The organism is Thermococcus sp. Bubb.Bath, from assembly GCF_012027595.1.
Taxonomy (GTDB): Archaea; Methanobacteriota_B; Thermococci; order Thermococcales; family Thermococcaceae; genus Thermococcus.
The window spans coordinates 819,082-875,572 of record NZ_SNUR01000001.1 but is presented as its reverse complement, the minus strand read 5'-3'; the positions used below and the strand labels follow the sequence as shown (position 1 = coordinate 875,572).

58 protein-coding genes and 3 tRNA genes (2 of these 61 running past the window's edge) are annotated in these 56,491 nt (G+C 51.4%); 23 read left to right on the top strand and 38 right to left on the bottom strand.

Annotation, left to right across the window (positions count from 1 at the left end; genetic code table 11):
* The 9 genes from E3E29_RS04905 to E3E29_RS04865 all read right to left on the bottom strand — a co-directional run.
* Positions 1-477, bottom strand: the 5' portion of a protein-coding gene (locus tag E3E29_RS04905) for an adenylate kinase family protein (protein WP_167909929.1). Its footprint begins 57 nt before the window's first position; the window shows 477 of its 534 coding nt (coding positions 1-477); it begins with the start codon at positions 475-477; its stop codon lies off the left edge, out of view.
* A 186-nt stretch (positions 478-663) separates the two neighbouring features.
* On the bottom strand, positions 664-1,059 hold the full coding sequence (locus E3E29_RS04900) for a hypothetical protein (protein WP_167909695.1): 396 nt from the start codon (positions 1,057-1,059) through the stop codon (positions 664-666).
* Entirely contained in the window at positions 1,056-1,424 is a 369-nt protein-coding gene (locus E3E29_RS04895) for a HEPN domain-containing protein (RefSeq protein ID WP_167909694.1), read from the bottom strand. Before E3E29_RS04895 ends, E3E29_RS04900 begins: the two co-directional genes overlap by 4 nt.
* Positions 1,411-2,019, bottom strand: a complete 609-nt coding sequence (locus tag E3E29_RS04890; protein ID WP_167909693.1) for a nucleotidyltransferase domain-containing protein — start codon at positions 2,017-2,019, stop codon at positions 1,411-1,413. The genes E3E29_RS04895 and E3E29_RS04890 overlap by 14 nt, the downstream gene beginning before the upstream one ends.
* A 15-nt stretch (positions 2,020-2,034) precedes the next feature.
* Complete coding sequence (locus tag E3E29_RS04885) at positions 2,035-2,403, bottom strand: hypothetical protein (RefSeq protein WP_167909692.1); 369 nt, start codon at positions 2,401-2,403, stop codon at positions 2,035-2,037.
* Entirely contained in the window at positions 2,393-3,235 is an 843-nt protein-coding gene (locus tag E3E29_RS04880; RefSeq protein WP_342764667.1) for a DNA-3-methyladenine glycosylase, read from the bottom strand. The genes E3E29_RS04885 and E3E29_RS04880 overlap by 11 nt, the downstream gene beginning before the upstream one ends.
* A complete protein-coding gene (locus tag E3E29_RS04875; RefSeq protein WP_167909691.1) occupies positions 3,232-3,828 on the bottom strand; it encodes an asparagine synthase-related protein in 597 nt (198 codons plus the stop codon). Before E3E29_RS04875 ends, E3E29_RS04880 begins: the two co-directional genes overlap by 4 nt.
* A 56-nt stretch (positions 3,829-3,884) precedes the next feature.
* Positions 3,885-4,115, bottom strand: coding sequence for a hypothetical protein (locus tag E3E29_RS04870; protein ID WP_167909690.1), 231 nt, complete (start codon positions 4,113-4,115; stop codon positions 3,885-3,887).
* Positions 4,116-4,397: 282 nt separating this feature from the next.
* Positions 4,398-4,655: a hypothetical protein gene (locus tag E3E29_RS04865; protein WP_167909689.1), complete on the bottom strand. Its 258-nt coding sequence runs from the start codon at positions 4,653-4,655 to the stop codon at positions 4,398-4,400.
* A gap of 108 nt (positions 4,656-4,763) precedes the next feature.
* Between E3E29_RS04865 and E3E29_RS04860 the strand changes: the two genes are divergently transcribed.
* From E3E29_RS04860 to E3E29_RS04840, 5 genes are all read left to right on the top strand, one after another.
* Positions 4,764-5,180 (top strand): YhbY family RNA-binding protein, encoded by a 417-nt coding sequence (locus E3E29_RS04860; RefSeq protein WP_167909927.1) that lies wholly within the window; start codon positions 4,764-4,766, stop codon positions 5,178-5,180.
* A gap of 2 nt (positions 5,181-5,182) precedes the next feature.
* Complete coding sequence (locus E3E29_RS04855; RefSeq protein WP_167909688.1) at positions 5,183-5,635, top strand: 30S ribosomal protein S19e; 453 nt, start codon at positions 5,183-5,185, stop codon at positions 5,633-5,635.
* Between the two features lie 108 nt (positions 5,636-5,743).
* Positions 5,744-6,082: a DNA-binding protein gene (locus tag E3E29_RS04850; RefSeq protein ID WP_167909687.1), complete on the top strand. Its 339-nt coding sequence runs from the start codon at positions 5,744-5,746 to the stop codon at positions 6,080-6,082.
* A gap of 15 nt (positions 6,083-6,097) precedes the next feature.
* Positions 6,098-6,385, top strand: coding sequence for a hypothetical protein (locus E3E29_RS04845; RefSeq protein WP_167909926.1), 288 nt, complete (start codon positions 6,098-6,100; stop codon positions 6,383-6,385).
* A gap of 37 nt (positions 6,386-6,422) precedes the next feature.
* The gene (locus E3E29_RS04840; protein WP_167909686.1) at positions 6,423-7,325 is read left to right on the top strand and encodes a transcription initiation factor IIB; all 903 of its coding nucleotides are present in this window, start codon (positions 6,423-6,425) and stop codon (positions 7,323-7,325) included.
* Between the two features lie 10 nt (positions 7,326-7,335).
* Here the strand turns inward: E3E29_RS04840 and fen are convergent, their stop codons facing one another.
* Both fen and E3E29_RS04830 read right to left on the bottom strand, forming a co-directional pair.
* The gene (fen, locus tag E3E29_RS04835) at positions 7,336-8,355 is read right to left on the bottom strand and encodes a flap endonuclease-1 (RefSeq protein WP_167909685.1); all 1,020 of its coding nucleotides are present in this window, start codon (positions 8,353-8,355) and stop codon (positions 7,336-7,338) included.
* Positions 8,356-8,449: 94 nt separating this feature from the next.
* Entirely contained in the window at positions 8,450-8,911 is a 462-nt protein-coding gene (locus E3E29_RS04830; protein ID WP_167909684.1) for a phosphate-starvation-inducible PsiE family protein, read from the bottom strand.
* Positions 8,912-9,058: 147 nt separating this feature from the next.
* Here E3E29_RS04830 and acs point away from each other — a divergent pair, with 147 nt between their 5' ends.
* The 3 genes from acs to E3E29_RS04815 all read left to right on the top strand — a co-directional run bounded on the left by acs (position 9,059) and on the right by E3E29_RS04815 (position 11,874).
* Complete coding sequence (acs, locus tag E3E29_RS04825; RefSeq protein WP_167909683.1) at positions 9,059-10,456, top strand: acetate--CoA ligase alpha subunit; 1,398 nt, start codon at positions 9,059-9,061, stop codon at positions 10,454-10,456.
* 74 nt (positions 10,457-10,530) lie between these two features.
* Complete coding sequence (locus tag E3E29_RS04820; protein ID WP_167909682.1) at positions 10,531-11,124, top strand: hypothetical protein; 594 nt, start codon at positions 10,531-10,533, stop codon at positions 11,122-11,124.
* Between the two features lie 42 nt (positions 11,125-11,166).
* Positions 11,167-11,874, top strand: a complete 708-nt coding sequence (locus E3E29_RS04815; protein WP_167909681.1) for a metallophosphoesterase — start codon at positions 11,167-11,169, stop codon at positions 11,872-11,874.
* 13 nt (positions 11,875-11,887) lie between these two features.
* Here E3E29_RS04815 and E3E29_RS04810 read toward each other — a convergent pair whose 3' ends face one another.
* Positions 11,888-12,172, bottom strand: coding sequence for a PRC-barrel domain-containing protein (locus tag E3E29_RS04810; protein ID WP_167909680.1), 285 nt, complete (start codon positions 12,170-12,172; stop codon positions 11,888-11,890).
* A gap of 140 nt (positions 12,173-12,312) precedes the next feature.
* Here E3E29_RS04810 and E3E29_RS04805 point away from each other — a divergent pair, with 140 nt between their 5' ends.
* Both E3E29_RS04805 and E3E29_RS12035 read left to right on the top strand, forming a co-directional pair.
* Complete coding sequence (locus E3E29_RS04805; protein ID WP_342764666.1) at positions 12,313-12,879, top strand: hypothetical protein; 567 nt, start codon at positions 12,313-12,315, stop codon at positions 12,877-12,879.
* The gene (locus tag E3E29_RS12035; protein ID WP_342764665.1) at positions 12,851-13,084 is read left to right on the top strand and encodes a hypothetical protein; all 234 of its coding nucleotides are present in this window, start codon (positions 12,851-12,853) and stop codon (positions 13,082-13,084) included. The genes E3E29_RS04805 and E3E29_RS12035 overlap by 29 nt, the downstream gene beginning before the upstream one ends.
* A gap of 4 nt (positions 13,085-13,088) precedes the next feature.
* Here the strand turns inward: E3E29_RS12035 and E3E29_RS04800 are convergent, their stop codons facing one another.
* The 3 genes from E3E29_RS04800 to E3E29_RS04790 are packed head-to-tail and all read right to left on the bottom strand — an operon-like array spanning position 13,089 to position 15,648.
* Positions 13,089-13,844, bottom strand: a complete 756-nt coding sequence (locus E3E29_RS04800) for a molybdopterin-binding protein (protein ID WP_167909925.1) — start codon at positions 13,842-13,844, stop codon at positions 13,089-13,091.
* A gap of 5 nt (positions 13,845-13,849) precedes the next feature.
* On the bottom strand, positions 13,850-14,638 hold the full coding sequence (locus E3E29_RS04795) for an isopentenyl phosphate kinase (RefSeq protein WP_167909679.1): 789 nt from the start codon (positions 14,636-14,638) through the stop codon (positions 13,850-13,852).
* On the bottom strand, positions 14,635-15,648 hold the full coding sequence (locus E3E29_RS04790) for a mevalonate kinase (protein WP_167909924.1): 1,014 nt from the start codon (positions 15,646-15,648) through the stop codon (positions 14,635-14,637). Before E3E29_RS04790 ends, E3E29_RS04795 begins: the two co-directional genes overlap by 4 nt.
* A gap of 223 nt (positions 15,649-15,871) precedes the next feature.
* Here E3E29_RS04790 and E3E29_RS04785 point away from each other — a divergent pair, with 223 nt between their 5' ends.
* The gene (locus E3E29_RS04785) at positions 15,872-18,346 is read left to right on the top strand and encodes a plasma-membrane proton-efflux P-type ATPase (protein ID WP_206205760.1); all 2,475 of its coding nucleotides are present in this window, start codon (positions 15,872-15,874) and stop codon (positions 18,344-18,346) included.
* A 47-nt stretch (positions 18,347-18,393) separates the two neighbouring features.
* Here the strand turns inward: E3E29_RS04785 and E3E29_RS04780 are convergent, their stop codons facing one another.
* Together E3E29_RS04780 and E3E29_RS04775 are read right to left on the bottom strand one after the other, a co-directional pair.
* Entirely contained in the window at positions 18,394-19,272 is an 879-nt protein-coding gene (locus E3E29_RS04780; RefSeq protein ID WP_167909922.1) for an MEMO1 family protein, read from the bottom strand.
* 34 nt (positions 19,273-19,306) lie between these two features.
* Complete coding sequence (locus tag E3E29_RS04775; protein WP_167909678.1) at positions 19,307-20,371, bottom strand: pyridoxal-phosphate dependent enzyme; 1,065 nt, start codon at positions 20,369-20,371, stop codon at positions 19,307-19,309.
* Positions 20,372-20,446: 75 nt separating this feature from the next.
* Between E3E29_RS04775 and udp the strand changes: the two genes are divergently transcribed.
* Positions 20,447-21,280, top strand: coding sequence for a uridine phosphorylase (udp, locus tag E3E29_RS04770; RefSeq protein WP_206205810.1), 834 nt, complete (start codon positions 20,447-20,449; stop codon positions 21,278-21,280).
* Position 21,281: 1 nt separating this feature from the next.
* Positions 21,282-22,382 carry a hypothetical protein gene (locus tag E3E29_RS04765; RefSeq protein WP_167909677.1) on the top strand — a complete coding sequence of 367 codons (1,101 nt, stop codon included), beginning with the start codon at positions 21,282-21,284 and terminating at the stop codon, positions 22,380-22,382.
* A 1-nt stretch (position 22,383) separates the two neighbouring features.
* Here the strand turns inward: E3E29_RS04765 and E3E29_RS04760 are convergent, their stop codons facing one another.
* Positions 22,384-22,554: a hypothetical protein gene (locus tag E3E29_RS04760; RefSeq protein ID WP_167909676.1), complete on the bottom strand. Its 171-nt coding sequence runs from the start codon at positions 22,552-22,554 to the stop codon at positions 22,384-22,386.
* Between the two features lie 83 nt (positions 22,555-22,637).
* Here E3E29_RS04760 and E3E29_RS04755 point away from each other — a divergent pair, with 83 nt between their 5' ends.
* Positions 22,638-23,408, top strand: coding sequence for a hypothetical protein (locus E3E29_RS04755; protein ID WP_167909675.1), 771 nt, complete (start codon positions 22,638-22,640; stop codon positions 23,406-23,408).
* Between the two features lie 65 nt (positions 23,409-23,473).
* Positions 23,474-25,987 (top strand): CDC48 family AAA ATPase, encoded by a 2,514-nt coding sequence (locus E3E29_RS04750; protein WP_167909674.1) that lies wholly within the window; start codon positions 23,474-23,476, stop codon positions 25,985-25,987.
* Between the two features lie 328 nt (positions 25,988-26,315).
* On the opposite strand, the gene E3E29_RS04745 is transcribed toward E3E29_RS04750, so the two are convergent.
* Together E3E29_RS04745 and E3E29_RS04740 are read right to left on the bottom strand one after the other, a co-directional pair.
* A tRNA-Ile gene (locus E3E29_RS04745) sits at positions 26,316-26,393 on the bottom strand.
* Positions 26,394-26,398: 5 nt separating this feature from the next.
* Positions 26,399-26,474: transfer RNA gene (locus tag E3E29_RS04740), tRNA-Asn, on the bottom strand.
* A gap of 90 nt (positions 26,475-26,564) precedes the next feature.
* On the opposite strand from E3E29_RS04740, the gene E3E29_RS04735 reads away from it, so the two are divergent.
* From E3E29_RS04735 to E3E29_RS04725, 3 genes are all read left to right on the top strand, one after another.
* The gene (locus E3E29_RS04735) at positions 26,565-27,227 is read left to right on the top strand and encodes a phosphatase PAP2 family protein (RefSeq protein WP_167909673.1); all 663 of its coding nucleotides are present in this window, start codon (positions 26,565-26,567) and stop codon (positions 27,225-27,227) included.
* Position 27,228: 1 nt separating this feature from the next.
* Positions 27,229-28,305 carry a Xaa-Pro peptidase family protein gene (locus E3E29_RS04730; RefSeq protein ID WP_167909920.1) on the top strand — a complete coding sequence of 359 codons (1,077 nt, stop codon included), beginning with the start codon at positions 27,229-27,231 and terminating at the stop codon, positions 28,303-28,305.
* 194 nt (positions 28,306-28,499) lie between these two features.
* On the top strand, positions 28,500-29,702 hold the full coding sequence (locus tag E3E29_RS04725) for a hypothetical protein (RefSeq protein ID WP_167909672.1): 1,203 nt from the start codon (positions 28,500-28,502) through the stop codon (positions 29,700-29,702).
* 55 nt (positions 29,703-29,757) lie between these two features.
* Here the strand turns inward: E3E29_RS04725 and E3E29_RS04720 are convergent, their stop codons facing one another.
* Genes E3E29_RS04720 through E3E29_RS04700 form a run of 5 tightly spaced genes read right to left on the bottom strand, consistent with a single transcriptional unit; the run spans position 29,758 to position 33,101 of the window.
* On the bottom strand, positions 29,758-30,474 hold the full coding sequence (locus tag E3E29_RS04720; RefSeq protein WP_342764664.1) for an ABC transporter ATP-binding protein: 717 nt from the start codon (positions 30,472-30,474) through the stop codon (positions 29,758-29,760).
* Complete coding sequence (locus E3E29_RS04715) at positions 30,456-30,908, bottom strand: hypothetical protein (protein WP_167909671.1); 453 nt, start codon at positions 30,906-30,908, stop codon at positions 30,456-30,458. Before E3E29_RS04715 ends, E3E29_RS04720 begins: the two co-directional genes overlap by 19 nt.
* Positions 30,905-31,705 carry a hypothetical protein gene (locus tag E3E29_RS04710; protein ID WP_167909670.1) on the bottom strand — a complete coding sequence of 267 codons (801 nt, stop codon included), beginning with the start codon at positions 31,703-31,705 and terminating at the stop codon, positions 30,905-30,907. The genes E3E29_RS04715 and E3E29_RS04710 overlap by 4 nt, the downstream gene beginning before the upstream one ends.
* On the bottom strand, positions 31,693-32,697 hold the full coding sequence (locus E3E29_RS04705) for a hypothetical protein (protein ID WP_167909669.1): 1,005 nt from the start codon (positions 32,695-32,697) through the stop codon (positions 31,693-31,695). Before E3E29_RS04705 ends, E3E29_RS04710 begins: the two co-directional genes overlap by 13 nt.
* Positions 32,694-33,101, bottom strand: coding sequence for a hypothetical protein (locus E3E29_RS04700; protein ID WP_167909668.1), 408 nt, complete (start codon positions 33,099-33,101; stop codon positions 32,694-32,696). The genes E3E29_RS04705 and E3E29_RS04700 overlap by 4 nt, the downstream gene beginning before the upstream one ends.
* Positions 33,102-33,482: 381 nt before the next feature.
* On the opposite strand from E3E29_RS04700, the gene leuS reads away from it, so the two are divergent.
* The gene (gene leuS / locus E3E29_RS04695; protein ID WP_167909667.1) at positions 33,483-36,386 is read left to right on the top strand and encodes a leucine--tRNA ligase; all 2,904 of its coding nucleotides are present in this window, start codon (positions 33,483-33,485) and stop codon (positions 36,384-36,386) included.
* A gap of 31 nt (positions 36,387-36,417) precedes the next feature.
* Here leuS and E3E29_RS04690 read toward each other — a convergent pair whose 3' ends face one another.
* Entirely contained in the window at positions 36,418-40,950 is a 4,533-nt protein-coding gene (locus tag E3E29_RS04690) for an AAA family ATPase (RefSeq protein ID WP_167909666.1), read from the bottom strand.
* A gap of 504 nt (positions 40,951-41,454) precedes the next feature.
* Between E3E29_RS04690 and E3E29_RS04685 the strand changes: the two genes are divergently transcribed.
* Complete coding sequence (locus E3E29_RS04685) at positions 41,455-42,114, top strand: class I SAM-dependent methyltransferase (protein WP_240922743.1); 660 nt, start codon at positions 41,455-41,457, stop codon at positions 42,112-42,114.
* Positions 42,115-42,148: 34 nt separating this feature from the next.
* On the opposite strand, the gene E3E29_RS04680 is transcribed toward E3E29_RS04685, so the two are convergent.
* The 8 genes from E3E29_RS04680 to fni all read right to left on the bottom strand — a co-directional run bounded on the left by E3E29_RS04680 (position 42,149) and on the right by fni (position 49,452).
* A complete protein-coding gene (locus tag E3E29_RS04680; RefSeq protein ID WP_167909665.1) occupies positions 42,149-42,958 on the bottom strand; it encodes an ATP-binding cassette domain-containing protein in 810 nt (269 codons plus the stop codon).
* Positions 42,930-43,367 (bottom strand): hypothetical protein, encoded by a 438-nt coding sequence (locus E3E29_RS04675; protein ID WP_167909664.1) that lies wholly within the window; start codon positions 43,365-43,367, stop codon positions 42,930-42,932. The genes E3E29_RS04680 and E3E29_RS04675 overlap by 29 nt, the downstream gene beginning before the upstream one ends.
* 1 nt (position 43,368) lies before the next feature.
* Positions 43,369-44,157 (bottom strand): hypothetical protein, encoded by a 789-nt coding sequence (locus E3E29_RS04670; protein WP_167909663.1) that lies wholly within the window; start codon positions 44,155-44,157, stop codon positions 43,369-43,371.
* Complete coding sequence (locus E3E29_RS04665; RefSeq protein WP_167909662.1) at positions 44,154-44,978, bottom strand: hypothetical protein; 825 nt, start codon at positions 44,976-44,978, stop codon at positions 44,154-44,156. The genes E3E29_RS04670 and E3E29_RS04665 overlap by 4 nt, the downstream gene beginning before the upstream one ends.
* A gap of 22 nt (positions 44,979-45,000) precedes the next feature.
* Complete coding sequence (locus E3E29_RS04660) at positions 45,001-45,531, bottom strand: hypothetical protein (protein ID WP_167909661.1); 531 nt, start codon at positions 45,529-45,531, stop codon at positions 45,001-45,003.
* A gap of 222 nt (positions 45,532-45,753) precedes the next feature.
* Positions 45,754-46,785 carry a polyprenyl synthetase family protein gene (locus E3E29_RS04655; RefSeq protein WP_167909660.1) on the bottom strand — a complete coding sequence of 344 codons (1,032 nt, stop codon included), beginning with the start codon at positions 46,783-46,785 and terminating at the stop codon, positions 45,754-45,756.
* A 73-nt stretch (positions 46,786-46,858) separates the two neighbouring features.
* Positions 46,859-48,193: an RNase J family beta-CASP ribonuclease gene (locus E3E29_RS04650; protein WP_167909659.1), complete on the bottom strand. Its 1,335-nt coding sequence runs from the start codon at positions 48,191-48,193 to the stop codon at positions 46,859-46,861.
* 134 nt (positions 48,194-48,327) lie between these two features.
* On the bottom strand, positions 48,328-49,452 hold the full coding sequence (gene fni / locus E3E29_RS04645; RefSeq protein WP_167909918.1) for a type 2 isopentenyl-diphosphate Delta-isomerase: 1,125 nt from the start codon (positions 49,450-49,452) through the stop codon (positions 48,328-48,330).
* A gap of 647 nt (positions 49,453-50,099) precedes the next feature.
* Here fni and E3E29_RS04640 point away from each other — a divergent pair.
* A complete protein-coding gene (locus E3E29_RS04640; protein WP_167909658.1) occupies positions 50,100-51,275 on the top strand; it encodes a hypothetical protein in 1,176 nt (391 codons plus the stop codon).
* A gap of 9 nt (positions 51,276-51,284) precedes the next feature.
* Here E3E29_RS04640 and E3E29_RS04635 read toward each other — a convergent pair whose 3' ends face one another.
* The 4 genes from E3E29_RS04635 to E3E29_RS04620 all read right to left on the bottom strand — a co-directional run bounded on the left by E3E29_RS04635 (position 51,285) and on the right by E3E29_RS04620 (position 54,828).
* A complete protein-coding gene (locus tag E3E29_RS04635; RefSeq protein ID WP_167909657.1) occupies positions 51,285-52,241 on the bottom strand; it encodes a lamin tail domain-containing protein in 957 nt (318 codons plus the stop codon).
* Positions 52,242-52,355: 114 nt separating this feature from the next.
* Positions 52,356-52,676, bottom strand: coding sequence for a DUF4389 domain-containing protein (locus E3E29_RS04630; protein WP_206205759.1), 321 nt, complete (start codon positions 52,674-52,676; stop codon positions 52,356-52,358).
* Between the two features lie 132 nt (positions 52,677-52,808).
* Entirely contained in the window at positions 52,809-54,068 is a 1,260-nt protein-coding gene (gene gdhA / locus E3E29_RS04625; RefSeq protein WP_167909655.1) for a glutamate dehydrogenase, read from the bottom strand.
* Positions 54,069-54,751: 683 nt separating this feature from the next.
* Positions 54,752-54,828 (bottom strand) — tRNA-Thr (locus E3E29_RS04620).
* Between the two features lie 93 nt (positions 54,829-54,921).
* On the opposite strand from E3E29_RS04620, the gene E3E29_RS04615 reads away from it, so the two are divergent.
* Together E3E29_RS04615 and E3E29_RS04610 are read left to right on the top strand one after the other, a co-directional pair.
* Positions 54,922-55,383, top strand: coding sequence for a Tfx family DNA-binding protein (locus tag E3E29_RS04615; RefSeq protein ID WP_167909917.1), 462 nt, complete (start codon positions 54,922-54,924; stop codon positions 55,381-55,383).
* 123 nt (positions 55,384-55,506) lie between these two features.
* A protein-coding gene (locus E3E29_RS04610) for a DUF2139 domain-containing protein (RefSeq protein WP_167909654.1) crosses the window boundary here: on the top strand, positions 55,507-56,491 show its 5' portion. 470 nt of this gene lie beyond the right edge of the window; the window shows 985 of its 1,455 coding nt (coding positions 1-985); its start codon is at positions 55,507-55,509; the stop codon falls past the right edge of the window.

Genomic DNA, 56,491 nt, shown 5'->3' with positions numbered 1-56,491 from the left:
AACCCTTCTCTTGACTCCTTTTTGTAGGAGGTCAAGTATCTCCCCCACAACTTCTTCGGGTGTTTTTCCAGTCGTGTCCACCTCGATCACATTCTCGTTCTCCTCGAGTGCCTCGACGAGGAGGACATCAACGAGCTCGGCCTCAACGTTCTCCCCGAGCTTCTCCCTGCCGTAGCCCCTCTCCTTCAGCCTCTCCGCTATAAGCTTAGGGTTCGCTCTGAGGACAACGACAAGGTCAGCCTTGAGGAAGTGACTCAGATGACCGTCTGCGATGACGTTTCTGCCGCGGAAATCCCTCTTAAAGGCCTCTGCAAGTTCATTGACGTCTATCTCAAGTTCTTCGCCCTTCATTTCCCCTATGCCCTTCTCAAGAGCGTAGTCCCTCAGGTTGACGTACTCGTAGCCGAGTTTCTCGGCCAAAATCTTTGAGGTCGTCGTTTTGCCAACCCCCGGTGTCCCGGTTACTGCGATTATCATCATCACGCCCTCCATCTTGTCCAAATGAGTTTAAAATCACGCCCCGAGCGGGCTCAGTGCTCATAGGGCACGTCATCGCCTGAACGGCTAAGCCCGTCTTGGATTCGTCACTGCCCGCTTGGGGCGGCGTCAGATGACGTTTCTCTTCACAGATCCGCGCAATTCGCCCTCATCATCCGCAGGTTTTCATTTCATATAATATGATATAAGCTTTCTCAGCTCGGGGTCTCGCCTCAGTGGGAGCCTGAGAAAGCGCCTCAACTGGTTGTTCTCGGCGATTAAGCCCGAAAGCTCGATGGCCAGGATTTTGTTATCCTCACTCAGCCCGTAGGCCTTGAAGCGGAGCGATGCGTACTCCTTCTCCAATTCCCAGACTTTCTTCTCAAGCTCCATTACTTTCTTTTCCAGCTCTTCGAGGTCTCCCTTAGGTTCCTTAAACTCACCGGAGAGGGCAATCTCTATAACTCTCTCAGGACGGACGCCGTAACGTTCACTCAGCCCCTCTATCTCACTCCAGACCTCTGCGGAAAGCTCGACCTCAATCTTCCCGAAGCCTTTTTCGGGTTTGATGATGAGCTTCATGGTTCCACACCTATAAGGGATTTTATGACTCCGATAAACTCTTCGGCGACTTTCAGGGCCTCTCCAACTTCCTCGGGCTCCGGAGCATAGGGGACATCATACTGATCTTCATGCCTGAGTTCCCTCATCCTATCGAGGAGTTCCACCCAGTACCCCTCAAGCTTTCCAGTTTTGGCGTAGAACTCCTCAATATACCTTGCAACGCAGTAGTGGCTTTTCTCCCTCCAGCCGTCGCGGAAAAGCACCGCTCTGGCGGCGTGGAACATGGCAAGGTAGGATGCCATGAGGGAAGTCCTGTATGAACCGAACTCTTCGTTTCTCTTGGCCTCTTCCAGCCACTCTTCGGCCCGTTTAATGCTCAGCAAGGCCTTCCCTCTGGACGGGGGTACTCTTCTCAGCAGATCTCGCTCCACGCAGAGATTGAAGCCTGTCAAGCCGCTCACCCCATATGATCATTGACCCGTAGACAAGGGAGTAGTAAAAGACCGGATCCTCCTTCTGGAGCTTGGAAAGCCTTGACGGCGTTAAAACTATCAGGTCAACCTCCCTGCCCGTTAACTCAGTGATCCTCCTTTTTAGCCTCGCGGACTTTATTAGTTCCTCCCTTTTCGCGAACACCCAGACATCAATGTCGCTGTCCTCCCGGTTTTCTCCGGAGGCAAAGCTCCCGTAGATCCCAAGGCCGAGCGCCCAGTCCTCTTTGAGTCCTTTAAGCTTCTCCGAGAGAATTATAAAGTTTAGAAACCTCTTAAGCTCCCGCGTTTTTGGATTGTTGAGTATTCGGAACTTTCTTCCCTGTTTCAGTGCAACTCCGTGCTTTACTAGGAGGCGGAGGGTCTTTGAGACCAGCCCCTTGCTGAGTCCGAGTTTTTCTGCGACTTCTTCTACCCCAACAACTCTCCTCTGCAGGACTTCTTGAAGGATTTTCACACGTTCTCGCGTTGATAAGAGCTCGTGCATAAGGATACCTCTCGTTCATGATTTATGAACTTTTCGTTCACGCTCCATGAACAGTTTGTTCACGTTTTGTGAACTTTCTTCTTTTTCCTCCAGTTCCTTCCTCAGCCTCTCGTTCTCTTCCCTCAGCTCTCCCCTTACGGCCATGAACTTCTCTTTGTCTTTCTTTGCCTTTTCATAGAACTCTCTCAGCTCGTTCAGCTGGCCTTCCATCTCGGAAAACTTCTCTTCGAGCCGTTTGAGCTTTTTACGCAGATGTTCTTCCCTATCCGCTTTGAGGCTCTCCTCGGTCTTCGCTAGGTTATCGCGGATTAGTTCCTCGATATCTCGCCCTTTTAGGGCTTTGAATTTCTCTTTGGATAGTACCACTGTCATCTCATCGTCCATTTTTCTTCCTCTCCAGCTCGGTCTTTCTGTCGTAGCAGGTGATATAAAAGGCGAGCAGACCCTTCCACTTTCCATACGGCTCAAGAACTTCCCTGACGTCCTGTTCACTAACTCCCTTCACACTCTTCCCGAATATCTTCGCTACCCCACGCCTGAGGCTGAGGTCTCCCCCTGGATAGGTGTTCTTTCTTAGTCCATAGGCGAGGAAGAGCTCAGCCGTCCACTTTCCTATCCCTCTGAAGGTCGTCAGGTACTTTATGGCGTCTTTCTCGTCCATTTCCCACAGGTCAAGCTTCAGCTCGCCTTTCAGGTAGAGCTCCGTGACGTGTTTTATGTATCCTGCACGGTAGCCAAGCTTCGCCTTTTTAAGCTCTTTGAGGTCAAGAGAAGCTATCTTCTCGGCCTCCGGGAAGGCGTAAACCTCCCCGACTTTTTCGCCTGCCATCTCCACGAGGTTTCTTATCGTTCTCTGCGCGAAGTCAAAGTTCACCTGCTGCTGTGCTATCACCTCAACGAGGGCTTGATAAGGTGAGGATGCGGCGGGGACAGTTAGGCCCTTAAACTCCTCCGCGAGGAAATAGAATGGCGAATCACTTATCTCTGAATAGAATGAGTCAAGGTCGGTATCAAGGCCGAGGATGAAGGAGAGATTCTCCCTCGCTTCTTTTCTTTCCCGTCTGCTCCATGTCTCTGGAAAGAGGAAGTCTCCGTTGTATGTTACAACCCCAGTTACCCCGCTTTTCAGCCTGAGGGCCTGATAAAAAGTATCCTCGTTAAGCTTCCACGTGCCGTTCTTTATCATCTCATGGGCGATCTTTTCGAGGTCTATCACTCCCGCCACCCCACGACCCTCGACTGGTAGTGCCGTTTTGGAAAAATCGTGAGCGGGTCGATACCCGTCTCCCCAAGCAGATGTCTAAGTTCTACCTCGTAGTCGCTCTTCTCAAGCTCCTCGCTCTCCCGGATTTCAACAATAAACAGCTTATCAACGAGCTCCCTTATGGTCCTGTAGCCGAGGCCGAGGAGAGGCCTTATGTAGGCGACGTTGAAGCGATCCTCAAGGGAACGGGCCTTCGAAAGGTCGAGGAACGGAACCCGGTCGTCCCTCCTAGTGCCGTCACTCACCCTTTCGACTTCGGGAAGGGAAGCCAGGGACTCAAGGGCCTTCTCGTGGATGAACTGGATGGCGTTGTTAGGGTGGCCGTCTTTCACTGCCATCTCAGCGGCCCTCTCAATGATATCCTGGGGCAGATAGAGAACCCTGTGCTCAAAGCCGAGTCTTTCCGCGGTTTCCTTCGCGTACTTCCAGCTGTCAAGGAGACCGAAGTTCACCGTGACGAGCTCAACGGAGTATCCCATTCTCTCCAAGATCCACGCGCTCAGGCTCGAATCCTTGCCGCCGGAGTAGAGATGATAGACCTTCATTCCACCACCGCTCTCGGTTTTCGGCTGGGCCTTTTAAGTATGCCTCACCCGATGGCCTAAGCTGTGGGAGCCAACTCCACCAGGAACTCCACGCCCTTTTTCTTTCTTCCCACCGAAAGCCTGAGAGTAAAGCCTCCGTGACCGCTTACGATGGATGTTAACCCGAGGGCCTTTTGGAGATCTTGCGGGCTTAAGATTTTCTCGTGGGATACAATGAGAACCGGTTCGTTTATGAAGTTGTAGGAAAACTTTCCGGGTTCATCCCCAAGAAATATTACATCTTCCACAACCCTTCCCTTTACATTAACACCTACGCTCTCGGCTTTTCTGAGGCTGAGGCTTACTTCACCCTCAAAACTGCCTTGAATGGGTTGATAGACAGCTGGACGTAGTTTTCAGGGTCTCCCAGTGTAATAGAGTCCGCCGGGAAATTGAATCGGTAACTCGGAATAATGAAAAGAAAGACGACGCCATTCTCCAATCTATATCCTGGGAGTTCCAACAGCCCAGAACCAGGGACATCGAGCTCTAAGCGATACTTCGCTGGAAGGATAGGTAGTTCAGAGGATTCAACACTTTTCCTCCGGTAGAAAAGTCCTCGATGTATTAAAAAGCCCGCCCGAGGTGTGATACCCAAACCAGCGGTTTCCAACCTTGGGGCCGATGATAACGGAGCTTGACACCTTGAATATCCCGTATTTGGCTTTGGTTGGTTCGGAGAATACCAACGAGCTATCCAGAACCTTCACGTCTTTGATTACCCCTCCAGCGAGATGACTGACCTTGCTTTTAAAAAAGCGACCTCCTTGAACGGTCAGAACCTTCATTCCTTCCCCCGGTTGACATATCATATCGCTGACTAAAAGGTTTTCGTTGAGCGTCTCAGAGGCCAAGGTTTTTAAAGCCCTTCTCGCAGTGGCCAAAAGGTGAGAGATATGGAGAACCATTTGCCTGGAAAGGTGAGAAGGGTAATAAGGGCGAGATACTACGATATTCCCCCGCGAGCATGGGTGGGAAAGAAGGGTCTCGATGACGGGGTCATTGAGGAGATAAAGGCCCAGCTTGAGAAGGATGGCATCCTGAAGGTCGAGATAAGAAAAGGGGCTCTGATAAGCACTGAGCTCGACAGGAAGGCGCTCGCCGAGAGGGTTGCTGAACTCACGGACAGCGAGCTCATAGACGTGCGCGGCAAAAGGTTTATATTGTTCAAACCGAGGGAAGGCTGGGAAAAGTATTTAAGGAAGCTCCGGAGAAAGGAGCTTTCGAAGGAGAAACGGGAGGAGAGGCCCGTTCGTAAGGTCAAGCTCGACATCGTTAACTTCAGAAAGAAGTTTAAGAAAGGGAGGGATTGAACGTGGCGACGGTTTATGATGTTCCCGGTGATTTGCTCGTTGAGAGGGCTGCGAAGGCCCTGAAAGAGGTCGAAGCTATAAAGCCGCCCGAGTGGGCGCTCTACGTCAAGACCGGAAGGCACAATGAGAGAATTCCCGAGCAGGAGGACTGGTGGTACTACCGCGCGGCAAGCCTCCTCAGAAAGGTCTACGTCGATGGGCCCGTTGGGATAGAGAGGCTCAGGACCTGGTACGGCGGCAGGAAGAACCGTGGCCACGCCCCGGAGCACTTCTACAAGGCCGGTGGAAGCATCATCAGGAAGGCCCTCCAGCAGCTTGAGGCCGCTGGCTTCGTCCAGAAGGTTCCGGGCGAGGGCAGGATAGTCACCCCGCAGGGAAGGAGCTTCCTCGACAAGATAGCCACCGAGCTCAAGAAGGAGCTTGAGGAGCAGCTTCCGGAGCTCAAGAAGTACTGAGCTCCCCTCTGCTTTCCAAATTAATATTTTGCACTTCTCAGTCTAATCTACCTTTGAACCCCAATACCTTTTTAACCGGAATTCATAGCTTAAACCGGAGGTGGGAGCATGGCCGAGGACATAGAGGAGATTAGGAAGAAAAAGCTCATGGAACTCCAGAAGAGGTACCTTGAAGAGCAGAAGGCTCAGGAGGAGGCAATGAAGCAGGAGATGGAGCTTGAGGCCCAGCTCGACGCTATAATGAGAAGGATTCTAACTCCGGAAGCGAGGGAGAGACTTGGAAGGGTCAAGCTTGTAAAGCCCGAACTCGCGAGACAGGTTGAGCTGGTTCTGGTGCAGCTTTATCAGGCCGGGCAGGTCAGGGAGCCTATCGACGACGAGAAGCTCAAGAGGATACTCGCCCAGATAGACGCCAGGACGAGGAAGGAGTTCCGTATCAAGTGGTAGTGGGTGGATGACCACATGGAAGTCAGGCGCGTCGTAGAGCTCCTCGACGAGAAAGGGGAGGTAAGCCTGGAGAGCTGGAAGGCGGTCTCGGTTAAGAACAATCGCGACGGGACCGTTGACCTCCTCTACCGCAACCTGCACGTGGGGAGCGAGAGCGACCCCGTGTTCCTCTGGATATACGCCAACGTCCTTGAGGATGAGGACGTGAGGGTCCTGGAGAGAATAACCTTCCGAAAGGAGGATTTAGTCTGGCTCCTGCGATACGTCCGGGGTCCGAAGGGGCCCGGAAAGGAAGGTTTATAAAGGCCACCCAGATAGGGCGGGCCGTGGGGGTGTTGGAGTGGATAAGCGAAGGGTATGCCCTGTCTGCGGCTCTACTGAGTTCATCTACGACCCCAGCAGGGGCGAAATTGTCTGTGCAAAATGTGGTTATGTTCTTGAGGAGAACGTTATTGATGAAGGCCCTGAGTGGAGGGCCTTTGACGCGGGACAGAGGGAAAAGAGGGCCCGTGTTGGTGCCCCCGAGAGCATCCTCCTCCACGACAAGGGTCTTTCTACTGATATCGGAATCGACCGTTCCCTCACCGGTCTCATGAGGGAGAAGATGTACCGTCTGAGGAAGTGGCAGTCCCGTCTCAGGGTGAGCGACGCCGCGGAGCGTAACCTCGCCTTTGCCCTCAGCGAGCTTGACAGGCTTGCGAGCAACCTTCACCTTCCCAGACATGTTGAGGAAGAGGCAGCCAGATTATACCGTGAGGCGGTGAAGAAGGGCCTGATAAGGGGTCGCTCAATTGAGAGTGTTATTGCGGCATGCGTCTACGCCGCCTGCAGGCTCCTCAAAATCCCCAGAACGCTCGACGAGATAGCCGATGTCTCCCGCGTCGACAAGAAGGAGATAGGAAGAAGCTTCCGCTTCATAGCGCGGCACCTCAACTTAACCCCCAAGAAGCTCTTCGTTAAGCCCACCGACTACGTGAACAAGTTTGCCGACGAGCTGGGGCTGAGCGAGAAAGTGAGGAGAAAGGCTACGGAGCTTCTTGAGGAGGCGTACAACAGAGGCCTCACGAGTGGAAAGAGCCCGGCCGGCCTCGTTGCGGCGGCGCTCTACATAGCTGGGCTTATGGAAGGAGAAAAGAGAACCCAGCGCGAGGTGGCCGAAGTGGCCCGCGTCACCGAGGTCACGGTCAGGAACCGCTACAAAGAGCTCGTGGACAAGCTCAACCTCAAGGTTCCGATGACCTGAGATTAGCCACTCACCCAAACCAGCTCTCCAGAGTCCTCTGTTTTCCCGCTTTTACCGCCTTTTTGAGCCTTTCCAGTCCGTTCTTTACCCTTTCCTCGCTGAAGTCGTGCTCATCGCAGAGGAACCTTAGAATTCCCTCCTCGTCAGGTTCGCTCCATCTAAGCTCGTAGTCGTCCGTTACGGGCGGGTTGAGGAAAAACTCCTTTATGGCGTAGAGATCGACCTCGCTCTCTTTCTGGTACTTAGCGAGAGGATCTTTGGAACGTTTTACTATTGTCAGGGCCTTCTTCGGCCCGATTCCCTTTATCCCGCCCGGGTTGTAGTCGGTTCCAACCAGAATCGCCAGCTCTATGAGCTTCTCCCTGTCTATGCCCAGCTCTTTGAGCACTTCCTCCAGAACGACCAGCTCTGGCCTGACCTCGACGTAGACGTTCTTTCCAGGGAGCTTCCTCCTTCCCGTTATAGTGAGGTTCCTCACGAGCTTGGGCGCGCCGAAGAGAAGGGAATCGTAGTCTTGGCTGGCGGAGGCGTAGGCCTTCTTTCTAGCCGCCATGTACGCCGCCTGGGCCTCGCCCTCGCTCGGGGCCTGCACAACGGGGATTCCCATGAGCTCCAGCAGTTTCTTGGCGTCTCCGATTAGTCCTTCATTCACCCTTGTTGCCCTCATAGCGTACTTCTTGGCCTCCTCAAGATTCCCTTTTTCAAGGGCCTCGTACCACTTCTCTTCTGCCTCGTTTCTAACCTCCCTCCTGCGCTGAAGTTCCCTCCCCTTAAACTCCGGCGGCTTGCCGTCGAAGACGTAAGTGGGTTTTACGCCTGCCTCCATGAGGTTTATGGTCCTGTAGAAGAAGCCGCTCAGATGGGAGGTTATCCTCCCCTGCGAGTCCATAAGGGGTGTGCCATCACGTTGCCTAATCGTCGAGAGGAACTGGTACATGGCGTTAAAAGCGTCTATCGCAACTTTTTTTCCATAGAGGTTCTCGATTTCTATCTCCTTCCGCGGTACGAGCTCACCTATCTGTACTCCCATTGTCCACCACCTAAAGAAAATGTGGCGAGGGAATATTTAGCCTTTGCCTCAGCCTACCGGATTGCTCCTCATCGTTCGGGGAGGGGAATGGTCATCATCGGCCTATCCCGTGCTCGACCATGAACTTCTCCTCCTCTGAGATTCTCTTTCTCTCTTGGACGTATATCCAGCCGAGGACGAATATTAAGACGGACATGCCCAGTAGGGTCTGCCAGCCCAGTGCATTGTAGTCTGCGGTTATAACCAATTTCCGAACTATTGCTACGACACCGAGCTCGGCCACGCGGCGCATACTTACGTGGTGCTCCTTTATGTAGAGGGAGAGCAGCTCAAAGAGCTCAAGGAGGATTATGACGAGGAGGAACTGGTGAAGCGCTTCCTCCACCTCGAGGCCGTGGAACATCATGGCGGCGAGGTCGTAGAGCATGTACGCGACGTAGGCCATTGTAATGAGCGCGAGTACTATTACAACAAGGTCAAACGCGAAAGACATCCACTTCAGGGCCACGGTCTGGAGGGGAGTCAGTTCTTTTTTGGGCCTCTCGATTATTCCCATTAGACCACCCTAATTTATACTCCCCTTTGGTTTAAATCATTTTTTGCCTTTAACGGCTGTCGATTCTGTCATCGTCAAAATGAGAAGGGAAAGGTTTTAACCGCTTTTACAGATGTAAACCCGTAAATGTCATCTGAGGTGATAAAGATGGTTGACCAGAACATAGTTGCCCTGTTTAGACCGAAGAGCATCGCCGTCATCGGCGCTTCAGAAAAACCGGGCAAGATAGGCTACGCTGTTATGAAGAACCTCGTGGAGTACGGCTACGAGGGGAAAATCTACGCCGTCAACGTTAAGGGCGTTGAGATCGAGATAAACGGGCGGAAGTTCAAGTCTTACAAGAGCATTCTCGATGTTCCGGACGAGGTTGACATGGCCGTCATCGTCGTCCCTGCCAAGTTCGTTCCGGGGGTCGTTGAAGACTGCGGAAAGAAGGGCGTCAAGGTTCTCCCAATAATCACTTCGGGCTTCGGTGAACTCGGCCCGGAGGGCAAGAAGGTTGAAGAGCAGCTCGTCGAGACCGCCCACAAGTACGGCATGAGAATCCTCGGCCCGAACATCTTCGGCGTCGTCTACACTCCGGACAAGCTCAACGCCACCTTCGGCCCGACCGACGTCATGCCGGGCAAGCTCGCTCTCATCAGCCAGAGCGGAGCCCTCGGTATAGCCCTCATGGGATGGACCATCCTTGAGAAGGTCGGCCTCTCAGCCGTCGTCAGCATAGGGAACAAGAGCGACATCGACGACGCAGACTTGCTTGAGTACTTCGAGGAGGACGAGAACACCGGTGCAATTCTCATCTACATGGAGGGCGTCAAGGACGGAAGGAAGTTCATGGAGACGGCAAAGAAGGTCAGCAAGGAGAAGCCGATCATCATCATAAAGGCCGGAAGGAGCGAGCGCGGTGCCAAGGCCGCCGCTTCTCACACCGGCTCACTCGCAGGAGCTGACAAGATATACGAGGCAGCGTTCAAGCAGAGCGGCGTCCTCCGCGCTTTAACCATCGGTGAGGCCTTCGACTGGGCGAGAACTCTCAGCAACCTCCCGGAGCCCCAAGGTGAGAACTTCGTTATCCTCACCAACGGCGGTGGGATAGGAGTCATGGCAACCGACGCCGCCGAGGAAGTCGGGCTGGATCTCTACGACAACCTCAACGTCCTTAAGGTCTTCTCCAACTACATGCCGCCCTTCGGAAGCTACAAGAACCCTGTTGACCTTACTGGTATGGCCGGTGCCGAGAGCTACGAGGGAGCGGTCAGGGAAGCTTTGAGCAACCCGAACATCCACAGCGTTGCCGTTCTCTACTGCCAGACCGCTGTCCTCGACCCGAGGGATCTCGCCAAGATAGTCATCCGCGAGTACAACGAGAGCGGAAGGAAGAAGCCGCTCGTCGTCGCTATTGTCGGCGGCATTGAAAGCAAGGAAGCCATTGATATGCTCAACGAGGAAGGGATCCCGGCCTATCCAGAGCCGGAGAGGGCCGTTAAGTCCCTCGCTGCCCTCTACAAGTGGAGCAACTGGAAGAAGAAGCAGAAGAAGGAGTGAGTCTCCTTTTCTCTTTTCTGGATGTTTTGCCCAAAGGTTTTTATTTTCGTCTGGCGTAATGTTTGTGATGCACTATGAATGTGAGGATGGTTTACATCCTTGGGTTTCTGTTATTATTCTTGGGTTCAGTCCTAACGGCGACGTACAGTCCAGCAAGCTGTGGCGGCCTTGCCTGCATGCTTCCCTCGTCGATAGTCTTTGACGCGAACTTGAACAGCACTCCGGAGCTTGCCTCCTCAGGAGGGGGTTTTGTTTTCACCTCCGATTACTCCCTGGACATCTCAAAGTTTGCCGTTGTTCTAAACTCCTCCACTGGGGCTTCCTTTAACATCAAAAACGGCACGCTGGTTATCGAAACCGGTTCACTGAGGAACCTGACCATCATTTACCACAACGGAACCCTTGAAATCCGGGGGGAGGAAAGGGAAAAGAAATCTGCGAATCTCCAGCGGCTTGTCTTCAGGAAGGGCCTTGAAGTAAATTCTCTGACGGTTTACGGTGATCCACGAGAGTATCTCGACTTTGAATATTGCTCCGAGCACTTCGATGAGCTCAAGAAGGAGTGCGAGGGGAGTGGTTCTCCCGATTACCAGCTCTACTCCGGGTTTGTCCTGATGGTTTCTGGCCTCACGCTCTTTGGCCTCGGCCTGTTGAGAGGAAGTTCCTGAAGTGATTTAAGGCCTTCCTCCTATTTATCCTTGGGTGGTCCCATGCTCATAGCCCTAATAAGCGATATCCACTCCAACCTGGAGGCCCTCCAAGCAGTCTGGAGAGAGGTGAAAAACGCCGACGTGGTACTCTGCATGGGAGACCTGGTCGGCTACGGTGCCTCCCCAAATGAGGTCGTTGAGTTCGTGAGGGATCAGATGAAGAAACGGGAGTTTCTCTGCGTCCGCGGCAACCACGACAACGCGGTAGCCTTCGGTGCAGAGTGGGGTTTCAACCCATATGCACGGGAAGCCGTCAGATGGCACCAGATGGTCATGAGCATTGAGAACCTTGAGTTCCTGAGGCGGCTCCCGATTAGGCAACTCTTCACTGACGACACCGGGAGGAGCTACCTCCTCATTCACGGCTCCCCAAGGGCCCCGCTGGATGAATACCTCTTTCCCTGGCTCCCGGAGAGTGAGTTCAAAGCCGTTCTGAGCTACGTATGGCAGGACGACCTCCTGGTCGGCCACACCCACATTCCGATGCTCAAGCTGGTAAGAGAACGGCGCATCATCAATCCCGGCGGCGTGGGCCAGCCGAGGGACGGGGACTGGAGGGCGGCCTACGCTTTCATAGACACGGAGAAAGAGCCACCAAACAACGTGAAGTTCCACAGGGTAGAATACGATGTGGAAGAAGCGGCGGAGAAGATAGTCGAGGCGGGACTTCCCCGCTTCCTGGCCCAGAGGCTGTTCGAGGGATACTGAAGTATTAGACGTGTCAGTGGTGCCTTATACCGCGGAGCTTTGACTTGACCGCCAGCTTGTTGGAGTCGATAATAATTACCTCGCCTATGCTCCTGACGGCACTTACCGGTATCAGAAGAAGCCCTTCGTGGTCGGTTACGAACTCGCTCGTGTCAAGGTCTTCGTCAGGTTCAGCCACTATAACTAAGAGATCTCCGGTTTCTTCATCGAAGCTGAGGTCGTAGACCCACCCGAGCCTCACACCGGTGTCGGTAATAAGTTCAACGTCCCTGAGCTTTGATGCAAGAATCTTCACCATGTCTTCCACCCCTTAGTTTTATCACATGTGGAGTTTCCCCACTGTCTCTAAGCGGCATCGTATAAAACTTTTTCCTCTATCTCCCAATGCAACTGGTAACCCTTAAATAGAAGACGGTCAAAAAATGCTACGGTGAAAGCATGGAAAGAGAGGGGCTGGCCTTTGACGATAAAACTTTGAGTACCGGGTTCCCCAAACTGGATGAGATACTAGGAGGGGGACTCCTACCGGACAGCAATGTTCTCGTGGTTTACAGTACCTATTCAATGGGGTGGCTCCTCCCATTTGCCGTTCTTAGGGAGCGGATCAAGTTGGGGGATTTCGGCGTCATAATGAACACGGTGTTTCCCTTCTCTGCCCTTAACATCGAGTTAAAACCCATAGGACTTGACATCATTATTGAGGGTGGAAACAGGAATCTCGCCATTATAGACATCTTCGCTTCCATTCATGGGGTAGATTATGGGGAGGACTTTGTCCTCGTGGATAAGAGTATTGACGCCCAGACCTTCGTCCCCAAGTATATCTCCCTCTACTCCAAAGATTCTGAAGGAGAAAATTGGGGAGAGACGGCCGCTGGGACTGGACGTAACACTGGATGGCCTAGCTCTGGTGCTGGGGGAGGAAAAAACCGTACGTCTCTACCAGCACTTTATGGCCCTCAAGGAAAAGGCCAGGGTGGAAGAGAAGAGGAAGCGGCCGGTTAACTTCTTCCTGCTCAACAGGGATAGGGTTTCTGAGAAGTTCACCTCATGGATATCCCTTTACAGCCAGTACGTCCTTGAGTTCCACTCGGAGTCCGGAAAGTCCTCAGAGACCATGTTCGTGAGGAAGTCCCCTCTTGGAGACTTCGAACCTCTGGAGGGAAGGCACACCTTCCGCATGAGGAAAGGGGAGATTGAAATAAGGTGAATCCTCACGCCTCCTCAAGGCCTATCCCGCGCTCCCGGAGAAAAGCTGCGGTCCTTTCAACTTCCTTCTCCCTCTCCGCAAAGATTATCAAGCCTATGTATTTCCCAAAGCCCTTTGGAGAGGAATGGATTCTGACATTAAATCTCTCCAAAGCTTCCTGAAGGATCGGGGCCAGTTTGCTCTCGTCGGTTATCTCGGCTAAAAACTTCCTCTGGACGAACTTTCTCCTTCCGAGCCTCGGAAGAACCTCGTTTTCGAGCATTGCCCTCATCTCCCTTGGCATTCCTGGAAGGACGAATACCTTAACACCCTCATGCTCGATGAAGGCCCCTGGTGCAGCCCCCTCAGTGTTCTCCAAAGGCTCCGCTCCCTCTGGGAGGTAGGCCATCTTCTTCCGCCCCTCGTTGAGGTTCGGGTCGTCTATGTAACCCTCGCGGTGGAGCCTCTCGTAGAAGGCCTTGAGTTTCTCAAGGCACCCCTCGCACAGGATTAACTTTCTGTTAAGGGCTTCCGCAACTGCTAACATTGTAACGTCGTCATGAGTTGGCCCAAGGCCACCGCTGATGACGAGAACCTCAGGCTTCCTTGCGAGTATCTCTCTAACAGCGGTCTTTATCTCCTCGACGTCGTCCCCAACGGTGGTTATCCTCCTCACCCAGTAACCCCTTTCGGTTAGCCTCGAGGCAATGAAAGCTGAGTTGCTGTCGACGGTGTGTCCAGTTAAAATCTCATCGCCAATGGTCAAAATCTCGGCGAACATCTCCATCACCTCAACCTCGTCCCAAAGCCGTTCCCCATAATAGCTCCGGCCAGCCTTCCGGGGACTCTCCCGTTTACGAACCAGACTTCAGTGTAGTTGGCCATCTCATAGGCCTTCTTCAGCTTGTTGCATATTCCCCCGGTAACATCCGTCCCAGCGGCGGTGCAGTGAAGTCTCTCCAGAAGTGCGGGAACTTCATCGCGGGTGAGCTCATGGATAAGAGTTCCTTCGCCGGGTTCTCCGTCGTAGATGCCATCCACGTCCATGAGAAATATCGCCTTCTTCGGCCTCAGCATCTTGGTAAGGTAGGCCATTATCTGGTCGCCGGACAGGATGTCTATCCCCTGGGCAACATCAACTGAGACGTCCCCAAAGAGGACTGGTATGAACTCCAAATCCAAAAGCCTTCTTAGAATTTCCATGTCGGCGTAGACCACCTCCCCTTTCTCGGTTACGAAGACGGAGGAAGTTGAGACTGAAAACGCGGGCAGATCTTGGGAGAGAAACATGTCGATAAAAGCCGCGTTGGCCCGGAGCATTGACTGGTGGGTGAAAGAGAAGCCAATCTTTTTCCTTCCATCCCTCTCTGCGTTTCCGGATAACCCCTCTCGGATTGCATATTGACCGGCATGGCGATGTCCAAAGCTGCCTCCACCGTGAACCAAGATGAATTCCTCGCCAGGATAGAACTCCGCCATCTCCCTCACTATCCTCCCCACGGTTGGGGAGTCGAAGTTCTCCGGTTCCCCCCTCTTGTCGCTGAAGACGCTCCCACCTATCTTTATGAGTATCACTCTTCCACCTCCTCAATCCTAATGCCCTCACGGCTTATCCTCGTTATCATCGGGGTCCCTCCAGCTATTGTTATGGCCGTTGCCACCTCGCTCTGCTTCCCCGGCGCGAGGGCGTACATGCAGCCTCCGCCGCCGGCGCCAGTGATCTTTGCTCCCAGGGCCCCCGCTACCCTCGCGGCGTAGACCAGCTCGCTGAGCTTCTTGGTCGATACGCCAAGAGCATCCAGGAGTCCGTGGTTTATGTTCATGAGCTTTCCGAGGGTCTGGAACTTCAGCTCCCTGTCGAGGTCGGAGGTGATGACCTCCTTGGCCTTCTCAACGAGCCTGCCCATCGAGTTGAGGACGGGTTCGAAGATTCCCGGCATCTCCTCGTAGTTTTTCCTGACCATCGCAACAAGCTCCTTGGTGGAACCGCTCGAACCGGTGTAGCCGACTACGATTGGAAGCTCCATGAATGGAAGGTGCTCGAACTTCCCCTTCTGGTAATGGATGAATCCTCCTATCGCTGAAACGGTAGGATCAATGCCGCTCGACGCGCCTTGGACGAGGAGCTCAACTCTATGGCCGAGTTTCCCAACCTCCTCGTTGCTCAGTTCTAGGCCGAGGAGTCTTGAGACTGCCCCTATTGTTGCCACCGCAACCGCCGCGGAGCTTCCAAGACCCGCACCAACGGGAATCTGCGAGGTTATCGAGACCGTTATTCCCCTCCCGTTTGTGTCGGCTTCTTCCTTCACGAGCTCTATCGCCTGCCTGACGTAGCCGAGAACCTCTGCGGCCTTTCCGTAGTCGCTCTCGAAGTAGATGCTGTCCTCTGAGAAGGAGACGATAAGCCCTGGAGTTTTTATGTCGTGGGCCTCTATCTTTATCGCGCCGGTGTTGTTGAACTCGGCGCTGACGTAGGTTCTAAGGTCTATAGCGGCCGCTATCGCCGGTTTTCCATAAACGACACTGTGCTCTCCAAAGAGGATAATTTTAGCCGGTGCTGAAGCGAGAACGCTCTTGGCATCCATTCTTGACATCCCCATTATGGTGATACAAACGAGCTTATCAGTCTTTCTCAAATATCGTTGGTGAATCCGGCGGTAGTTTCCATGAAGTACATTTATACTATTATTCCGTTTAAGGATCATTTGTGTGATTACAATTTTTTATTGTACTTTTATGGCTAATGTTTAAATATGGGTATTATCTAATTGCAAATTGCAGGGATGAAAACTTGGGAGGCATGGGGCGATGTCGATAGGTGTTAAGGATTTGCAGGGAATTGCCCAAAAGGCAAAGCACATGAGCGTTGAGGATGTTCTCAAGTATCTCAACGTTGACCCGAAGACCGGTCTCAGTAGCGAGGAGGTAAAGCGCCGCCTTAAAGAGGTCGGACCCAACGAGATACCCGAGAAAAAGGTAAGCCCATTGAGAAAGTTTCTATCCTACTTCTGGGGGCCCATTCCGTGGATGATAGAGGTCGCGGCCATTCTCTCCGCGATAGTGCATCACTGGGAGGATTTCTGGATAATTCTCAGTCTCCTCATAATCAACGGGGTAGTGGGGTTCTGGCAGGAGCACAAAGCCGAAAACATAATGGAGTATCTCAAACAGAAGCTTGCCCTGGAGGTCAGGGTTTTCAGGGACGGTCAGTGGAAAACCATACCGGCAAAAGAGCTCGTCCCCGGCGATATCGTAAGGCTCCGCATGGGAGATATAATCCCCGCAGATGTTAAACTGATAGAGGGGGACTTTCTGACAGTGGACGAGTCTGCTCTCACGGGGGAAAGCGTTCCGGTTACAAAGAAGGTCGGTAGTGTCATATACAGCGGTTCGATAGTCAAACGCGGGGAGATGACTGGCGTTGTAATAGCGACCGGTTTGAGCACATACTTCGGAAGAACCGTGCAGCTCGTTCAGACCGCAAAAACAACGACCGAATACCAGAAGCTCGTCATTAACATAGGCAACTACCTAATCGTACTCAGCATTATAATGATAAGCATAATGTTCATTGTGGAACTCCACCGCGGGAAACCGTTCCTCGATCTCCTGCGGTTCGCTTTAGTTCTAACAGTGGCGGCCATTCCAGCGGCATTACCCGCGGTCATGAGTATAACCATGGCAATAGGTGCGTATGAACTGGCCAAGAGGCAGGCCATAGTGACCAAGCTTGTTGCTATAGAGGAGCTGGCCTCTGTGGACACCCTCTGTGCCGACAAAACTGGGACTTTGACCAAGAACCAACTCACCGTGGAAAACCCCATCGCTTGGAGCGGGTTCTCCGTTGATGATATGCTGTTCTATGCGGCACTCGCCAGCAAAGAGGAAAACAAGGATCCGATTGACCTGGCTATCCTTAGGACTATTAAAAACAAAGAGAAATTGGGAACCTGTAAACAGATTAAATTCGTACCCTTCGATCCCGTCATAAAGCACACGGAGGCCGTGGTTGAGTGCGGCGGAAAGCAATTTAAGACGGCCAAGGGTGCACCTCAGGTCATACTCCAGATGGTAAACGCTGATGAGAAGCTCACCTCAGAGGTCATGGGGAAAGTTGAAGAACTCGCCAGCAAGGGATACAGAACACTCGGGGTGGCCGTTGACTCGGGGGATGGCTGGAAGTTCGTCGGACTGATACCTCTCTTTGACCCGCCACGCGACGACTCCGCGAGCACTGTCAAGTTCCTCAAGAGGAACGGGATACGCGTTAAGATGATCACCGGTGACCACATAGCAATAGCCAAGCAGATAGCCAGGATACTGGGAATAGGAACCAAAATACACACGGCGGATGAACTTGAAAAGACCAAAGGACACGAGTTGATCCGGCTGTGTGAAGAGGCTGATGGATTCGCTCAGGTTTATCCGGAGCACAAGTTCAAGATAGTCAAATCGCTCCAAGAAGCTGGCCACAAAGTCGCAATGACGGGTGATGGGGTTAATGACGCTCCTGCTCTGAAACAGGCCAACGTTGGCATAGCTGTCTCAGGTGCAACCGACGCAGCGAGGGCCGCTGCCGACATAGCGCTACTGGCACCAGGTATTAGTACCATCAAAAACGCAATAGTGGAAGCCAGGAAAATATTCCAGAGGATGCATAGCTATGTGCTTTACCGCATCACAGAGACCATAAGGGTTCTCTTCTTCATAACGCTGAGCATACTTGCATACAACTTCTACCCAATAACCGCAGTCATGATAATATTCCTGGCATTACTCAACGACCTCCCAATAATCACGATAGCCTACGACAACGTCAAGATAAACCGCTGGCCAGAGAAGTGGAACCTTAGGGAAGTTCTAACCGTATCGACCATCATAGGAACCATGGGTGTCATAGAAACATTCCTCCTGCTCGTTATAATGATCGATTACTTCCACATATCCCCCACCACTGCGAGTGGATTGGCACTGCTCCAGAGCATCATATTCCTTAAACTGGCAGTTGCCGGGCACCTGACGATATTCGTCACCAGGACCAGGGGGCCGTTCTGGAGCATAATGCCGGGCAAGTGGCTCTTCTGGAGCGCAGTTGGAACTAAGCTCCTAGCCACGCTGATGGTGGCCTACGGATGGGGAGTTACCGCAGCAGGTTGGAAGTATGTGGGTTTCGTGTGGCTTTACTGCCTGATCTGGTTCCTGATAGAAGACGTGACCAAGAGGGCCGCCTACCGGTTCTTCAGCTGGGAAGTCAAGCACCAGCACCACAAGGCGGCCTTCTGAACAATTTTTTTATCTTTAACTTTAAAACAAAACAAACTGAAAGTTACTCATCTCCTGAAGACTATGCTCGCGTACCCGACAACCGCGTCGGTGCTCCTACTCACCTCAAAGCTCGTCGTGTAGTGGAGAAGCTCGGCCTCAACCGCCCCAGCAAGGCGGGAGTAGACTATCGCCGTTCCAACTCCACCTGGCCCGCACATGGTGTGGTTCATCTCCCTTATCTCCTTGAACATTCCCTTAACGTCGAAGTCGAGGATTCTCCTGATTATTCTAAAGTCCCACTCCTTTATCCTGTGGGGGAGCTCTTCCGCGTGAACCCTGAAGGGAACGTAGCCGTAGACCGGGCCGTAGTGCATGAAGTCCGTGCTCGCTATGACCACGATGTCCCTGCCGAGCTCTCTGCTCGCCTCGAAGATCGCCTTCCCGAGGTCCTCAGTAACGTCTTCATCCTGCATTCCAAGGACTATTGGCACGATTTTGACTTCCTTCCCGGCCTTCTCGGCGAGGTACTGTATGAACGGAACCTGGACCTCGATGGAGTGCTCGTACTTGTGGGCGAACTCGTCTAAATCGGCTATGCCGGAAATTTTGGCTACCTCTTTCGCCAGCTCGCCGTCGACATCTATCTCTCCCAGCGGCGTTATCCACTTACCCGGTGGGTGAATCGCTATGGGCGAACCGAGCCCGGTGTGGTTTGGCCCGAGGATCACGAAGGTCTCCGGAAGACCGTCCTCAAAGATGGCTTTGTACGTCCTGCTCGCTGTATAACCGGAGAATACGTAGCCCGCGTGCGGAGCAACGCCCGCGGTTATTTTCCTCTCGCCCCCTTCTTTCCCAATGCCTTTGAAGAACTCCTCCATCATCCCTACGAGCTCCTCGTCAGCGGGATAGAAGCTTCCCGCGACCGCGGGGTACCTCATGACCATTCCCATCACCTCCACCAAAGGTTATCCTCAAAGTTTAAATACCTTCGGTTATTTTAAGGCCCGAGCCCGTCAGCGGGAGCAGGACTCTTGAACCTCTGGGGATTTCTCCAGATTCCACGAGCTTCCACATGCCAGCCAAAACGACCGCGGAAGTCGGCTCCACCAGGAAGCCCGCCCTCTTCAGCCAGTTAAGGGCCCCGAGGGTTTCGCTTTCACTCACACTCACGCAGAGGCCGTTGCTCTCATCAATGGCCCTCAGCATGTCGTCCCTCCTTGGGGGCTCGGGAATGGCTATACCATCGGCGAGCTGGTTTTTGGTGGGTGATCGCTTGCAGAGGCTCTCGTAGCCTTCGGCCTGAACAGCCACGAGCCGCGGGAGTTTGGTCATTTCACCCATTTCCATCAGCTCTTTGAAGCCCTTCCACAGGCCGAGGAAGAGGGTTCCGGAACCAGTGGGGGCAAAGGCGTAGTCTGGAACCCCAGCCTGCTCATAGACCTCGTAGGCTATCGTTTTGGTGCCCTCGATGAAGTACGGGTTGAGCCAGTGGGTCACGTAGGTTATCCCTTCCCGCTCCGAGAACTCGACGGCCTTTTCGTGGACTTCCATCCTGTCACCATCAACGAAGTGTACAACCGCGCCGAGCCTCCGGAGGAGGGAGAGCTTTCCGGGCATTGTATCGTAGGAGACGAATGTGTGAATCCTTATCCCTGCGGGAAGAGAGTAAAGGGCGAAGCTCAGTGCCGCGTTTCCGGAGCTGTCGAGGACGACCTCCCCCACGCCCTCCTCCATCAACTTGGCGACCGTTACCCACGTTCCCCTGTCCTTGAAGGAGCCGCTGGGCTGGAGGTAGTCGAGCTTGAAGAGCGCGGTTACCGGGTCGACTTGAAGCTCAACGGTTGGGGTTATCGCCGGCACGGGCGGCGGGAGGAGAGTTCCCCCTACCGGAAGGAAGTTGAGGTACCTCCTCGCGTCGAGATGCTGGCCGAGGTTTCCAAAGAAGTCGAAGTATTCCCGCTCGACGAACAGGGTTCCACCACAGTCGCAGGTGAGCCTGAACGTTTCCGGGTAGGTTTTTCCGCATCGGGTGCACTTCAGCATTGTCCCCACTCCGTCCAAACACTTTTTAGCTCAAACACTAAAAGTGATGCATAAGAGGATAAAAAGGTGGTTGTCATGGTGGAGAAGTTCGTATCGGCTGAGAGGCCCCAGACTGAGGAGGGGATGCAGTATCACATAGCCTGCAAACCCGGGGATGTGGCGAGATACGTTCTCCTCCCCGGAGACCCGGAGAGGGTTCCAAAGGTAAGCTCGCTCTGGGATGAGGCAAGGGAGATAGCGTTCCACAGGGAATACCGTACGCACACCGGAAAGTACAAGGGCGTGCCGATAAGCGTCACCTCAACCGGAATAGGGGGCCCATCGACGGCGATAGCGGTGGAAGAGTTAGCTGCCATCGGCGCCGACACGTTCATCCGCGTTGGTTCGACCGGGGCAATCCAGCCGGGGATGGAGATAGGAGACCTAATCATAGCAAAAGCGGCCGTCAGGCTCGACGGCACTTCAAAGCAGTACGTGAGGATTGAGTACCCGGCAGTTGCGGACCTTGAGGTTACTTTGGCCCTCGTAGAGGCCGCCGAGACCCTTGGAATGCGCTATCACCTCGGCATAACGGCCTCTACCGACAGCTTCTACCTCGGCCAGGGCAGGCCGGGCCTCAACGGCTACTTCCCGAGCTTCGCCAGGAACATCGTCGACGACCTCAGGCAGGCGAACGTGACCAACTTCGAGATGGAGGCGGCGACGCTCTACACCCTGGCCAACATCTACGGCCGTAGGGCCGGCTGTGTCTGCTCCGTCTTCGCCAACCGTGTAACGAACGAGTTCGGGAAGGTAGGGGAGAAGGAAGCCGCCCTCGTAGCCAGCGAGGCAGTTAAAATCCTCACTGAATGGGACGAGGAGAAGGAGAGGGCCGGAAAGAAGGTGTGGCACCCTGGGCTGAGGGTCTGACATGGACGCGAGGCTCATTCAGGTGAGGGAACTCCTGTCAAAGGGGGACCTCGAAGGGGCCCTTCGCGAAGCTGAAGGCATAAAAGAAAGCTACTGGAGAGACTATGCCCTCAGGTGGGTCATCGAAGCGTACGTTACCCGCTCGCCGGAGAAGGCCCTGGAGATAGCAGGGAAGATAAGGACGGAAACTCTCCACGACGAGGTTTTTAAAAACCTCTCCTACCTCCTTTCAAGGGCGGGGATTTTTAAACTGGCAATAAGGGCGGCCAGGAGCATTAAAAGCGATTTTCTTCGCAAGAAGGCACTGAAAAGCGTTGCCGACGTTCTGGCCAAAGTCATCGTGGAGAAGGGAACTGCGGGTGTCAGCCTCAGCGAGCTCGGCCTCGACGAGAGGGACCTGCAACAGCTAAAGCCCCTTCCAGCGGGTTTAATATTCAAGGACGGTAAGCTGATGCCCGGAGCGGAGCTCCTGCGCATGAATGGGGAGGTAAAAAGTGGAATAATCCAGGAGAACAAACCTCAGAAGGCGGGGCTCCCACACCCCATTGTTAAACCATTCCATGAGGTGAAAAAAAGCTATTTCAAAGGGTTCTTCTCAGGTCTCGTTGGGAGGGGCGACGTTGAGGGGCTCGAATACTGGGCCGGGTTGCTTGAGGAACCCCTGAGGAGCCTTCTGCTGGACGAGCTTGGGAAGCTGAAGATAGAACTTGGGGATGTCAAAGGGGCGGAGGATGCATTCAGGAGAGCTAAAATAGCGAATGAAACTGGAAGGGCCCTGTCGATGTTCTACCTGGCTCGGGGAGAGCCAAAGAAGGCCGCGGAGTTCATGGAAAAAGTCCTCAACCCTGTCTACCTGCTGGACGTGTTCTTGAATGCCGTGAGAACGGGATTCTTCAGCGATGAGCTCGCGGAGAGTATGCTGTTGCCCCGTGGTGGGAGCCGGTACAAGCTAGCCCGGCTGTTGAAGTTCTCAGCCTTTGAACTGTTGGAGGAGGCCAATACGAAGGGGGCCAACTCGCTGAGGGAACTCTCAAGGAGGGTCTTTGAAGCAGGGGTTAGGGTTCAGAGGGAATTCGAAGTTTCTCTTCTCATACCTGCCTAACTCAGTCAATCTCCTCATCAAGTTCGACATCGTCAAGCTCTTCCCACTCATCGTCTTCCCAGGCGATCTCCTCGTCCTCCAGGTCAAATTCGTCTTCCAGCTCCTCGAACTCTTCCACTTCGTAGAGCTCGTCGTCTTCCTCCTCATTGCGAGGCCTGCGCTTCGGGGGCATGATACCACCGGCGGAACTTCGGTGTTCAGGATTTAAGGCTTCGGGTCCGGAAACGTTTTTAATACGCCACCGGAGGGAAGGACATGAGGGTAGCGGTCATAACCGGCGATGCGAGGGTGTACTACACCGCGGTTAGGGTCCTCAAGAGGCACGGGATAGGCTTCTACAGCCTCAGGCAGGGGGAGGGGATCCCCTTCGACGTTGAGGTGGTTGTTACCGATGAGAAGACCGCGGAGAGTCTGGATTTTCCCAGAAAGGTAATCGTCCGGGGGGAGGACTTCATCGACGAGCTCCTTTCTCTCCTTGAGGGACGGGAGCACTTCAACCAGGTTTACATAGCGATAGACCCCGGAGAGAGGCCCGGTGTCAGCGTCGTGGCTGATAACAGGGTTCTGGAGGTGCAACGCCTTAAAGGACCGAGGGACGTTGAGCCGATTCTTGAGCTCCTCCGGCGCTATCCAGGAGCAAGGATAAAGATAGGCCACGGGGCGAGAAGACAGAGGACGCTGACCCTGAAAGCCCTGGGAGAGGTTCTGGGGTACGATTACCAGGTCATCCTCGTGAACGAGGCCAGAACGACGCCGCGTGTGGGAAGTGTCGATTCCCCTGGAGTTCAGGATATAGTTGCATCAATAAACATCGGCCTGAGGAAGGGAAAGGAACGGAGAATAGGCGAGCTCCTTGAGGTGAAAGAACCCAGCAAGAGGGAAATAGAGGATATAAAGAGACGGAGCAGGGAGCTGAGCGGGAACATCACTATCTCCTCCAGGCTGGCCAGGGAGGTTGCCGTGGGCAACATGACCCTGGACGAGGCCATCAAGAGACAGCGGGAGAAGAAGGGTAAGGGCGACTAAGCGGAGGGATTTTATACTCCTATTGCATAACAATAACGTCATGAGAAAAAACGGGAGGGAGATTCATGATATTCGGAGGAAAGGAAGAGAGTGTTGATGAGATAAAACTCCGGGTTGCAGAGGCCCTTAAAGTGGACGTGGGAAGGGGAATAGTGAGGTTTGACAAGAGCTACCAGAAAAAGCTCGGCGTGAGCACAGGAGACATCGTGGAGCTTGTGGGTTCGCGCTCAACCGCGGCAGTTGTGGCGAACGCGCACCCTGATGACAGGGGGCTGGACATAGTCAGGATGGACGGGTACATAAGGAAGAACGCGGGAGTGAGCATAGGCGACTACGTTACAATAAGGCGTGCCCAGGTGCAGGAGGCCAAAAAGGTAACCCTAGCACCGGCCCAGAAGGGTGTTATCCTCCAGATTCCGGGGGAAATCGTCAAGCAGAACCTCCTCGGCAGGCCCGTCGTGAAGGGGGACATAGTCGTCGCCAGCAGCCGTGGGGAGGCCGGCTACTACGGCGGTTCGCCCCTCGACGACCTCATCAGAGGACTGTTCGAGACCATGCCCCTGGGCTTCGGCGAGCTGAAGTTCATCGTCGTTAGCACCGTCCCCAAGGGGATCGTCCAGATATCCTACAACACGGAGGTCGAGGTTCTTCCCCAGGCGGTTGAGGTGAAGGAGGAGCGCATCCCGGAGGTAACATACGAGGACATCGGCGGTCTAAAGGACGCGATCCAGAAGATAAGGGAGATGGTCGAGCTCCCGCTCAAGCATCCTGAGCTCTTTGAGAGGCTCGGTATCGAGCCGCCGAAGGGAGTTCTCCTCTACGGTCCGCCTGGAACTGGTAAGACACTCCTTGCAAAGGCCGTTGCAAATGAGGCCAACGCTCACTTCATAGCAATCAACGGTCCAGAGATAATGAGCAAGTTCTATGGGGAAAGTGAAGAAAGGCTGAGGGATATATTCAAAGAGGCCGAGGAGAACGCGCCCAGCATAATATTCATCGACGAGATTGATGCAATCGCCCCCAAGAGGGAGGAAGTAGTTGGGGAGGTCGAGAAGAGGGTTGTCAGCCAGCTGCTCACCCTGATGGACGGCCTGCAGGGGAGGGGCAAGGTTATCGTCATAGCAGCAACCAACAGGCCGGATGCTCTTGATCCGGCTTTGAGGAGGCCGGGGAGGTTTGATAGGGAGATTGAGGTCGGCGTTCCAGACAAGCAGGGAAGGAAGGAAATCCTCCAAATACACACCAGAGGAATGCCTCTAGAGCCTCCTTTCGACAGGAGCGAAGTCCTGCGCATACTCGACGAAGTCGGGCCAAGGATCCTAGACTCGGAGACGCTGATGAGGCTCAAAGTCCAAGTGGAGAAGGCCAGGAGCGAGGAAGAGATAAAGCGCATCCTCAAGGAGTACGGCGAGATTTACTCCGAGGTCAAGGCCAAGCTCATCGACCGAATGCTCGACAGGATAGCGGATAAGACCCACGGCTTCGTCGGTGCTGATCTGGCCGCTCTGGCAAGGGAAGCGGCGATGGTAGTTCTTCGCAGGCTGATCAAGGAGGGCAGGGTGAGTCCGGAGCACGAGAAAATACCCCCCGAAGTCCTCCAGGAACTCCGCGTCATGGAGGACGACTTCTACGAGGCACTGAAGATGGTCGAGCCATCTGCACTAAGGGAAGTACTTATGGAGGTTCCGAACGTCCACTGGGACGATATAGGCGGACTCAAAGACGTTAAGGAGGAGCTGATGGAGGCTGTAGAATGGCCGCTTAAGTACCCCAAGGCCTTTGAGAGATTGGGGATAACTCCGCCGAGGGGGATACTCCTCTACGGTCCGCCTGGAACTGGTAAGACACTCCTTGCAAAGGCCGTGGCCAACGAGAGCGAGGCCAACTTCATAGCCATAAGGGGACCAGAAGTGCTCTCCAAGTGGGTTGGAGAGACTGAGAAAAGGGTGAGGGAGATATTCAGGAAGGCGAGGCAGGCGGCCCCGACGGTGGTATTCATTGATGAGATAGACGCAATAGCACCGGCCAGGGGCTCATACGAGGGTGCGAGGCACCTCGATACCCTCATCAATCAGCTGCTCACTGAGATGGACGGCATAGAAAGGAACAGTGGTGTGGTCGTCATTGGAGCCACCAACAGGCCGGACATTATTGATCCAGCCCTGCTCAGGCCGGGGAGGTTCGACAGGTTGATACTCGTTCCGGCTCCGGACGAGAAGGCCAGGCTTGAGGTATTCAAGGTTCACACGAGGCGGGTTCCGCTGGCTGAGGACGTTAACCTTGAAGAGCTGGCGAAAAAGACCGAAGGATACTCTGGAGCCGACATAGAGGCAGTGGTTAGGGAGGCGGCCCTAACGGCTCTAAGGCGCATCGTTCGTGCAATCCCCGCTGAGGAAGAACGGGCAGAGGAGGACTTCCTGGACGAGATCAGGGTAACTAAAAGGGACTTTGAGGAGGCCCTCAAGAAGATCAAGCCGAGTATAACGCCGTATATGCTGGAGTACTACAGAAACTTCGAGGAGAGCAGAAAGGCCGTCCCAAAGAAGGGGAAGCGTGAGGTCGATTACTACACCTTCTGACCTCTCTACTTTCCTTTTTATTCAAAACATTATTTTCTGCTCCTTTTAGGGGTTTATCAAAGAGACTTTGCATTGCAAAGTTTGATCAAAAAATGCCCTCCTAGTAAAAATACTGGGTAACCGTGCATTCTTTTTGGGTCATTAACAGGGGGTTTAACTCTAAAAGCGGGTTTTTACAAAGTTTGCTTTTTGTTCTGGCGTCCGAAGGACGCCTCGTTGGGAGCAAACACCCATGAAGATGGCTTTTTAAGAGTAAACCTTCTTAAAATTAGCATTTCTACAAAAGCACGATTCCTTCCGCCAGCGCTTTGCGGAGCAAAGGGCTGAGTGGTGGGCCCGGGGGGCTTCGAACCCCCGACCACGCGGTTATGAGCCGCGCGCTCTGACCAGGCTGAGCTACGGGCCCACTGATGGCGCCGCCGCCCGGATTTGAACCGGGGACCGCCGGATTAACAGTCCGGCGCTCTGCCAACTAAGCTACGGCGGCTCGACCCAATGTAGGGAATACGGGGGCCCTTTATAAAGATTACGGTGACAGGTTTTTAAGGATGGAACCGATTAACTGTGGGGAGAGACGATGGGAGAGCGGAATAAGGCGCTGATGGAGTTTCTCGCGGTCTATTTCTTCTGGGACGCTTACAGCTATGTCTATCCACTAATTGGCCGCTGGAGCCTTAACTGGAACGGCCTTCTCCTGAAGCTTCCTGGTACCTCAAAAGAGTTCGTCCTCTCGCTCCTCCTCTGGACTGAGGCGCATCCGGTGATATATCACGTTATGGACACCGTTTACAGGCTCGGCTTCACAGGAGTTATGGTTCTTACCTTCACATACCTCCTCATAACCGCTCCCAGAGGGAGCAGGCTCCTCGTCAGGGCTTACGCCCTTTCCTTCCTGATCCTTGCCGTGATATTCGCCGTGGTTAACGTGAACGCCCCACACTACATCTACCAAGACCTTCCAAGGCAGTACCCCCCTCCCAGCTGGCAGGCAAGGCCCCAGTTCGTCCTTCCATCACCACACTGCACGATAGCAACGGTCAGCTTCCTGTTCCTGTTTAGACAAAGGGAGAAGATTGCGAGGCTTCTCTCCATCCTCCCCCTCTTAGTTCCTCCTGCTACGGTTCTCCTTGGGGAACACTGGGTGTGGGACGCGATCACTGGAATAATCCTGGGCACCCTCATCTGGCTCTGGCTCTCGAAAAAGGTTAAAACCTCCGGGGGTACTGGTATCGGTGAATGAAATGCGCATTGAAAAACTCGTTGGACTTATGAAGGAGAGGGGCTTTGATGGGGCTCTGATAAGCCCTGGAACAAACCTCTACTACCTCACAGGACTTCACATCCACGAGGCAGGGGAGAGGCTTACCCTTCTTGTAATAAACGCCGACGGGGACTACAGGCTTCTCGCTCCGAGCCTCTACCAAAACGTCGTCACGAACTTTCCGGCGACTTTCTGGCGTGACGGGGAGAACCCCTACGACAAGCTTGCCTGGATTCTTGCTGAATTGGAGCTCTCCTCCGGAAAGCTCCTTGTCGAGGACACCATGCGCGCCGACTGGCTCATAAACGTCCTCCGCGTTGGGAACAGGGGTTTCGAGTTCTACCCCCTCAGTTCGGCCATACGGGAGCTTCGTATGAGGAAGGACCCCCACGAAATAGACATGATGAAGCACGCCGCTAAAGTTGTAGACCGCGTTTTTGAGGAGCTTTTGGGCTGGAACCTCCTTGGAATGCGCGAGAGGGAACTTGCCCTTCAGATGGAGCTCAGGATTAGAGAGCTGAGCGATGGGATATCCTTTGAGCCGATAGTGGCCAGCGGAGAGAACGCCGCTAATCCTCACCACGCCCCCGGCGACAGGAGAATACGGGAGGGGGACATGGTCATCCTCGACTACGGTGCGAAGTGGCACGGTTACTGTTCCGACATGACGAGGACTATAGCGGTGGGGAAACCCGGTGAGAAGCTGGTTGAGATTTATAACGTCGTCAAGGAAGCGCAGGAGAACGCCTACCGCGCGGTTAGAACAGGGGTGAAGGCAAAGGATATCGACGGAGCCGCGAGGGAAACCATAGCAAAGGCGGGCTACGGTGAGTACTTCACCCATAGAACGGGCCACGGCCTCGGGCTGGACGTCCACGAAGAGCCTTTCATCGGGCCCGATGGGGAGGTGATCCTTGAGAACGGAATGACCTTCACCATAGAGCCCGGAATCTACGTTCCCGGCCTTGGTGGGGTCAGGATTGAGGACGACGTTGAAGTTGTGAATGGCAAGGGTAAGAGGCTGACGAGGGCTGACAGGGAGTTGGTAATCCTCTGAGCTTTTATGTCCTCTCTCTGATTTTAAGTTTTATTCGGTTCGTACCGTTTCAAATAGCAAAACTACCTTTCTAAGCCTTTTATTATGTTGATAGATCTACCAGACACTTTTGTGTCTCAGGAACGTCGTTTCATCCCGTTTCCAACCGTGTCCCTAAAATATTCGTTTTGCACTAAGCTATCGAGGTGATTGCCGTGAGGTGGCTGAAGGCATGGTTGATAATAGGGCTGCTGGTTGGTGCCCTTGTACCAGTCGGAGCGGTGATGGCCAGCGGGAGTGGTAACGCTGCCATTCCAGGGGAGGATCAGGGCTTCAACACCACCAACACCACGGAGATGCAGATTGTGGCTGAACACATAATCTCCAACCTTGAGAAGCTTCACAACATAACATCCAGGATCATGGAAGAGGTGAACTTCACCGCCAACTCGACCATAGTTGAGAACTATCAGATGGCTGAGGAGTACAGGGAGGCTGCCCTCGAAGCGTATGGAAGCGGGAACTACAAGGGGGCAATAGCCAACGGAGTCCTTGCGATGCACCACTACCGGGTAGTGTTGGAGCGCGTCAAGGACGTTCGTAACAAAATAAGGGATGAGCTCCCCGCAGAAGTCAAGAGGATAAAGGGCTACTTCATGGCGGCTGAGAAGACCATCAAGAGGGCTCAGGAAGAGGGCATCGATGTGGGCAACGCCACCGAACTCCTCAACCAGACGGAAGAAGCATACAAGCAGGTCATGGAAGACATAAAGGAGAAGAACATTGGAAAGGCCCAGGAAGACCTTGTAATGGCCAGGGAACTCAAGAGGCAACTCGATGAGAAGCTGGTGAAGATAAGGAAGGAGCTCGCCTACGCAAACGCGGACAAAATCGTCAACGCCTTCCTCAAGAGGGGAGAGAACGCGATGGAGTTCGCCCAGAGAATCATCGATAGGGTTAACGCCAGCGGCGGAAACGCCACCGAGCTCCAGGAGCGCCTGAACGAGTTCCAGGAGGTTTACGGACAGGTTAAGAAACTGGCAGACCGGGGCAACTACACCGGGGCGCTCGACGTCATAATCGCAAATAGAGGCACGATAGGGAAGTTCCACAGGGCCATCGAGTTTGCGAAGAGGAGGATTCACGAGAGGAAAGTCGGGGAGAAGATGAAGGACATGAAAAAGCTCGTCAGAGAGTTCCATGAGAGAATTGGCAAGGACGGCAGGGCCCTGGAGGAGCTTCACAGAAAGGGCGTTGACACGAGGGGCCCCCAGCTCAAGCTCAAGACCGCCGCTCAGGAGGTGCACGTGGGCGTGGAGCTCCTCAAGCGCGGAAGGGAAGCCGAGGCAAAGGCCCACTTCACCATAGCCCTCAACCTGCTCGAAGACGTTGAGAGCTTTATCGTAAAGCATGCGTGATCCGGTTTCTTTTTCCCTAATTTTTAGGTTTCCACATGTGAACTGACGGAGGCCCTTAACTGGGGCCCTCCCCATTGGAGGTTATCCCAGCGTAATCAAACAGGGCCTCGACGTCCCTTTTCAGCTCTCTGGCATCCCCGGCCATCACGAGCTTTCCTCCGGCAAGAACTGCTACGAAGTCCGCCAGGGGGTAGATGGGCTTCCAGACGTGGCTCACCATCAGGAAGTTCGTCCCCTCTTTCTTCAGCGACTTGAGGGTTCCAACCATGAGCCTGACGTTTTCGAAGTCGAGGTTGGCGAGGGGTTCGTCGAGGATAACCAGCTCCGGCCGGCCGATGAATGCACCCGCCAGCGCCAGCTTCTTCCTCATTCCAGCGGAGTAGTTCCTCATGGGCTCCTTTAGGTAGTCGATTCCAAAGATCTCTGCTACTCTTTCAACTTCCTCCCTTTCAAATCCCTTAACGTTTGCTATGAACTCAAGCCACTCTCTGCCGGATATCAGGGAGGGAACCGCAGGCGGGTCGAAGGAAACGCCCATTCTGAGCTTTAGCTCCTCGTCTCTCCATGGATCCTTCCCCAAAACCTTAATCCTCCCCTCGGTGGGACGGTATATCCCCGCTACCAGCTTTAGGAACGTGCTCTTCCCGCCGCCGTTCGGTCCGAGGATGATGCTGACCCCCTCTGGTATCTCGATGTTTACCCCGTCGAGCGCCACTATCCTCCCGAAACGCTTCGTCAGGTTCTTCGCTGCTATCATTTCCTCTCCCTCCACAGCTCCACCAGAAGGAGGAGCGCGCCGGCGATTCCAGTCAGATAAAAGGCGTTCTGGATGTTCGTGGTGGGATCTTTCCTCTTGAAACGGACGAAGCACGTGGTGTCCCCTTTTCCGTTATACACGACCCAGTAGGTTCCCTCCCCGGGAACCACGAACTCCTGGGAGAGTGAACCCCTTGTTGTGCCGTTGAAGATTTCTTTTCCATCAAAACGGTCGACCACGAGGATCCTCCCGTTCCCACCGCTGCAGTCGATCTCCGCAAGGGCCTTCGCAGGCACGTGGAACGCGAGATAGCTGACCCCCTTCGGACCGCTCGGCTTTATGGCGGCGGGACCGGCGAACTCAACTCTACTTGAGTAAAAGTGGTAGTTGAGCAGCGCTATGAGCGGCAGGATGGCCAGGAAGAGCGCTAGAGCCCTCAGGACTCTCACAACACGTCCCTCCTCTCAAAGATTAACGCACCAATTAGGAGGAACAGAAAAGGCAATATCAGTCCCGGAACCGCGAACCTGACCTCCAATGGAGAAACGTTGGAATATGCTGCGTACATTAGAAAGCTGAACGGTGGAAGGGAGGAGGGAAATAAGCTCGATGAGAGCGACAAGACAAAGAACGCGCCAATGAGCGTTGGGAACAGGCCCCTCAGAAAGCTGCCCAGGAGGGCGGTTACGGACGCTGTATACAGGACGGCGTAGAGTGCCAGCGTGAGGCCGCTCAGAACTTCTCGTGAGCTCAGAATGACGGAGACGACGTGCAGGATGTCCGCGTTGGAGGAAATTATCGCCAGTACGTAAGGGAGGACGTAGAGAATAAGCGAGAGTGTCAGGAACGCGGTGGACTTGGCGATGAAGATTTTAAACTTCGAGTACGGCAGGGAGTAAACGGTTGGGGCGTACCCGGAGTCCCTGTCCCATCTGAATATCAAGCTCCCCATTATGATTATTATGAAGGCGTAGATTTCGAAGCCTGCCTTTATCGAACCCCTTATTGCCCTAGCAGTGGGGGTATAAGGGTAGTCGATTTTTCCGGCCACATATGGTGTTGTCCCCATCGGAACTGCATTCTGCAGGGCGTTTCTGCCCGTGAAGTAGTGTTCACCCTCCGATGAGGCCACCGATAGGTACGACTGATGAACCGCCGCAAATCCCAGCACCAGCCCGGCGAGGAGAACCAGAACCACGAGCGGGTTGTTCATCTCCCACAGTATGAGTTTAATCATCCTCCCCATCCTTTCACCCTCCAGAGACCGACCGCTGCCGAAGCCGCGAGGAGCAGGACGTAGGGATAGACGAGGGGCGAGTTTTCGGCCGAGTATTCAACCGCTGAAGTTTCTCCAAGTGCGTTGGTGTCCCCCAGCACGAGCCCTGGGGCGAACATCGTGTTGTCACTCAACTTGGAAAAGCCGCTCCTGTCTATTCCCCCGAACACCGGGAACCCCGCAGCCTGGAAGTCGGCCCAGGAAAAGCCGAAGTACGAGATCAGGATCCCCGAACTGGGGTCGTAGATGAGGGTTGACCTTCCATTTGCACTGATGTACGCGGTGGAGACCGTGTAGGGCGTCGTTTTGACCTGAAGGAGCGGCGGCAGGAACTTTTTGTAGTATGTTATGACGGTTGAACCGATAGTGCTGACGCTGGCGACGGAGACACTGAGCCCTTCCGGCGATGTGAAGAGCCGCGTTCCGTTCCTTATTTTCCCATCGTAAAAGAGAAGACTCCTCCCGTAGGGCACCCCATGGATGTCGTAAACCTCTCCAGTACGGACGTTCAGGAGGTAGGGGCGGATTATCTTAAATGACCTGAGTGCCGTTATGGTCAGGTTCCCATAAGTTTTGCTACCTATGACGTCCTCTTCCCTCCAGAGAGTGGTTAGGTTCCCGTGGTACCTCACGACGGCGTAGGTTCCGCTAACGGTCAGCATCACCGTGGCGGTGTCGTTCTTCAGTCCCACAACCTCAAACTCCACGCTCCCATTTCCGTAGACGTTCATAGCCACGGTTTTCCCGTCCATTTTAAGGGAGAAGAAGAGGTTTCCAGAGCCCGTCATGTCAAGGAGCAGTGATTCGTTGATGGTTTTGTTGGTTCTGGCGGTGTAAACGAAGTACGTTCCGGGTTTGAGAACTGGCTTCTCTCTTATCCCACCATCTGCGAGGACCGAGCTCCACGAAATCATCGACAAAAACAGGAGAAGAAGGAAAACAAAAATGAGGGGTTTCTTCAACCCAGGGACACCTCCGCAAAGGCGTGCCAAGCCCTTCCTAACCCTGATCCGTATGCATCAACTGAGGCTCCTCTCCAATCATGGTCTATTACTTGGAAGTCATATACTGAATACAGAGCTCCCGGAATATCACCTGCGTCTGTTGCATACCATGTTAGGTGTGGGTCCATTGTACATGGTGGCATAATGAACTCACCCCTAACCTGGGCATATATACCAGCCATAGTTATAACTTTACCATCCTTCTCAAATTGCATGGCATCCTGGCCATAGTCTACTTTATGGATGTAGCAGTTTGGGTTCACAACATTGACGTTGCTGTTTCCAGTGTATTCTGCTGCAGCCAACACTGAACTCACTAACAAACCAAATCCTATCAAGCCAAGAATCCACTTCTTTTGCATGGTCCCCCCCCCAAGAGGTGGCAACAGTTAATATGAAACCATAATATAAAAATATTTCGATTTATTCTTATTAGTTATATTGATGTAATAAATTCGATTTTATTTACGAAACAATTAAAGGCATGTTATTTTCTCTTTATTTCTGAACTTCAGTTATGTACATGTCACGTTTGATTTAACCTTATTGTTATCATAATGGCCCTATAGTTTAGTGCCATCCTTCCAAAAACCTTAAATACCAAAATCCCTACTCGTCCCGATGCCTATGAGGGGGGAGTGTCTTCTCCGTCGGAAGGACATTCACGCCTGATTTCCGCGATAACCCCCCTATTCTGGAGTATCGTTCACACTCTTTTGAAAAAACCGTGAGGAGGTATAGCTATGGTTGAACTCAACTTCAAGGCCATTGAAGAGAAGTGGCAGAAGCGCTGGATGGAGGAAAAGATTTTCGAGCCGGACAGAAACGCAAGGCCCAAGGAGAAGAAGTTCTACATAACCGTCGCGTTTCCCTACCTCTCGGGCCACCTCCACGTCGGCCACGCAAGGACTTACACGATACCGGACGTAATAGCGCGCTTCAAGAGGATGCAGGGCTACAACGTCCTCTTCCCTATGGCGTGGCACATCACCGGTGCGCCGATAGTCGGAATCGCCGAGAGGATAAAGAACCGCGACCCCAAGACCATCCACATTTACAGGGATGTTTACAAGGTTCCTGAGGATATCCTCTGGAAGTTCGAGGACCCGAAAGAGATAGTCAAGTACTTCATGAAGTCTGCCAAGGAGACCTTCATAAGGGCAGGTTTTGGCGTCGACTGGACGCGCGAGTTCCACACCACCAGCCTCTTCCCGCCCTTCAGCAAGTTCATCGAGTGGCAGTTCTGGACGCTCAAAGGTATGGGGCTGGTCGTTAAAGGAGCCCACCGCGTCCGCTGGGACCCAGTTGTTGGAACGCCGCTCGGAGACCACGACATAATGGAGGGTGAGGACGTCCAGATACTGGAGTACGTCATAATCAAGTTCGTTCGTGAGGAGAACGGCGAGGAAATCTACCTTCCAGCTGCAACCCTGAGGCCCGAGACTGTCTACGGAGTAACGAACATGTGGCTGAATTCAGAGGCAACATACGTAAAGGCGAAGGTGAGGAAAGGAGACAGGGAGGAGACTTGGATAGTGAGCAAGGAGGCCGCTTACAAGCTCTCCTTCCAGGACAGGGAGATAGAGGTCATCGAGGAGTTCAAGGGCGAGAGGCTAATCGGCAAGTACGTCAAGAACCCGGTGACAGGTGACGAGGTCATAATTCTGCCTGCCGAGTTCGTTGACCCAGACAACGCAACCGGTGTCGTTATGAGCGTTCCGGCTCACGCTCCATTTGACCACATAGCCCTAGAAGACCTGAAGAAGGAGACGGAGATACTGCTCAAGTACGAAATTGACCCGCGCGTCGTGGAGGAGATAAGCTACATATCTCTCATCAAGCTCGAGGGCTACGGTGACTTCCCTGCAGTTGAAGAGGCAGAGAGGCTCGGCGTGAAGAGCCAGAGGGACGTGGAAAAGCTCGAAGAGGCCACCAAGAACATCTACAAGGCCGAGTACCACAAGGGAGTCTTCAAGATAGAGCCCTACGCCGGAAAGCCCGTGCAGGAGGCTAAGGACCTCATCGCCAAGGAGCTCCAGGAGAAGGGAATAGCGGAGATAATGTACGAGTTCGCTGACAAGCCCGTTATAAGCCGCTTTGGAAACCAAGCGGTCATCAAGATAATCCACGACCAGTGGTTCATCGACTACGGCAACCCTGAGTGGAAGGAGAAGGCGAGGGAAGCCCTCGCCAACATGACGATCTATCCGGAGAGCAGGAGGACGCAGTTTGGAGCGGTTATAGACTGGCTCGAGGAGAAGGCCTGCGCTAGGAAGGTCGGCCTCGGAACCCCCCTCCCGTGGGACCCCGACTGGGTCATTGAGAGCCTGAGCGATTCAACGATATACATGGCCTACTACACGATAAGCAGGCACATCAACCAGCTTAGGAACGAGGGCAAACTTGACGCTGAGAAGCTCGACAGGGACTTCTTCGACTACATCTTCCGCGAGCCCTTCAGCGAGGAGAAGGAAAAGGAGCTGAGCGAGAAGACAGGGATTCCGGCGGGGACCATCCACGATATGAAGGAGGAGTTCGAGTACTGGTACCCGCTCGACTGGCGCTGCTCGGCCAAAGACCTCATCCCAAACCACTTAACGTTCTTCATCTTCAACCACGTGGCCATCTTCGACAGGAAGCACTGGCCGAGGGGGATAGCCGTAAACGGCTTCGGGACGCTGGAAGGCACCAAGATGAGCAAGAGCAAGGGCAACGTGCTGAACTTCATAGATGCAATCGAGGAGAACGGTGCAGATGTGGTGAGGCTCTACATCATGGGGCTCGCCGAGCACGACAGCGACTTCGACTGGAAGAGGAAAGAAGTCGGCAAGCTCCGCAAGCAGGTTGAACGCTTCTACGAGCTGGTGAGCGAGTTCTCTGCCTACGAGGCAAAAGATGGTGTCGAGCTGAAGGACATAGACCGCTGGATGCTCCACAGGCTCAACAAGGCTATTGAGGGAACAACGAAAGCCCTTGAGGAGTTCAGGACAAGGACGGCAGTACAGTGGGCGTTCTACACCGTCCTCAACGACCTCCGCTGGTACCTGAGGAGAACCGAGGGAAGAGATGACAATGCAAAGCGCTACGTCCTCAGAAAGCTCGCCGACGTCTGGGTCAGGCTGATGGCGCCGTTCACACCGCACATCAGCGAAGAACTCTGGGAAAAGCTCGGCGGAGATGGCTTCGTCAGCCTGGCAGAGTGGCCCGAGCCGGTTCAGGAGTGGTGGAACGAGACGGTTGAGGCCGAGGAGGAGTTCGTCAAGTCCCTCATGGAGGATATCAAGGAGATCATAACCGTCGCCAAGATAGAGAACCCAAAGAGGGCCTACATCTACACAGCTCCATATTGGAAGTGGCGCGTTGTTGAGGTTGTAGCGGAGAAGAGGGACTTCAATGCTGCTATGGGCGAGCTGATGAAAGACCCTGAGATGAGGAAGCACGGCAAGGAAGTGAGCAAGCTCATACAGCGCTTAATAAAGGAGAGGGCCTTTGAAGTGAAGAGGATCAATGAAGAGAAGGCGCTGAGGGAGGCCAAGGACTTCATAGAGAAGGAGCTCGGCATTGAGATAGTCATCAACCCCGAGGAGGACAAAGGAGGAAAGAAGAAGGCCGCGATGCCTCTGAAGCCCGCGGTGTTTGTGGAGTGAGAGGTCTGTTTTTTCTATTTTCTGTTTTGTTTTAGCTTATTTTAATGTCAAGGATCCTCTTGGTTTCCCTAATGAAGACGTCCACGGCTTCTTTTGGTGTTAATTCGTTGATGTAAGCGACGATGATTTGGAGAAAGTAATCTTCAGGTAGAGTTCCTGATAAAACTATGATATCTCTCAAAAAAGAAAGACCTAGTGGAGATATTTTACTAAGAACCTTTGCAATTTCAACTAATATCTCAGAGATATGATACGGATCTTTTGTTTGATACGCAACTTTTAGTGCCTCTTTAAGAACACTAGTGGCTTTTTGGGGGTTTCCAAAATCAACATATGATTCAGCAATCTTGATTAAGACTTTTGACTTATTGTATTTGCTCTCGATTTGTGTGGAAACCTCTAGGGCTCTTTCTAAATCCTTTATCTCTAAAAACACTCCAACAGTTTTCATTTGAATATTGAATTCTTCCTCTGGAGTTCTAGTTTTTATCCAACTAGATACTTCTACTGCTCTTTTTAGGATTTTTAATGCATTTTCTGGTTCTCCTATATTTACTAAAATCTTGGAAATTTCAATTAGAACTTCCCAATACAAGCCAGGATCATCGATTTGTCCAGCTACTTCCTGGGCTAAATCGAGTATTTCCATAGACTTTTTCAATTTTCCCATCTCAACTAAAATTCTCGAAATCTTAATTAGCACATTTGAATAGATATAAGGATCCCTAATTTGACCGGCAATTTCCAATGCCTTTTTGAACTCTCCAAGCTTTGCTAGAACTTCAGCTATATCTTCCATCACTTCAAAATAATACTCAGAATTTTTAATTTGATTGACTTCTTTCAATGTCTCTTTTAAGAGTGCCAATGAAATTCTGGAATTACCGGTGAGTACTAATGTTCTAGCAATCTCGATCAAGAGTATTGTACTGTGAAGAGGGTTAGTTACTTGCTTAGTGATCTTTAATGCACCCTTTATGTCACCAGCACTAGTCAAAACTCCAACTAGCTTAGTCAATGCAAAGAAACGCCAATAAGGATCCCTAATTTTCCATACAACTCTTAATGCTTCTTTAAGTTCGCCGATCATCGTTAAGACTTCAATAATTTCCACAAATATCCAAGAACTACTATCTAAATTTTCAATTTGGTTAAGAACTTCAATAGCTGTTTCGAGAATTTTCTTCACTTCAGTAGTTTTATCATCAATCTTGATCCAAACTTCGGCAATTTGGGTTAATATGACTGCGTATTGATATGGATCTTTGATTTGTTTGGCAGTCATATTAACTCTTTTGAGAGTTTTTTGAGCTTTTTCGTATTCTCCGATCTCCACAAAAGCTTTGGCAATTTCGACTAACACTTCAGAACGAAGAATAAGATTATCAATTTGATCAGTAGATACTAATGCTTCTTCTACTAATCTTAGTGCATTTTTAGTTCCCCAGATTACTACTGATTTGCCAATCTCTATCAACGTCTTTATGCGAAGATTTGGATCATTAATCTGACTTGCCATTTCCATGACTTCTTCCAAGATTATGTATGCCTTTTCAGAATTATTAATATCCACTAAAGCCCTAGCAATTTTAACCAGGATCTCCGAGCGATAATTGTCATCATCATTTTGACTGATACTAACTAAGGCCTCTTCTATAGTATTTAGGGCTTTTTCAAACTCGCCGAATCTCGCCAATGCTCTAGCAATCTTAATTAGTTTGTCTATGGCATAATTACGATTTTCAGTATATATAACAATTTTTAATAAATTTTCCAGAATTTGAAGAGCTCTCATATTTTCGCCAATTTTTACCCAAACCTCTGCGATATTAATTAGGAGATCCATGTAATAGAAGCTTTCATTTTCATTAATACTCTCTGTAGCTTTTTCTAGAATAGTTCTGGAGTTTTCAATTTCACCATTATTCACTAAAGCCCTAGCAATTTTAATTAATCCTTCTACACGTATGTGAGGATCTTTGATTTTTTCAACTATCTTCAATGCTTTGTTAGTCTCCCTAACTTCTGCAAAGGCTTCAGCAATCGTAACAAGTACCTTTGGACTAGGATTAAAGATTATTTGAATTTCTTTTAGAATCTTTAGAGCTTTTTCTTGTTCATTTTTTTCAATAAGATACTTAACACTATCTAAGATAATTATGTTTAACACAGTACAAGGACCAAAGAGTAATATATCTACCTTTTGGAAAATTTTAATAGTTGTCATTATTATAACTCTATAGTTTATTAATTCCCAATACTTTAAAATAAATTTTAATTTTTGATCACATTCAAGAAAAAGATCGATTTTATTTTGAAGTATCTGCTTAGCGTCCTTATCTCGCTTATTTAATACTAAGAATGATATTAACAATAGAATCGTTTGTATTTTTTTAGCATGGTTCTGATTTTTGTTAATAAAATTAATAGTTGCCTCAAGACCATAGATCCTATAACGGTCAAATAAAGACATCTTGCCTGTTTCATTGTAAATCCTGTTGTATAGAAAAGCAAACTCGAAGAGCCTTGCCAGGTTCTCTACATTGGCGGCGGCGTTAATCGCAAGTTCAACGGTTCCCAGCACCAAGGTCGTGCCGCCAGCCAGTTCTCTCTGAGTGTTCAGGAATTCTTCGTTCCTTACAAGTTCAAACAGCTCATCGTATCTGCCAGCATCGTAGAGGTGCTCAGGATAGTGCTTTAGACAGTACTCATTTTCCTTCCAGTTTTCGGAGCAGAAATCAAGAAGTTTTTCTCGTACTGTTTCAACTTCTTCTTCTAGAACTCTGAAGAAATTCTCTCTTAAAGCCTCATGCTGGAACGACCAGAATTCAGTATTCCCACTCTTTCTTATGTGCAACCACCGCTTAACATCGTGGGACATTCTCTTTAAGACTCGCTTTCTAGTGCCGAGTATCTTTGCTATGTCCTCAAGTTTCATCGGCTCCCTTGCTATAGCCAAAAGCGCAAAAAGTTCATCAACAAGGTCAGGATTATCAACTTCGCTCTCAATTCTCTGAAGTTCTTTATCTATATACTCTTCAAAGCTTTCTGGGACACTCTTCACCCTCTTGAGGAGCTCCTTAGGGTTTTTAGCTTTCATTTCCTTCAGCTCACCGAGAATGAACCTTAGGTAGAGCGGATGTCCGGATGTTCTCTTATATATTTCGTGAGAGATTTTCTCTAAGTCTTGCCCACTTAGGTTCAACTTCTCTTTAACAAGGGATTTCACAGCTTTGTACCCGAGATTTTTAAGCTCGACTATCGTGGCATTTTCCAACCATTCATCTAACGAGTTCGTTGGAATCTCAGGGTTAGGGCCACTACCCCTCACGCTGAATATGAGGTAGACGTTCTCTGGGAGATTCCTCGGGAAGGGATATCTCTTTAGTGTCTCCTGATTAACTTCGTCGAGTGCATCAAAAATGATAACTACCTTCTTTTTGGGCTTTTCTGAAAGCATTCCCTTTAAGACATCTGAAAGCCTTTCGTCGTCAAGTGTTAGCAAATGCCCCTCAAACTTTTCCCTCACACTGAGCAGGTAAAGTCTCGCAATCGCATACCTAATGGCTGTAGAGAAGTCCCTTCTACCCTTTGACACACTGAAAAAGTACGGGATTATAAAGACATCATCCCTACTTGAGAGCTCATCTATGATATGTGCAATCAGTGTGCTCTTTCCAACACCCGCAGGCCCGGTTATTATAACTTTTCCAGAGCTGTTATTGGATATGATATCATCAATTCTCTTCAAGACCTCTTCCCTTCCTACAAAAGGCTCCGCAAGAAGATCATCAAGCCATTCCTTAACAGCGACGTCTATTCCTTTAACATTCAGCTCGGCTAGAACCTTTAGCCCCCTTGTGTACTTTTCCAGCTTCTTATACTGCTCTTCAACTTCCCCAAGTCTCTTTCCGTGCTCAGATAGTGTCTCATTGATCTCCTTTAAGATTTTCAGGAGGGTAGCATAGAACTCTTCCCTGAAATGAGTGTTCATATTCGATGCCTTTACGATGTTCCTCTTTAATACATCTGCAAATCTTTTCTTAAGGAACTCTTCTAACTTTTTTCTCCTCTTTTCATCAATTTCACAACCAAACGAGAACAGAAAACTGACAATATCTTCTTCATCAAGCTCCAAGGGACTTGATGGTATTTCAGAGGACTTTTCAGATGACATTTTTTTAAGGCTTTTTGAGACACAATCAAACCATTTTCCTTCTTTGAAGTCAGTTCCCTTATAAAGGGAACTGTATTGAGTTCTCCCGTACTCTTTCTTAAGTTCTTCAAGGGTTTCTTTTATAGCATCAGATACCACTAATTTGAACCCAGACAGATCTAATTCACCTTCAATCTTTTTTAGTTCATGTTCTTCAAAGAGCTCTCCAATTTTTTGGATTCCCTCGGGGATAACGTCTTTAGCAACTTCTGCAAAAAGAATAACACCTGCATAGGCCCCAATGGGGCCAAAATATGCTGATAGTACTGAACCGAGAGCAGTTCCAAGAATACGTATTGCCGGTTTTAGCCTTTTGAGGGAATGATAAATTGTGATATGATGAGGCATTATCTGCCCCCCAGAGTTTTTAATGTATCGTATGAAATCAGGTTACATACATTTCAATAGATATAAACTTTTCGTGGACTAAGAAGTTAGTTAAGAAAATCTGACTTCTCCGAAAATGCCTTAAAGGGAAGCGTTTTAGTCATCTCCGGTGTTCCCCATGCCCATAAGCGAGGAAAAGTTTTAGATAGAGGTTCTTTCCAAAATCCCTCTAAGGAACGAGCTTCCTTTGCCTCCCGACTGGCTTCACATCAAACTTTTCTAGCGAAAAGTTTGATCAAAAATGTTTTCTAAAAACCCAAGCTTTGTTATATAGTTAGATGCCTTTAAAATGGTCTATCTAAAGAAAGGCTTTAACTCAAAATAATCTGGTTCAATGTGGGGGTACTCCTTTTAACGCCCTTTTTGGGCGTTTGCTGATAGGTACCCCTTAAAGTTGGGGCAAACAAAGAGAAAGCCCATCGCCAAATGAGCCCGTTGAATTTGCATCCCAACTTTGATGAAACTTTGCGCAGGCAAAGTTTCATTGGCTGTGGTGCCCATGCAATAACCACTGTCCCCCTCGCATACCTCGTGGGTGAAACCGGCAGGGTTGTGGCCGTTGATAAAGCCCGCTGGCGCTTCTTCGAGGAAATAACTTCCACCACCGGGATGAGGCATAGAATACTCCCCATGAAGCTCGACGCGAGAGAACTGCCCTTTCCCTTTAAGGCCTTTGATCTGGCCGTTCTCGCTCACGGTATCAGAAGCCTAAAAAACGAGGAGACCATAGTCCATGTCATCTCTGAGATGTTCCGCGTTTCAGATAGGGTCTTCATAGCAGGGAGCCTCCCAATAGCAAACAACGAGCGCCAGACGGCCCATCTTGAGCTGTACAATCTAAGGGAGGAGATATTCGAAGCTCTATTTGGTGAGAAGGACGACCTGCACTACTTTTCGCTGGAAAAGCTGAAGGAGTTCGTGGAGCGCGCCGGAGGGAGGGTCGTTGAGAGTGGGGTCTTTGAACCCAACCTACCACACTACCTCGCCTACATACCGCGGGAGTACGTGGAGAGGATAGAAGACGAGAAAAAGCGCGCTGAACTCCTGGAGCGCTGGGATAAGGCATACAAAATGTGGAAGAAGGGAGCCGAACACCCGCCTGTGGGTTGGATTCTCGCGGAATAAACGTTCTTATGTGACTTTTCTCTTGTTTGGTCATTCAGCCCCCTGAATCTGCTGAAGCCCCGATCTCCCTTGTTAATCTTTCGTAGATAATGTCTTCCGGTGTCACAGGTTCTATCCGCTGGAGCCGTGAGCCGTTTAGAATTCTGCCGCTGAGCCCGTGGACATCGTTTTTAACGATGGTTCCGTCTTCGAAGATCGCCCTGAATCCTCCTATGGTTCTTGCCTCCTCTCCGATCTTGTTCAGGACAACCCTGCCGTTGTGGAGTAGCACAAAGGAGTCGATGTCCTTAAGCCCCGCTATGATGTGGGATACAATTATTATACTGCTGTCGTTTTTAAGTTCTTGGAATGTCTTTGATAACTCCATTTTTGCTATCACATCTACATTACTAAAAGGTTCATCTAAAAAAACGATTCTCGGTCTTCCCGCGAAGGCCATTGCTACTATGAACCTCCGTTTGTAACCCTGGGAAAGCTCCTTGAACTTCTTGTTTTTGTATCTCTCCAATCCGAATATCTCTATTATTTGATTGACATTGTCTTCTCCCCTTGTTTCGGTGATTGCCCTGAGATAGCTCTCCACTCGAACATATGGTGGTATAACGGTCTTTTCAAAAGCAAAGCCGATCTCGTGCGGGGAGATTTCAAAGTAAGGCTTCCCAAATAGTCTGAGGTCTCCTTTGTCGGGTTTTATGATCCTCGCTAGTATCTTGATGAGAGTGGTCTTTCCACTTCCATTGGGACCTAAGATAAGTGAAAGTCCTTCGGAGAGGGCGAAAGTAACGTTTTGAAGCGCTTGTATATCCCCATAAGATTTACTCAAATTTGAGGACTCTAAGAGCATACCCTGAAACCCCCCCTGCAATTAGTATAAGGATAACTGCAGTATATGGGATACTATGAATGGGAGCGAAACGTACAGTAACATCGCTAGTTTGGTTTACAATAACAACCCGCACCCCCCTGCTTGTGACGAAGATCCTATCTGGGTTTTTGAAGAGACCTTCATCCGTCTGAACATAAAGGGTGCAATTCCCCATAACAGATACCCTGTACTTTCCGGTTGCTGGGAGAGTTAAATCCCTTCTTGCAACCTGTTCCATGGAAACATTCGAGGTTTTCTTGAGTTCAGATGGTAAGAACATCTGGAGCTCGATCCTGAAACTTTTTTCACTGGAATTTACGTATTCCCCCATTACTATGAATGTACTGGAGAGTATGGCTGCTATTATTATTATGTAAAGAAGTTTCATGTTAATAAAAATCACCCCCTTCAAAGGCTTTTACTGTAAACAGCACTAAGAGGAGATAAAGGGCCAAACCTGCATACAGAGCCGAGTTTAAGTTAACCATTTTTGGAATTGCAAGGAAATACGTGATTTTTTCGAATGGCAACAGAAAACGGTTCAATGTGTCTGTGGCCCGTGACAGGAGAGAAACGAGAAACAAAATCCCGAGAGGAATAATTGGCTCCTTGGAAATTAAAGAAAGAAATCCCACCAAGAAGAAACCAGAGGTCAATGAGAGAGTTAAGGCTGTGAAAAGCGCTAACAAAAGCCTGAAATCTACTGAAATTCCCAAAACATTTGCGGTTTCCTTAAAGGTAACAGCTGTAATGAATACGAGGAATACCCCGTAGACGAACATAAACAGTAGCCTACCAGCTAACGACTTTCTCTTTCCCAATGTTGCAATATCGTTTATTATGCTCCCTCTGTATATGGGCTCTGCTACTAAAAACGCGGCTAAGAGACCACCTAAGACGAATGCTGCAAGATGTACCTTGGAGATGGTATCCATAAGTGCCGTAACCTGAGAGCTGAGAACTTTTGCAAAAAATGCTCTGTCAGAGATCGAACTCTGAAGATACTCCTTTGAGGGCATCGAAGTTACCTCAGAGCTGAATGGAACGTTATTCAAAGCTGGCAAATACTTCCATATTATATACTGCATTATCAAAGGGGAAGATATTAACAGCACTGCAAGTTGCAAGTTTGATCTAATTTCTTCCCCTATCATTTTAAATGAAACCATACCGATCACCTTTTCCCCACTTTAACTGCTAGAGCCAACAGTAAGCTAATTCCAATTATTCCGAGGTAAATTGGCTTTTTGGGGTTGGAGGGGGGGGATATGGACTTGGCTTTCTTTAGAAATTCTATATTTGTGGGAGTTTTTGTTACAAAAATATCGACAAGCACTGGAGTACTGTTTTTAATTATCCCAAAGGGATCCGAATGAAGATAAATGATTCCATCAACTAGATACTGTCCTTTGAAGTCCATTCTTATGGAAATATTTTTCTGTTTTTCCTCAACGCAGTACATTGGTTCATTTGGCTCCTTTGGAATTCCCATTCCAGTACATCTTAGAGCCTTGATGGGTCCTCCTTCTAGGGATACCGCCCATCCGATGTAATTCTCCGGGCTTTCGTTTTTGATATAAAGTTCTGTAGGACTTGGCTTGAGTTCAATTCCCGATGTATAAATTGATTTATCCGTGGAAAAATTCGGCCAGTACAGGAAAAAGAAAGCTGGCTTCCCACTCAGCATAAATGTGTTTGTATTTCTTTTAATTATGAATGAAATTTTTTTATCTTCTACTGGACATCCATTTTTGGGAGTCTCATTTTCTACAAGTATGCACTTATTAAATGAAACACTGATAGTGGCATTGTAATAATTTCCGAGGTCTTCAATGCTTATATTTGAGATCTTAAATTCGTAGTGGGAATAGTCACTTTTTCCATTTAATGCTTCTACTGTCCCATCCCAACTTAATGGGATCGCCGTTGCTGATACGATACTGAGACTAAAAATAAATAAAAAGAGAGAATATATTATAGTACTTCTTTTCATTGTCATGCCCCCTTAATATTTCCTCTTCTTAGTATCCATAACTTGGATTTTGAGCTAGGTATCCTATAGAATCATGTTTATCGACTATTGTCTTTGTGTCTGGATCTGAAAGCCACTTCGTGGTGGTCTTTTTAACAACCACATGATATGTTGTTACAACATAGTAATCTCCATCCATGGATATGCGCTTGAAGGGCATATTAATGTTCAAGTCAACAGAGTAGCTAATCTTAGTGTATCCAATCAGTGGAGTGCTGTATCCTTTGACTCTGTATGTTCCATCTGAATGAAATCCAATGTACTGATGGATTGAATCGTCGTAGTTTCCCCACTGCCAGACTCCCCATGCAGCCCCGTGGTGGTCATTCCAAGAGACTTCAAGTGAGGCCTCGATGCCATCATATCCTCCACTGATCTTTATGTGTGGATCGATGCCTTCGTCAGTAGCCCCTGTTCTCGAACCTGCGGGGACAGACCACACAATAGCACTTGCACTCCCAGCAGTTACCTCTAATATCAAAAATCCTAACAACATCGCAAACATAGGTTTCCATTTCAAAGTTACCACTTCCGTTGGTTTTCAATTAGAAGGAGTATCCGTTGCTTTATAAATTTTTCTGTTCTTTGAAGGTAATTATTTGCTGGTAACATCTAGGATAAAACAAATCTATGGCATGCTATGTAATATGTATTAAAAATTTAGTAATATGAACAGAACTTGGATAATACGTCACTAAATATCAGAAAGTTGGAAATATAAACGAGGGGGTAAACCACACTTTCAGAACTCCCTCTCCACCAAGAACTCCGCGAGAAGCTCTAAATCCTTCCTCGCATCACTCTCTGGGAGCACCTTAAGTGCTTCGTTAGCATCTTTCACCAGGTTCTTGGCGTAGTCAGAGGCATACTCAATGCTGCCGTACTTCCTGAGGAGCTCGATGGCCTTCGCGACCTCCTCCTTGACGCTCTCGTCGTGTATCAGCGCGTCGCCTTTGGCGTCTCCGGCGTACTTGCCAAAGACCTTGAGGAACTCGGCCTTGTCCTCCTCACTCGCGTGCTCGAAGAAGTGGCTCACTATAAGCGTCTTCTTGCCCTTCCTTATGTCGCTCCCGACGGGCTTTCCAAGCTTCTCCTCGTTGGCTATTATGTCAAGGACGTCGTCCCATATCTGGAAGGCTATTCCAACGTTCATGCCCCACTTGGAGAGTGCCCCGACGTACTCCTCATTGTCCGTCCCCACTATCGCGCCTATTTCTGCTGAGCCCTGGAAGAGCGCCCCTGTCTTGCCACTTATCATTCTGAGGTACTCCTCGACACCGACCTCATCCTTCGTCTCGAACTCTATGTCAAGGGCCTGTCCCTCGCATAGCAGGTTTGAAGTCCTGACGAGAACGTCGAGAATTCTTGCCTTCTTCCTGGCAGGAAGCTCGGCTTTTGCTATCGCCTCGAAGGCCTTGCTGAAGAGAAGGTCCCCAGCCAAAATCGCCATGTTGACGCCCCAGAGCTTGTGGACAGTGGGTTTCCCCCTTCTGAGCTCGTCCATGTCCATGATGTCGTCGTGGACGAGGGAGTAGTTGTGGATGAACTCAACGGAAGCGGCTGGGTAGAGGGCATTCTTTAGGTTGCCACCGACGGCTTCGGCCGCGCGGAGAACGACGAAGGGCCTTACGCGCTTTCCCCCTGCCAGAGGATAGTGCCTCGACGCCTCGTAGAGGCGCTTTGGCTCCTTCTCCGGCACGAGTTCTAGAATAACGTTATCAACGTCCTTCGCCATATTTTTAATTCTGGCGAACAGCTTATCGTACTTTCCCATTGTACCACCCCATGAACGTGAATGTGAATCTAAACCAAGGAAAAAAAGGGGGAACCCTTTATCAGTTTTGCCCTCACTTTATCTCGACAGTGTACCCGTTCCTCGACACGAAGACGTCCCTTCCGATGAGGTATCCCTCCTCCTCGGCTAGCTCTGCGTAGTGCGTTAGCATCTGGAACTCTCCGTGAGCTGGAACTATGTTCTCGGGGTTGAGCATCCTGAGGAGGTAGCGGTGGTCTTCCCTGCTGGCGTGGCCTGAAACGTGGAGGTCCTTGATCATCCTGACGCCCTTCATCTTCAGCTTGGTCTCAAGGACGTAGCGCTGGGCCCTGTTGAGTGGGTTCGGTATCGTTCCCGCGGAGAACACGACGGTGTCCTGCTTCCCTATGTCGTAGAGCTCACCGTTTGCCATCCTCGTGAGAACTGCCCCCGGTTCGCCTTGGTGGCCTGTAACGATTAGGAGGTAGTTCTCCCTTGCTCCTGAAACCTCTGCCATGACCTTCTTTATGGCGTTGGGGCTCCTTACTGCCCTGGCGCCCTTCATCTTTATCAGGCCGAGCTGCTTGGCTATCCCAGTGTACTTTGCCAGAGACCTCCCAACGAAGACTGCCTGCCTTCCCATTTTGTTGGCTATCCTTATGAGCTCCTGTAGGCGAGGTATGTGACTGGCGAACGTGGTAGCTATGAGGCCGTGCTCGTCCATGCCCTCGTAGAGGAAGAAGTCCTCGAGGAGCATTTGGGCGACGGCCTCACTGGGGGTCTTCGTGGGTTCGGCGACGCGTGTTGACTCGGGAATGAGAACTTTAACGCCCTCCTTGCCGAGCTCCTTCAGCCTCTGGTAGTCTGGCTTCTCTCCCAGGGGATTGTTGTTGTCGAACTTGAAGTCGCCCGTATGAACTACTGCTCCGTCTGGAGTGTGGACTACAACCATAGCCGCATGGGGAATCGAGTGGGTGATCCTCACGAACTCTATGGCAAGGTTCTCACTTACCTGGACTATTTCGCCGAACTCAGTCTCATACATCGGGTTCTTGACCTCGAAGTACTGCTCGCTCTTGACCTCGCTCTTGGCCAGCTTTATTGTGTATGGCGTGCCGTATATCGGGATGTTAGGGTAATGTGGGGCGAGCTTTCCAACCGCTCCAATGTGGTCGAGGTGACCGTGGGTGAAAGTTATCGCGACGACCTTCTTGTCCCTCAGGATGTTGTCCTCTGGGATTGCTCCAAGCCTCTGGAGTTCTTTTGTGGGGAACTGCTGGATGTTCACATCCTCGTGGATGAGAACGCGGTCGAGCCGTATACCCATGTCGATTATAACGACTTCCTCTTTTCTGCCGTCAGAATAGCCAACGGCGGTCATGTTCTTACCTACTTCCTCGTAGCCACTTATGGTGTAAACCTTAATCATATTTATTCCTCCTTACGCCCCCAGGCCTCTCTTGAGGCGTGGGGCTGCGTTGCTCATAGTTGTTGTCATGGGTTTAAAAAGGTGTGCATCTGGGAGAAGTCTCCGGAAGGGATGAGAAAAGAGGAAACGCCGGCTTAGATACTCCTGTCCCTCAGGTACGCCGGCAAGTCAATCCGCTGCTCCAGCCACTCCCTCGTGAAGCCCGTTATCACGAGCGGGACTTTCCTCAGCTCCTCGACGTTTCTGGCCCCAACGAGGAACATCGCGTTCCTTATCTCCTCCATGTAGTGCCTGAGGATTTTAATGACGCCTTCAACGTCGCCCTTGACCGCGGGCTTGAGTAGAGGCAAAGCGACACCCGCGAAGGTAGCCCCCATAGCGAGTGCTTTGGCCATTGTGATGCCGTCCCTCATCCCGCCGGTGGCTATCATCGGAAGCTCTGTGGCGTACCTAACTTCTGCAACGCTGATGGCTGTCTTTATACCCCAGTCCCAAAAGTGGAGGGCTAAGTCCTTTCCAATCTCGTCCTTTGCACGGTAGTACTCAACGCCGCTCCAGCTCGTCCCGCCGAGGCCGCCGACATCAATGGCGTCGATGCCAATGCTCTCAAGCCTTATCGCGACCTCCATGGAGACGCCCGCTCCGGTCTCCTTCGCTATTATTGGGTACGGGAACTCGGCCTTCAGCTCGGCCAGAGCTTTCAAAACGCCCCTGTACTGGGTGTCCCCCTCCGGCTGGACGCTCTCCTGGAGCGGGTTCATGTGAACGGCCAAAGCATCGGCCTGGATGGTCTCAACGGCTTTGAGGGCTTCCTCAAGACCGTAGCGCTCGTGGATGGTCTCAGAAAACTGAGGGGCGCCGAGGTTTCCAACGAGGAACACATCGGGGGCAACATCCCTAACGTAGTAGCTCTCCCAGGTCTCGGGCTTCCTTATCATGGCCCTCTGACTGCCAACGCCCATGGGGATGTTGAGCTCCTGTGCCGCCTGAGCGAGGGTTTTGTTAATCCTCCCCGCGAGCTGGGAGCCCTTCGTTCCGCCGGTCATTCCAGCGATGAAAATCGGATAGTCAAACTTCCTCCCCAGAAACTCAACGCTCAGGTCAATTTCATCCTTGTCGATCTCGGGCAGGCTCATGTGGACGAGGTGAACATCCTCAAACCCATTGCTGGTATGGGCCTGCACGTTCCGCTTGAGGCAGTGCTCTATGTGCTCGAACTTTCTGATGACCGTGAGTTCCTCCTTGTCAAAACCCTCCACTCTCATCACCTGGAGAAAAGAAGGGGGAGAGGGTTAAGAGGTTTCCGGTGGATAAGGGGGGTCACATTGACTGTCTTGATCATCACCCCGCCCCTTGGATTCTCCAGCCAGTTGCCAATGTTCCGGATGTTGATGGCGGATTCAATAAAATCCGGGGCTTTGGACTCTGGAATGATGAATTTGAAGTTCGCCTTAAACCCCCGGAGCCTTGGGAACCTAGACTGATGCCGGCTGAGAGCGGTACTTTGATGTCTTGGTAGTCCCCTGTTCCGGTGTAGTGGAAGTATATGACTCCGATGGTGGGATTGTTGCAGGAATGGTACGAGCGGAATTTAAGGACAACCCTTCCGGACTCAGTAGGGGATGGAAAATCAACCGGAAGCGCTGAAACCTCAAGTGTTTCATTAACTGTACTGTTTGAAATTGTCATTTTGTATGGATGGAAACCCACGGAGAGACTGAGAGGTTTCTCTTTGCCCAGTTGGACGGATAGGTTGTCAACGTCTGCAATGGAGAATATGTTATCGTCGCTCCCCTTCGATTCCCCAGGGGATGGAGCCTGGGCCTTGTTATGGTGTTGATTCCGGGTGAGAAACTCTGAGAGACAAGCTTATTAACTTCTACGCTTAAGGAAGGGAGGTGGTTCTATGTGCAAGGGAAAGAAGGAAGTGATTCTGCTTACCGGTCCTCCGCTGAACGGTCGGGATGAGTACGCCGAGGAAGCGCTCAAGCTCGTAGGGAATGAGGACTACTCGTACTATCACGTTTTCGAGTACCTCAAGGAGATCGGAAAGGAGATGGGTGTTAAAATAACCCGGAAGAACGTCCTGGACTTCGCAATAAGTCATCCAGACCTGATGAATGAAATACGGGATGAGGCCTTCGAGAGGATTAGGAAAGAAATAGACGAGAGCGAGAAGAGAGTGCACATAGTTTCAACGCCGAGCCTCTTCCGATGGGGGAGTGGGAGCGTCATTGGCTTCACGACCACGAACCTGAAGCTCCTGCGCCCTATCAGGGTCATAATCGTCCTGGACGACGTTCTTTCCGTTAGGCGGCGCATAATGAACGACCCTGAGTGGTTTGAGCGCTTCGGCGAGAACCCGGACAACATCAAGCTGACCACGTTAGTTATGTGGAGGGAAGATGCAATAAACCACGTCAAGACACTCGTCCATGAGCTCAAATCCGAGGGAATAGAGGTTCGCTACATCCTCCAGTTCGGCATAAGGCATCCTCTTGGGGTCTTCCTTGACCTGATATTCCGGGAGAATGAAAAGCCGCTGGTTTACCTCAGCTACCCAATGACGGGTCATGAGGAGGAGTACTACCACTGCGTCAGGGGATTCTACGACAAACTCAGCGAGCACTTCACGGTTCTCGATCCGGGAGCGCTGGACGACTGGTGGGTCGTTGCCGAATATGACAACCAGGTTGCTAAAAATCCGGACATCAAGAAGATCAAAATCAAGCACCTCCTCGACGGCGATACCATTGAGGAGCTTGGCAGGGGGGATATAGAACAGGCAACGGACATACTCAGGAGGCAGCTCGTCGAGAGAGACTTTAACCTCGTCGATGTGAGCAAGGCGGTAGCGGTCTACCACTACGCGGAGGGCGTCTCGGCTGGGGTTATCAGCGAGATGGCCGAGGCATACAGGAATCTAGCAGCGATATACCTTTACTACCCGTTCAAGAGGCGTCCAAGTCCGTTCATGGAGTTCTACGGCATGCAGAACCCCTCGCGGAGAACTATGTTCAAGGACGAGGACGAGATGATAAGGGCAATGGTGGAGGAGAAGGAGTACTGGGCCAAAGCCTGAAAATCTGAATCATCCCCACCGGTAGCTGTCAACAAGGACGCCGTTTGAGTCGTAGAGGTACGCCGTGTCTCCCTCGTTGTTCCATATCGGCTTGTCTGAGCCCCAGTAGAGGTCTGTTTTTGTGTTTTTCCCTTTCCCAGAGTGAACTCTGACCTCTTCTCCCGGCGAGAGTGTGACGTTGGGGAAGATGAACGTGTTCCCGCTCTCGTCCATCAGCTTCCATCCTTCCAGGTTCACCGCGGAACTTCCGACGTTCTTTATCAGGACGTACTCACCGTTGAGGTTCTTGGAGTCGTCTCCCTCCGCGTTGTACTGCACCATTACTATGACGACACCCGGATTTTCCACTGTGTGGGTCCCACAGGCTCCCCAGAGGCCCTTTCCCTTTTGAATCGCTTCCACCTGGTCTTTGAGGTACTCGTCTTTCTTCTTGAATTTTCCCTCGACGTAGACCCTCGCGTAGCCGAGCCTCACGAGCTCCTCCGTAAAGTCGGTTCCGTTGGTGAGGTATATGTACGCCAGCAATCTACCGTAGTAGCCCCTCCTCGGCGATATCGGGTCGAAGACGAGGTACACATACTTACCCTGCAGCTCCTCTCGCGTGAAATCCTCGGCCTTGAGGCCCCACCGCGTGAGGCACTCCACATCCGTGATGTGGTCGTATTCGTTCGGTCTGTTTCTGCTGAGCTCCGTCTCCGGTGTGTCAACTCCCAAGAACCTCACCTTTTCGACTGTTCCGTTGGAAAACCTGACGTATGCGGTGTCACCGTCAACGACGCGGGTGACGTATACGAGGGCACTTTCCCAGGCTGGTCTGAACTGCGTTGAAGCCTGGCTGTGGCTTAACTTTGAGGAGGGAGTATGGTTTGTCCCTGCGCCGTTAGTGCCTGATGTGCTTACGCACCCTGCGATTATGAGGACAGAGGACAGTAAAAGAACCGTGAGCAATTTTTGGGAGAAGCCCATGCGACCACCTTCAACATGGAAAGAGGGGAAGTATATAAATGTGATTGAATGGTCAGAACCCTCTCGTTGAAGTAGCCCTTAGACCGCGAAAAAAGATGGAGAGGAGTAATGCAATCAGAACGCCTGGTCGAACTCGTCCTTTAGCTCCTCGTATGCTTTTCTCCTGTTCTCTCTGTCGAAGTCGCAGGGGAGCACCTCCTCCCATCCGGGTCCCCCGAAGAGCGGCCTCTCGTTGGTGGCGAAGCTGGAGTACCTGAGGATGTGATAGCGGAGTGATGCGTAGTTATTGGCGAACCGTGCCATGCCCTTGTGTCGTTTTCCGAGTATGAGCGTGTAGAAGAACTGGATTAGAACCACCAGTCCAACGGCGAGACCTAGTACGTATAGAATAACGCCATACACTATTGCAAGCGGGATCCTCAACAGGGCCTCCACTCTTTCTCCCATTGGGTTATCTTCCTTACAATTTTGTAAGGTATTAGAAGAGCTCTTTAAAAAATTAACGTTTCTTTTTATGCGTGGCTGGAACAGAACAGAAACGAGAAACGAAGAGAAAAGGGGAAGAAATCACTTCTTCACCCATCCGCGGTCCTTCATGGCCTGGTAGACCCTGCTGACCGCGACGACGTAGGCAGCATCGCGCATGTGGATGTTCTTCTCCTTGTGGGTGTTATAGACGTCCCAGAAGGCCTTGGTCATCTTCTTGTCGAGCCGGTCGTAGACCTCCTCAAGGGTCCAGTAGTAGCCGTTTATGTTCTGGACCCACTCGAAGTAGCTGACGGTGACACCGCCGGCGTTGCAGAGGAAGTCCGGAATCTGGAGAATGCCCTTTTCGCGAAGTATCTCGTCGGCCTCGGGGGTAACCGGACCGTTGGCAACCTCGGCGACGATCTTGGCCTTGATCTTGTCGGCGTTCTTCTCGGTGATGACCTCCTCGATGGCGGCCGGGGCGAGGACGTCGACGTCGAGCTCGAGGATCTCCTCGTTGGTGATGTTGGTCGCGCCTGGGAAGTCCTTGACGCTGCCGTTCTTCTTCTTCCACTCGAGGACTTCATCTGCGTTGAGGCCGTCCGGGTTGTAGATGCCGCCGTGGCTGTCGCTGACGGCGACGACCTTCATGCCGTACTCCTCGCTCATGATCTTGGCCATGTAGTAGCCGGCGTTACCGTAACCCTGGATGGCAATAGTCTTGCCCTTGAGGTCCATGCCGAGGGCCTTGGCAGCCTCGCGGATGGTGTAGGAGGCACCCTTGGCGGTGGCGTCGCCCCTTCCGAGTGAACCGCCAATGCTGAGCGGCTTTCCGGTGATGACACCGAAGGCCGGGCCCTTCCTCCTCATGATGGTCTCGTACTCGTCCATCATCCAGCCCATGATCTTCGGGTTGGTGTAGACGTCCGGGGCCGGGACATCGGTCCACGGGCCGATTACGTCGTAAACGGCGCGGATGTATGAGCGTGCGAGCCTCTCCTGCTCGCCCTCGCTGAGCTCCTTGGGGTTGACTATGATGCCGCCCTTGCCTCCACCGTAGGGGATGTCAACAACGGCACACTTCCAGGTCATCCAGGTGGCGAGGGCCTTAACGGTGCTGAGGGTCTCAGCAGGGTGCCAGCGAATGCCGCCCTTGGTCGGACCGCGGGCCCAGTTGTGCTGGACGCGGAAACCGGTGAAAACCTTGACGGAACCGTCGTCCATCTGGAGCGGGACGCTGACCTCCAGAATTCTCATGGGCCTCTTGAGCCATGCAAGGGCCTCGTCACTTATGTCCATAAACTGCGCAGCCCTCTCGAGCTGCCTGACCGCCATCTCAAAGGGGTCCTGCTCAACCATGTCTATCACCTCAGTTTCGGTAATCTGCGATACCTTGTTAGGCGTTTGCATATATAAACCTTTCGATATACGGCAGGAGAACGGCTTATTTTAAACAAAAAGTTATATACTGAAACTTTCCAAAAATCCGACGCTTTTTATGGAAGATTTAGCCGAAAGAAGCGATGTGCATTGAGAATTTTGTATACACTGAAGAACGTTTACGTTCATCAAAGTTCATAAAAATAAAGGGATGTCCTCAGTGAGAAGTCGATCATCATCTTTTCAGCTCACTCTCCTTCCAATCATCGGACAGAAATATTTCGGGGGCAGATTAAAAGGGTTTCTGGTTCATCTGACTCTCACTCATCATGACACTCAAACGGCAGTGACAGTGGCGCTGAAGCTTTTAGGAAAAGCTCTATCAAAAGTTTGAATGTCTTCAAAAATTGGCTTAACGGGCATGATTTTCCTAATGAATGCGCTGGTGAGTGAGGGTTTTCTTTTTTAACGCCCGGAGGCGTTGTACAGGGGTAAACCCGTTGAAAATTGCAAATTAAATCGAGAATCTCATAAAAATGGGGCGAGTAAATGAGACATTGACTTTCAAAGCAGGCAAGTTAAAACACTTCATAGCTTTCTGCCATCCGTTAAGACACTTGAACGATAGTGAAAGTGGCGCTTTGCAAAGCAAAGGGCTGCTGTGGAGCCCCGGGCGGGATTTGAACCCGCGACCGGCGGATTACAAGTCCGCCGCCCCGCCAGGCTAGGCTACCGGGGCACCAGTTTTAGAGAAGGAGAATCCAATATAAATTTTTCGACTGCCCAAAAAGGTTTTTAATAATTCCAACATCGTTAAACTTAGGTGTTTAAAATGTCGGGAAAGAGCTTTCTGACCGAGCATCAAATTAGGATTCTGATGCTGAGGGCCGAGGGTTTAAAGCAGAGTGAGATAGCCGAGATTCTCGGAACGAGCCGGGCTAACGTTAGCATTCTGGAAAGGAGGGCCCTGGAGAAAATAGAAAAGGCGAGGAACACCCTTCTCCTCTGGGAGCAGATAAACTCAAAGATAAGCGTTGAGGTCAAAAAGGGCGAGGACATATTCCCAGTTCCGGAGAAACTCTTTAAGAAGGCCGATGAGCTTGGGGTAAAAGTCCCTTACAGCACCGCGGAGATAATAGCGTTTCTCGTGGAGCACGCCCCGATAGAGGACAGATTAGCCAGGAGGGACTTCACACTATTCCTGGACAGGGATGGTAGACTTCGCGTGAACGAGTGCATCTTAGAGGATTTTAATGGGGTAAGGGAGCACAACGGCGGTAACGACGCCGTTTAACGCAATTGAAAGCCCTCTTGTCCCCTCCACTCGTCTCGTTAGTTTTTGTGATAGCCCATCTCACCCCATTGAAGTTCTCCGAAAAGGCAATAAGCAGCTAAATCTATCACCACCGGTGATACTATGCTCCTCAGGAACTACAGCTTTCCTGGAAGGTACGGACCCGAGTGGGGCAGCGGCGGGATCTTTGGCTTGAGGTACCACAATAGTGTCCTCTACTTCACCCTGGCTTTTGAGGCGGAGGCACACTTCATGGACATGGCAAACGATGAAGAAAAGACCTATGACTTTACCCTCGTTGGAAACGCCCCCACAAGCGGCGGCGACACCTACAACGCCGTTGAGACCGTTGACGAGTTCATCTACTTCGGGGGCTGGGTGCACGCTCCGGCGATTTATCGGGAAGACAGGAGGATACTCTTCAACAACAAGTACTCCCACGTCCATGCATACGATACGGAGGAAGGGAATGTAAGACTCCTTTGGAAGGACTCGATACACCACGAGACCGACTGGGCCGGAGAGATAAGCGATATAATCTACGACCCCTACGGCGACAGGCTCCTGCTCGCTAGAGAAGACGGACACACCAACCTTGGCGTCTACTCTCTCAACAGGAAGACTGGAAAGGCCGATCCTCTCATAACTGAACCGTCCCCCAAAGGGACGCGCGTCCACGACGTTGCCTTCTTTGGAGTAGGGAACAACTTCACAGGCGGAGTCAGGGAGTTCAGGGTGCTCGACCTGATAAGTGGGAAATGGGACTCCTTCAAGCCCGGAGAGAGTGTGGACGAAAAACCCTATGAGAGGCCCGAGCTCGGAGCCATGGCGACCGCATACAACAGGGCCCTCGCCTTCGTGCGCGGTGGAATCTTCGCGGGCAACCCCTACATGGGTGAGGAATTAACTTTCTACCGTCTCTTTGACTTCCCGACGTTCTATGCGCCCCTCCGTGTTAACGCGATAAACGTCGGTGGTGGTATCTTAACAGCATTTAACGCCCATCACGACGCGTCCTACAGAAGGGACTCGGCCGAGACGGGAATAGACTGGGACTTCACGAACACGGTAGTCGGGTCAAGTGTCCTCGTTTACGTTGCTCCGCCGA

Coding starts and splice junctions, on each gene's coding strand:
- E3E29_RS04900 (WP_167909695.1), bottom strand. CDS start 1,059: ATGAAGCTCATCATCAAACCCGAAAAAGGCTTCGGGAAGATTGAGGTC.
- E3E29_RS04890 (WP_167909693.1), bottom strand. CDS start 2,019: ATGCACGAGCTCTTATCAACGCGAGAACGTGTGAAAATCCTTCAAGAA.
- E3E29_RS04885 (WP_167909692.1), bottom strand. CDS start 2,403: ATGGACGATGAGATGACAGTGGTACTATCCAAAGAGAAATTCAAAGCC.
- E3E29_RS04875 (WP_167909691.1), bottom strand. CDS start 3,828: ATGAAGGTCTATCATCTCTACTCCGGCGGCAAGGATTCGAGCCTGAGC.
- E3E29_RS04865 (WP_167909689.1), bottom strand. CDS start 4,655: ATGAAGGTTCTGACCGTTCAAGGAGGTCGCTTTTTTAAAAGCAAGGTC.
- E3E29_RS04860 (WP_167909927.1), top strand. CDS start 4,764: ATGGAGAACCATTTGCCTGGAAAGGTGAGAAGGGTAATAAGGGCGAGA.
- E3E29_RS04850 (WP_167909687.1), top strand. CDS start 5,744: ATGGCCGAGGACATAGAGGAGATTAGGAAGAAAAAGCTCATGGAACTC.
- E3E29_RS04845 (WP_167909926.1), top strand. CDS start 6,098: ATGGAAGTCAGGCGCGTCGTAGAGCTCCTCGACGAGAAAGGGGAGGTA.
- fen (WP_167909685.1), bottom strand. CDS start 8,355: ATGGGAGTACAGATAGGTGAGCTCGTACCGCGGAAGGAGATAGAAATC.
- E3E29_RS04830 (WP_167909684.1), bottom strand. CDS start 8,911: ATGGGAATAATCGAGAGGCCCAAAAAAGAACTGACTCCCCTCCAGACC.
- acs (WP_167909683.1), top strand. CDS start 9,059: ATGGTTGACCAGAACATAGTTGCCCTGTTTAGACCGAAGAGCATCGCC.
- E3E29_RS04820 (WP_167909682.1), top strand. CDS start 10,531: ATGAATGTGAGGATGGTTTACATCCTTGGGTTTCTGTTATTATTCTTG.
- E3E29_RS04815 (WP_167909681.1), top strand. CDS start 11,167: ATGCTCATAGCCCTAATAAGCGATATCCACTCCAACCTGGAGGCCCTC.
- E3E29_RS04810 (WP_167909680.1), bottom strand. CDS start 12,172: ATGGTGAAGATTCTTGCATCAAAGCTCAGGGACGTTGAACTTATTACC.
- E3E29_RS04805 (WP_342764666.1), top strand. CDS start 12,313: ATGGAAAGAGAGGGGCTGGCCTTTGACGATAAAACTTTGAGTACCGGG.
- E3E29_RS04800 (WP_167909925.1), bottom strand. CDS start 13,844: ATGTTCGCCGAGATTTTGACCATTGGCGATGAGATTTTAACTGGACAC.
- E3E29_RS04790 (WP_167909924.1), bottom strand. CDS start 15,648: ATGGATGCCAAGAGCGTTCTCGCTTCAGCACCGGCTAAAATTATCCTC.
- E3E29_RS04785 (WP_206205760.1), top strand. CDS start 15,872: ATGTCGATAGGTGTTAAGGATTTGCAGGGAATTGCCCAAAAGGCAAAG.
- E3E29_RS04780 (WP_167909922.1), bottom strand. CDS start 19,272: ATGGTCATGAGGTACCCCGCGGTCGCGGGAAGCTTCTATCCCGCTGAC.
- E3E29_RS04775 (WP_167909678.1), bottom strand. CDS start 20,371: ATGCTGAAGTGCACCCGATGCGGAAAAACCTACCCGGAAACGTTCAGG.
- udp (WP_206205810.1), top strand. CDS start 20,447: ATGGTGGAGAAGTTCGTATCGGCTGAGAGGCCCCAGACTGAGGAGGGG.
- E3E29_RS04765 (WP_167909677.1), top strand. CDS start 21,282: ATGGACGCGAGGCTCATTCAGGTGAGGGAACTCCTGTCAAAGGGGGAC.
- E3E29_RS04760 (WP_167909676.1), bottom strand. CDS start 22,554: ATGCCCCCGAAGCGCAGGCCTCGCAATGAGGAGGAAGACGACGAGCTC.
- E3E29_RS04755 (WP_167909675.1), top strand. CDS start 22,638: ATGAGGGTAGCGGTCATAACCGGCGATGCGAGGGTGTACTACACCGCG.
- E3E29_RS04750 (WP_167909674.1), top strand. CDS start 23,474: ATGATATTCGGAGGAAAGGAAGAGAGTGTTGATGAGATAAAACTCCGG.
- E3E29_RS04735 (WP_167909673.1), top strand. CDS start 26,565: ATGGGAGAGCGGAATAAGGCGCTGATGGAGTTTCTCGCGGTCTATTTC.
- E3E29_RS04730 (WP_167909920.1), top strand. CDS start 27,229: ATGCGCATTGAAAAACTCGTTGGACTTATGAAGGAGAGGGGCTTTGAT.
- E3E29_RS04710 (WP_167909670.1), bottom strand. CDS start 31,705: ATGGGGAGGATGATTAAACTCATACTGTGGGAGATGAACAACCCGCTC.
- E3E29_RS04700 (WP_167909668.1), bottom strand. CDS start 33,101: ATGCAAAAGAAGTGGATTCTTGGCTTGATAGGATTTGGTTTGTTAGTG.
- leuS (WP_167909667.1), top strand. CDS start 33,483: ATGGTTGAACTCAACTTCAAGGCCATTGAAGAGAAGTGGCAGAAGCGC.
- E3E29_RS04690 (WP_167909666.1), bottom strand. CDS start 40,950: ATGCCTCATCATATCACAATTTATCATTCCCTCAAAAGGCTAAAACCG.
- E3E29_RS04680 (WP_167909665.1), bottom strand. CDS start 42,958: ATGCTCTTAGAGTCCTCAAATTTGAGTAAATCTTATGGGGATATACAA.
- E3E29_RS04675 (WP_167909664.1), bottom strand. CDS start 43,367: ATGAAACTTCTTTACATAATAATAATAGCAGCCATACTCTCCAGTACA.
- E3E29_RS04665 (WP_167909662.1), bottom strand. CDS start 44,978: ATGACAATGAAAAGAAGTACTATAATATATTCTCTCTTTTTATTTATT.
- E3E29_RS04655 (WP_167909660.1), bottom strand. CDS start 46,785: ATGGGAAAGTACGATAAGCTGTTCGCCAGAATTAAAAATATGGCGAAG.
- E3E29_RS04650 (WP_167909659.1), bottom strand. CDS start 48,193: ATGATTAAGGTTTACACCATAAGTGGCTACGAGGAAGTAGGTAAGAAC.
- E3E29_RS04640 (WP_167909658.1), top strand. CDS start 50,100: ATGTGCAAGGGAAAGAAGGAAGTGATTCTGCTTACCGGTCCTCCGCTG.
- E3E29_RS04635 (WP_167909657.1), bottom strand. CDS start 52,241: ATGGGCTTCTCCCAAAAATTGCTCACGGTTCTTTTACTGTCCTCTGTC.
- gdhA (WP_167909655.1), bottom strand. CDS start 54,068: ATGGTTGAGCAGGACCCCTTTGAGATGGCGGTCAGGCAGCTCGAGAGG.
- E3E29_RS04615 (WP_167909917.1), top strand. CDS start 54,922: ATGTCGGGAAAGAGCTTTCTGACCGAGCATCAAATTAGGATTCTGATG.